Annotated in this window: 58 protein-coding genes and 2 pseudogenes (1 of these 60 running past the window's edge); 41 read left to right on the top strand and 19 right to left on the bottom strand. The window is 68.7% G+C overall.

What is annotated here, in order from left to right; genetic code table 11:
- Positions 1–1123, bottom strand: partial view of a hypothetical protein gene (locus FEF34_RS40710; RefSeq protein WP_199800792.1) — the 5' portion only. The gene continues 161 nt to the left of window position 1, outside the view; only the first 1123 of its 1284 coding nucleotides appear in the window; the start codon lies at positions 1121–1123; the stop codon falls past the left edge of the window.
- A gap of 264 nt (positions 1124–1387) precedes the next feature.
- Between FEF34_RS40710 and FEF34_RS40705 the strand changes: the two genes are divergently transcribed.
- Positions 1388–1666 carry a hypothetical protein gene (locus FEF34_RS40705; RefSeq protein WP_138058504.1) on the top strand — a complete coding sequence of 93 codons (279 nt, stop codon included), beginning with the start codon at positions 1388–1390 and terminating at the stop codon, positions 1664–1666.
- Between the two features lie 122 nt (positions 1667–1788).
- On the opposite strand, the gene FEF34_RS40700 is transcribed toward FEF34_RS40705, so the two are convergent.
- Both FEF34_RS40700 and FEF34_RS40695 read right to left on the bottom strand, forming a co-directional pair.
- The gene (locus FEF34_RS40700) at positions 1789–3045 is read right to left on the bottom strand and encodes a helix-turn-helix domain-containing protein (protein WP_138058503.1); all 1257 of its coding nucleotides are present in this window, start codon (positions 3043–3045) and stop codon (positions 1789–1791) included.
- Positions 3045–3371, bottom strand: a complete 327-nt coding sequence (locus FEF34_RS40695) for a putative quinol monooxygenase (RefSeq protein WP_138058502.1) — start codon at positions 3369–3371, stop codon at positions 3045–3047. Before FEF34_RS40695 ends, FEF34_RS40700 begins: the two co-directional genes overlap by 1 nt.
- Positions 3372–4157: 786 nt before the next feature.
- Between FEF34_RS40695 and FEF34_RS40690 the strand changes: the two genes are divergently transcribed.
- The 4 genes and pseudogenes from FEF34_RS40690 to FEF34_RS40675 all read left to right on the top strand — a co-directional run bounded on the left by FEF34_RS40690 (position 4158) and on the right by FEF34_RS40675 (position 6031).
- Complete coding sequence (locus FEF34_RS40690) at positions 4158–4490, top strand: hypothetical protein (RefSeq protein WP_234043377.1); 333 nt, start codon at positions 4158–4160, stop codon at positions 4488–4490.
- On the top strand, positions 4487–4969 hold the full coding sequence (locus tag FEF34_RS40685) for an ATP-binding protein (protein WP_234043376.1): 483 nt from the start codon (positions 4487–4489) through the stop codon (positions 4967–4969). Before FEF34_RS40690 ends, FEF34_RS40685 begins: the two co-directional genes overlap by 4 nt.
- A gap of 126 nt (positions 4970–5095) precedes the next feature.
- Positions 5096–5206: pseudogene (locus FEF34_RS40680) on the top strand (WhiB family transcriptional regulator); the annotation flags it as partial.
- A gap of 183 nt (positions 5207–5389) precedes the next feature.
- Positions 5390–6031 (top strand): class I SAM-dependent methyltransferase, encoded by a 642-nt coding sequence (locus FEF34_RS40675; RefSeq protein WP_138051739.1) that lies wholly within the window; start codon positions 5390–5392, stop codon positions 6029–6031.
- A gap of 50 nt (positions 6032–6081) precedes the next feature.
- On the opposite strand, the gene FEF34_RS40670 is transcribed toward FEF34_RS40675, so the two are convergent.
- The 3 genes from FEF34_RS40670 to FEF34_RS40660 are packed head-to-tail and all read right to left on the bottom strand — an operon-like array spanning position 6082 to position 10225.
- The gene (locus FEF34_RS40670) at positions 6082–6606 is read right to left on the bottom strand and encodes a DUF6262 family protein (RefSeq protein ID WP_234042249.1); all 525 of its coding nucleotides are present in this window, start codon (positions 6604–6606) and stop codon (positions 6082–6084) included.
- Positions 6603–9095, bottom strand: coding sequence for a site-specific integrase (locus FEF34_RS43550; protein WP_234042248.1), 2493 nt, complete (start codon positions 9093–9095; stop codon positions 6603–6605). Before FEF34_RS43550 ends, FEF34_RS40670 begins: the two co-directional genes overlap by 4 nt.
- A complete protein-coding gene (locus tag FEF34_RS40660) occupies positions 9092–10225 on the bottom strand; it encodes a tyrosine-type recombinase/integrase (protein WP_234042247.1) in 1134 nt (377 codons plus the stop codon). The genes FEF34_RS43550 and FEF34_RS40660 overlap by 4 nt, the downstream gene beginning before the upstream one ends.
- 164 nt (positions 10226–10389) lie before the next feature.
- On the opposite strand from FEF34_RS40660, the pseudogene FEF34_RS40655 reads away from it, so the two are divergent.
- From FEF34_RS40655 to FEF34_RS40610, 10 genes and pseudogenes are all read left to right on the top strand, one after another.
- Positions 10390–10533, top strand: a pseudogene (locus FEF34_RS40655) (WhiB family transcriptional regulator); the annotation flags it as partial.
- On the top strand, positions 10533–10895 hold the full coding sequence (locus tag FEF34_RS40650) for a hypothetical protein (RefSeq protein WP_138058501.1): 363 nt from the start codon (positions 10533–10535) through the stop codon (positions 10893–10895). The pseudogene FEF34_RS40655 and the gene FEF34_RS40650, both read left to right, overlap by 1 nt.
- A 111-nt stretch (positions 10896–11006) precedes the next feature.
- A complete protein-coding gene (locus FEF34_RS40645; protein WP_138058500.1) occupies positions 11007–11378 on the top strand; it encodes a hypothetical protein in 372 nt (123 codons plus the stop codon).
- A gap of 142 nt (positions 11379–11520) precedes the next feature.
- On the top strand, positions 11521–13590 hold the full coding sequence (locus tag FEF34_RS40640) for a DUF2637 domain-containing protein (protein WP_138058499.1): 2070 nt from the start codon (positions 11521–11523) through the stop codon (positions 13588–13590).
- Between the two features lie 250 nt (positions 13591–13840).
- The gene (locus tag FEF34_RS40635; protein WP_138058498.1) at positions 13841–14317 is read left to right on the top strand and encodes a hypothetical protein; all 477 of its coding nucleotides are present in this window, start codon (positions 13841–13843) and stop codon (positions 14315–14317) included.
- Positions 14314–14622 (top strand): hypothetical protein, encoded by a 309-nt coding sequence (locus FEF34_RS40630; protein WP_138058497.1) that lies wholly within the window; start codon positions 14314–14316, stop codon positions 14620–14622. The genes FEF34_RS40635 and FEF34_RS40630 overlap by 4 nt, the downstream gene beginning before the upstream one ends.
- A 561-nt stretch (positions 14623–15183) precedes the next feature.
- Positions 15184–16983: an ATP/GTP-binding protein gene (locus FEF34_RS40625; protein WP_138058521.1), complete on the top strand. Its 1800-nt coding sequence runs from the start codon at positions 15184–15186 to the stop codon at positions 16981–16983.
- A gap of 21 nt (positions 16984–17004) precedes the next feature.
- A complete protein-coding gene (locus FEF34_RS40620) occupies positions 17005–17424 on the top strand; it encodes a conjugal transfer protein TraB (RefSeq protein ID WP_138058496.1) in 420 nt (139 codons plus the stop codon).
- Positions 17425–17507: 83 nt separating this feature from the next.
- Positions 17508–19643, top strand: coding sequence for a chromosome segregation protein ParM (locus tag FEF34_RS40615; RefSeq protein WP_138058495.1), 2136 nt, complete (start codon positions 17508–17510; stop codon positions 19641–19643).
- An 86-nt stretch (positions 19644–19729) separates the two neighbouring features.
- Complete coding sequence (locus tag FEF34_RS40610; protein WP_138058494.1) at positions 19730–19918, top strand: hypothetical protein; 189 nt, start codon at positions 19730–19732, stop codon at positions 19916–19918.
- On the opposite strand, the gene FEF34_RS41865 is transcribed toward FEF34_RS40610, so the two are convergent.
- Positions 19919–20083, bottom strand: coding sequence for a hypothetical protein (locus FEF34_RS41865; protein WP_234043373.1), 165 nt, complete (start codon positions 20081–20083; stop codon positions 19919–19921).
- A gap of 221 nt (positions 20084–20304) precedes the next feature.
- Between FEF34_RS41865 and FEF34_RS40605 the strand changes: the two genes are divergently transcribed.
- The 9 genes from FEF34_RS40605 (at position 20305) to FEF34_RS40565 (ending at position 25487) form a co-directional block, all read left to right on the top strand.
- Positions 20305–20796, top strand: a complete 492-nt coding sequence (locus tag FEF34_RS40605; protein ID WP_138058520.1) for a hypothetical protein — start codon at positions 20305–20307, stop codon at positions 20794–20796.
- A 59-nt stretch (positions 20797–20855) separates the two neighbouring features.
- The gene (locus tag FEF34_RS40600; RefSeq protein WP_138058493.1) at positions 20856–21641 is read left to right on the top strand and encodes a hypothetical protein; all 786 of its coding nucleotides are present in this window, start codon (positions 20856–20858) and stop codon (positions 21639–21641) included.
- 111 nt (positions 21642–21752) lie between these two features.
- The gene (locus FEF34_RS40595) at positions 21753–22601 is read left to right on the top strand and encodes an AAA family ATPase (protein ID WP_138058492.1); all 849 of its coding nucleotides are present in this window, start codon (positions 21753–21755) and stop codon (positions 22599–22601) included.
- Between the two features lie 44 nt (positions 22602–22645).
- A complete protein-coding gene (locus FEF34_RS40590; protein WP_138058491.1) occupies positions 22646–22828 on the top strand; it encodes a hypothetical protein in 183 nt (60 codons plus the stop codon).
- A gap of 114 nt (positions 22829–22942) precedes the next feature.
- Positions 22943–23632, top strand: a complete 690-nt coding sequence (locus tag FEF34_RS40585) for a GGDEF domain-containing protein (RefSeq protein ID WP_199800791.1) — start codon at positions 22943–22945, stop codon at positions 23630–23632.
- A gap of 6 nt (positions 23633–23638) precedes the next feature.
- Positions 23639–23851, top strand: a complete 213-nt coding sequence (locus FEF34_RS40580) for a hypothetical protein (protein ID WP_199800790.1) — start codon at positions 23639–23641, stop codon at positions 23849–23851.
- 77 nt (positions 23852–23928) lie between these two features.
- Entirely contained in the window at positions 23929–24282 is a 354-nt protein-coding gene (locus tag FEF34_RS40575) for a hypothetical protein (protein ID WP_138058490.1), read from the top strand.
- Positions 24279–24644 (top strand): hypothetical protein, encoded by a 366-nt coding sequence (locus FEF34_RS40570; protein ID WP_138058489.1) that lies wholly within the window; start codon positions 24279–24281, stop codon positions 24642–24644. Before FEF34_RS40575 ends, FEF34_RS40570 begins: the two co-directional genes overlap by 4 nt.
- A gap of 69 nt (positions 24645–24713) precedes the next feature.
- Positions 24714–25487 carry a class I SAM-dependent methyltransferase gene (locus tag FEF34_RS40565; RefSeq protein ID WP_171053418.1) on the top strand — a complete coding sequence of 258 codons (774 nt, stop codon included), beginning with the start codon at positions 24714–24716 and terminating at the stop codon, positions 25485–25487.
- Between the two features lie 51 nt (positions 25488–25538).
- On the opposite strand, the gene FEF34_RS40560 is transcribed toward FEF34_RS40565, so the two are convergent.
- Together FEF34_RS40560 and FEF34_RS40555 are read right to left on the bottom strand one after the other, a co-directional pair.
- Complete coding sequence (locus FEF34_RS40560; RefSeq protein ID WP_138058488.1) at positions 25539–27773, bottom strand: tyrosine-type recombinase/integrase; 2235 nt, start codon at positions 27771–27773, stop codon at positions 25539–25541.
- Between the two features lie 197 nt (positions 27774–27970).
- Positions 27971–29161, bottom strand: coding sequence for a tyrosine-type recombinase/integrase (locus tag FEF34_RS40555; protein WP_234043372.1), 1191 nt, complete (start codon positions 29159–29161; stop codon positions 27971–27973).
- A gap of 169 nt (positions 29162–29330) precedes the next feature.
- On the opposite strand from FEF34_RS40555, the gene FEF34_RS40550 reads away from it, so the two are divergent.
- From FEF34_RS40550 to FEF34_RS40525, 6 genes are all read left to right on the top strand, one after another.
- Entirely contained in the window at positions 29331–29687 is a 357-nt protein-coding gene (locus tag FEF34_RS40550) for a Pycsar system effector family protein (RefSeq protein WP_325063685.1), read from the top strand.
- Between the two features lie 8 nt (positions 29688–29695).
- Positions 29696–30226: a hypothetical protein gene (locus FEF34_RS40545; RefSeq protein WP_138058487.1), complete on the top strand. Its 531-nt coding sequence runs from the start codon at positions 29696–29698 to the stop codon at positions 30224–30226.
- Positions 30223–30417 (top strand): hypothetical protein, encoded by a 195-nt coding sequence (locus FEF34_RS40540; RefSeq protein ID WP_138058486.1) that lies wholly within the window; start codon positions 30223–30225, stop codon positions 30415–30417. The genes FEF34_RS40545 and FEF34_RS40540 overlap by 4 nt, the downstream gene beginning before the upstream one ends.
- Positions 30414–30650, top strand: coding sequence for a M1 family metallopeptidase (locus tag FEF34_RS40535; RefSeq protein ID WP_138058485.1), 237 nt, complete (start codon positions 30414–30416; stop codon positions 30648–30650). The genes FEF34_RS40540 and FEF34_RS40535 overlap by 4 nt, the downstream gene beginning before the upstream one ends.
- Positions 30651–30732: 82 nt before the next feature.
- Positions 30733–31137, top strand: a complete 405-nt coding sequence (locus tag FEF34_RS40530; RefSeq protein ID WP_234043371.1) for a RapZ C-terminal domain-containing protein — start codon at positions 30733–30735, stop codon at positions 31135–31137.
- A complete protein-coding gene (locus tag FEF34_RS40525) occupies positions 31134–31547 on the top strand; it encodes a hypothetical protein (RefSeq protein WP_138058484.1) in 414 nt (137 codons plus the stop codon). The genes FEF34_RS40530 and FEF34_RS40525 overlap by 4 nt, the downstream gene beginning before the upstream one ends.
- A 146-nt stretch (positions 31548–31693) precedes the next feature.
- Here the strand turns inward: FEF34_RS40525 and FEF34_RS40520 are convergent, their stop codons facing one another.
- On the bottom strand, positions 31694–32512 hold the full coding sequence (locus FEF34_RS40520) for a DUF6292 family protein (protein ID WP_138058483.1): 819 nt from the start codon (positions 32510–32512) through the stop codon (positions 31694–31696).
- Positions 32513–32819: 307 nt separating this feature from the next.
- Between FEF34_RS40520 and FEF34_RS40515 the strand changes: the two genes are divergently transcribed.
- A complete protein-coding gene (locus FEF34_RS40515; RefSeq protein ID WP_138058481.1) occupies positions 32820–34025 on the top strand; it encodes a ParA family protein in 1206 nt (401 codons plus the stop codon).
- Entirely contained in the window at positions 34022–34957 is a 936-nt protein-coding gene (locus FEF34_RS40510; protein ID WP_138058479.1) for a ParB/RepB/Spo0J family partition protein, read from the top strand. The genes FEF34_RS40515 and FEF34_RS40510 overlap by 4 nt, the downstream gene beginning before the upstream one ends.
- A gap of 888 nt (positions 34958–35845) precedes the next feature.
- On the opposite strand, the gene FEF34_RS40505 is transcribed toward FEF34_RS40510, so the two are convergent.
- Positions 35846–36271 carry a hypothetical protein gene (locus tag FEF34_RS40505; RefSeq protein ID WP_138058477.1) on the bottom strand — a complete coding sequence of 142 codons (426 nt, stop codon included), beginning with the start codon at positions 36269–36271 and terminating at the stop codon, positions 35846–35848.
- Positions 36272–36573: 302 nt separating this feature from the next.
- Between FEF34_RS40505 and FEF34_RS40500 the strand changes: the two genes are divergently transcribed.
- Together FEF34_RS40500 and FEF34_RS41860 are read left to right on the top strand one after the other, a co-directional pair.
- Positions 36574–38052: a replication-relaxation family protein gene (locus FEF34_RS40500; protein WP_267905313.1), complete on the top strand. Its 1479-nt coding sequence runs from the start codon at positions 36574–36576 to the stop codon at positions 38050–38052.
- A gap of 287 nt (positions 38053–38339) precedes the next feature.
- Positions 38340–38657 (top strand): hypothetical protein, encoded by a 318-nt coding sequence (locus tag FEF34_RS41860; RefSeq protein WP_171053416.1) that lies wholly within the window; start codon positions 38340–38342, stop codon positions 38655–38657.
- 78 nt (positions 38658–38735) lie between these two features.
- On the opposite strand, the gene FEF34_RS40490 is transcribed toward FEF34_RS41860, so the two are convergent.
- From FEF34_RS40490 to FEF34_RS40475, 4 genes are all read right to left on the bottom strand, one after another.
- Entirely contained in the window at positions 38736–39503 is a 768-nt protein-coding gene (locus FEF34_RS40490) for a hypothetical protein (RefSeq protein ID WP_138058475.1), read from the bottom strand.
- Positions 39504–39633: 130 nt separating this feature from the next.
- Complete coding sequence (locus tag FEF34_RS40485; RefSeq protein WP_138058473.1) at positions 39634–39843, bottom strand: DUF6207 family protein; 210 nt, start codon at positions 39841–39843, stop codon at positions 39634–39636.
- 392 nt (positions 39844–40235) lie between these two features.
- Positions 40236–40574 (bottom strand): hypothetical protein, encoded by a 339-nt coding sequence (locus tag FEF34_RS40480; RefSeq protein ID WP_138058471.1) that lies wholly within the window; start codon positions 40572–40574, stop codon positions 40236–40238.
- Positions 40575–40911: 337 nt separating this feature from the next.
- The gene (locus FEF34_RS40475; protein ID WP_234043370.1) at positions 40912–41478 is read right to left on the bottom strand and encodes a DUF6233 domain-containing protein; all 567 of its coding nucleotides are present in this window, start codon (positions 41476–41478) and stop codon (positions 40912–40914) included.
- A gap of 202 nt (positions 41479–41680) precedes the next feature.
- On the opposite strand from FEF34_RS40475, the gene FEF34_RS40470 reads away from it, so the two are divergent.
- From FEF34_RS40470 to FEF34_RS40460, 3 genes are read left to right on the top strand one after another with little or no spacing between them, the layout of a single operon-like run.
- Positions 41681–41908: a hypothetical protein gene (locus tag FEF34_RS40470; RefSeq protein WP_138058469.1), complete on the top strand. Its 228-nt coding sequence runs from the start codon at positions 41681–41683 to the stop codon at positions 41906–41908.
- The gene (locus FEF34_RS40465) at positions 41901–42527 is read left to right on the top strand and encodes an RNA polymerase sigma factor (protein ID WP_234043369.1); all 627 of its coding nucleotides are present in this window, start codon (positions 41901–41903) and stop codon (positions 42525–42527) included. Before FEF34_RS40470 ends, FEF34_RS40465 begins: the two co-directional genes overlap by 8 nt.
- Positions 42524–43210, top strand: coding sequence for a hypothetical protein (locus FEF34_RS40460; protein ID WP_138058467.1), 687 nt, complete (start codon positions 42524–42526; stop codon positions 43208–43210). Before FEF34_RS40465 ends, FEF34_RS40460 begins: the two co-directional genes overlap by 4 nt.
- 155 nt (positions 43211–43365) lie before the next feature.
- Here the strand turns inward: FEF34_RS40460 and FEF34_RS40455 are convergent, their stop codons facing one another.
- Entirely contained in the window at positions 43366–44643 is a 1278-nt protein-coding gene (locus tag FEF34_RS40455) for a hypothetical protein (protein WP_138058465.1), read from the bottom strand.
- Between the two features lie 9 nt (positions 44644–44652).
- Complete coding sequence (locus FEF34_RS40450; RefSeq protein WP_138058463.1) at positions 44653–46692, bottom strand: DEAD/DEAH box helicase family protein; 2040 nt, start codon at positions 46690–46692, stop codon at positions 44653–44655.
- A 284-nt stretch (positions 46693–46976) separates the two neighbouring features.
- Between FEF34_RS40450 and FEF34_RS40445 the strand changes: the two genes are divergently transcribed.
- Positions 46977–48311, top strand: a complete 1335-nt coding sequence (locus FEF34_RS40445) for a competence protein CoiA family protein (RefSeq protein ID WP_171053415.1) — start codon at positions 46977–46979, stop codon at positions 48309–48311.
- Positions 48312–48356: 45 nt separating this feature from the next.
- Here FEF34_RS40445 and FEF34_RS40440 read toward each other — a convergent pair whose 3' ends face one another.
- Positions 48357–49778 carry a competence protein CoiA family protein gene (locus FEF34_RS40440; RefSeq protein ID WP_138058461.1) on the bottom strand — a complete coding sequence of 474 codons (1422 nt, stop codon included), beginning with the start codon at positions 49776–49778 and terminating at the stop codon, positions 48357–48359.
- 281 nt (positions 49779–50059) lie between these two features.
- On the opposite strand from FEF34_RS40440, the gene FEF34_RS40435 reads away from it, so the two are divergent.
- The 3 genes from FEF34_RS40435 to FEF34_RS40425 all read left to right on the top strand — a co-directional run bounded on the left by FEF34_RS40435 (position 50060) and on the right by FEF34_RS40425 (position 53327).
- Positions 50060–50587 (top strand): hypothetical protein, encoded by a 528-nt coding sequence (locus FEF34_RS40435; RefSeq protein ID WP_138058459.1) that lies wholly within the window; start codon positions 50060–50062, stop codon positions 50585–50587.
- 131 nt (positions 50588–50718) lie between these two features.
- Positions 50719–52410, top strand: coding sequence for a pentapeptide repeat-containing protein (locus FEF34_RS40430; RefSeq protein WP_138058457.1), 1692 nt, complete (start codon positions 50719–50721; stop codon positions 52408–52410).
- Positions 52411–52493: 83 nt separating this feature from the next.
- A complete protein-coding gene (locus FEF34_RS40425; RefSeq protein WP_138058455.1) occupies positions 52494–53327 on the top strand; it encodes a hypothetical protein in 834 nt (277 codons plus the stop codon).
- An 80-nt stretch (positions 53328–53407) separates the two neighbouring features.
- On the opposite strand, the gene FEF34_RS40420 is transcribed toward FEF34_RS40425, so the two are convergent.
- Positions 53408–55849, bottom strand: a complete 2442-nt coding sequence (locus FEF34_RS40420; RefSeq protein ID WP_138058513.1) for a DEAD/DEAH box helicase — start codon at positions 55847–55849, stop codon at positions 53408–53410.
- Positions 55850–56351 lie beyond the last annotated feature (502 nt).

The following is a 56351-nucleotide window of genomic DNA, read 5'->3' as shown; positions in this document are numbered from 1 at the left end:
TGGGCGCGACTGCTTCCGCGGCGCCCTCCAGCTCACCCGCACGGATCCGGGTGATGGCTAGGGCGCTGCGCGAGCCGGCCTGGTCCCCGAACGCCCACTCAGGCGAGCTGGTGTCCTCGTACGCCGTGACGGCCCGGTTCGCGTAGTCCGCCGCGGCCGTGGTCTCGGATGGCAGCCAGGAGAGGGCTTCGGCCGCGTAGTAGATCTGGCGGGTCCGGCCGAACGTGCACAGGCCCCCCAGTTCGTCGACCTCGTCTTCCTGCACGGAATCCCATGCCGCCTCCGCACGCTCGATGGCGGCCCGGGTCGCGTTGGCGTTGCCGAGAGCAGCCCAGGCGCGGGCTTCGCTCACGGGCAGCCACACACTGGCGGTGCTGTTCGGCGCGAACTCCGCACCGGACTGGGCGTACTTGACCGACTCGCGAGTGCGGCCAGCCCAGTAGGAGACCAGCGACTGGATGCCACGGATCCACGCGCGGAGCCCGTTGTGGTCCGCGTTGTCCGCGCAGACGAACGCCGTCCGGGCCTGGGTGAGCGCCGCGTACGGGTCTGCGAGGTCGTGCGAGGCCTTCGCGAGCAACCCACCGGTCACACCGGCCAGGAAATACAGCTGACGCGCCTGGCTCGGTCGTCGTTGCTGCTCGAGCAGCGTGAAGAGAGTGTCCTGCGTGGTGAACAGATCGGGAAGCAGCTCGGTGAGCGGCCTCTGCGGATAGTCGGTCGCGAGCCGCTGCACATCTTCGTGCACCTGCTCCAGCACATCGGTGGTGAGGTCGGTCTGGCCTGCTGTGAGGGCAAAGCTCTTTGCGCGCCGCGCTGCCATCTCAATGAGCTCCTTGTCCGCGTTGGGCCGGCCGGTGGCAACGACCAACCCACTGGATCCGGCAGCCACCGAAGGAAGGACCCCGTCCCACGGAGCGAGAAGTTCCTCCAGCGGCCTGCCGAACATGGCCTGCAGGACGCGACGCATGACCGGGGTGGTGTTGGTGCGCTGGCCGCTCGCGAGCCGCCGAAGATGCCGAACGCTGAGGGTGACGTCCTCCCCTAACTCCTCAGCAAGACGAGCGAAGTCGCGAACGACTTCGTCGTACGTCTTCGGCTGCTCCCGCAGCAAGAACTCCAACGTGGTGCGCGGATCTCCCTGATGGGCGCTTCCGGCCACCGCTCCTCCCGAGTCACGAAATCGTGCTCTGCGGACCTCAGTGTCATGCGGCGACGACTGCAAATCAGCAGGGCATACGGCCTGGTCCCCCTCTGGTCCGGTTCATGTCCGGTCTAGGTCCCGGACCGGGCCGCTGAGGGACCTCGTCTGGTCATGCTCCCCCAACGGACCGTGGTGATCGACAAGTTCACGTCACTTCGATCCCGCGAGGAAGGGGGGAGCGCCATGTTCGATGCACACGGACGGCAGATCAATCTCACCGCCACCAACGCTGAGCTGGCCCATACCCACCCATGCACCTGCGCGAGAACCCAAGAAGGCCCACGGCTGCGCGGATCCCGTGGCGCGGTGGTCGTACGCATCACCGTCGTCCTTACCGTCGGCCTGGTCGTTTCGGTGCTGCTCGTGGTGATACGGGACGTCATCACCACCCTGGCGAGCGGCAGCGCGGTCGGCCTGATTGTGAAGGCCCTGCTGGCCCCTTCTAGCAGGCGGGGCCGGTGAGCGCCGTGTCCGTCGGTCTTCGGGGCCACATGCTCTGGGAGCTGCAGGCTGCTCTGCCCACACGTGGGGGCAGTCTGCAGCTCCCGAGGCGGAAGACGAGTACGTCAGCAAGGGTCTTTGTCCTAGTCGAGGGCGTCGGCTCGTTCTGCCAGTTCAAGCAGCTCTCGCGGGGCATTTGGGCCAGCGATGAGGACCAGTTCACGAATGGTTGCGCGGGCAGCTTGGTGGGTCTGGATCGTCTCCGGGGCGACTACTTCTGCGCGCAGCAGGCAGTCGAGGGCTTCGCCGCCGTGTCGCCTCTGCGCGTGTGCTCGCCCCAGGTCCATCAGCAACCGACCTTGGCGTTCGGGCGACAGGTCGTCGGCGTTGATGCTGAGGCCGATGTCCAGGGCTTCGCCGGCGTCGCCGAGATCGACGGCAGTGCTCACCGCTTGGATCTCGACGTTGACCGGGCCGAACTCCAGATTGAAGTCGTTTCGGTTCTCGCCCAGTTGAGCAGCGATGTCGCGGGCCTTGGCGATCTCGGTCTTGGCCTCGGACCGGGCGCCGGCGCGTGCGTGCACCAGCGCCAGGACCAGGTGAAGGGAACCCAAGACGGACAGGGCTTGCGGCGAATCGCTGCCGTGTTCCTCCAGCGCGTCGATGGCCGTGCGCGCCGCGTGCTCGGCCTGACCGAGGCTTCGAAGCCGAACGAATGCCTGGACCATTCGGAAGACGCCAGCACAGACGTGCAGCGGGTCGCCGGACCGTTCTGCGGCGAAGACAGCACGATCGGCCGCGACCCAGGCGGCGTCGGCTTCGTCTTGCCGGACGAACGCCGCCGACAGCGCCTGGTAGGCCCGGGAGAGCAGCAGGTACAGCTCGGTCTGCTGCTGCTCCGTAGCCGTACGCGCGGAGTGTTCGAGGGCAGGGAGCAGGTCCACCGCCAGGAGGCTGACCTGAGCCAGGCGCCCCGCGTGAGTCAGTTCCCACAGATCGTCGACGTCACGGCGCAGCGCCTCCACGGGTCTGCCTTCGTCCCCGGCCGGCCCGGACAGCAGTGTGCGAAGAGCCGGGTGACCGGAGATCAGTCGACGGGTCTCATCCAGGTCGTTGGACAGCGCGAGCGGGGCGGGAGCCGATGACTCCCCGCCACGGTCAGCCGGAGCGCCGGGACGTAGCTGCTGAACGGACACACCCAGCTCGTCTGCAAGCTGTTGGAGCAGGTCGACACGTTGTACCGGCTGAACGCCCCGTTCGACCTGCGACATCCAGCTACTCGTCTTGCCGAGAGCTGCCGCGAGTTCGGCCTGGGTACGGCCACGCTCCTTGCGGAACTTCTGGACGCGCTGCCCGAACGCTCGATCGTTCGGATCGACGTCCCTCCCCGTCGGCTTCATCACCCCTCCAACCCGGGGCGCTTGCTGAGACCTTCCAGCTCGTTGAGGAACATCACCTCGGTGTTGGCCAGGTACTGCTCGCGCGCGGCGAGGAAGTGCTTGGTGTGCGCCTGATCCTCGTGTGCCTGGAAGGCGGCACGGTCGGCGTAGAGCTCGTAGAAGACCCGCACCAGCGGTTCGTCGACCGGCTCGTGCACGGCGTAGACGAGCGTGCCCGGCTCCTCGCGGATGCCGGTGGCGGTACGTGCCACCAGCTCATCGAACTGCTGGGCAGCTTCGGCGTCTCGCAGGGTGAACCGCACTGTCAGTGCAAATCCGCTGGGCACGGGGCTGCCTCCCTCTCTCAGTCGCTGTGTCACGGACACATTCTCACACTAAGCCTTCTAGTGCTAGATAGCACTCGGACTGTTGACTAGCACTTACAGTGCGACTAACTTCGAAAGTGCGCCCGGACGTTGCTCTCCCACGGGAGGGGGCCAAGGAAGCGCTCGTTGCTTGAGAACTGGAGATGCGGACCGCTGGGTGACGACCCCCGCGAAGCCCTCGATCGCTGAAGCCCCTTGACGGCGGCTTGAGCGCAGGGGTGGGGAGGTAACCGGCGCGCGGGCCCTTGCGGGGCTCGTTGGGATGCATCAGAAGGGCAGGCCGGAGCCAGAAATCCCGGTCACCGTGAACGGCGGTGCGAGGCGGGGGAGTGAGAGCGACTCTGCTTCGTGCCATGGAGCGGCAGCAAGTCAGACCCCGGTCTGGTTCGGCTGCCGCGTGGGCCGAGCGATCACCCGCCCCCGCACCTTGCACCATGCGGCGGTTGCGCGACGAAAGCCCCCAGCCGGTAAGCGGAGTTATCGCACGATCCGGCAGGTGAGCCAGTGATCGCGGGCACGCCACCTCCCGGACGAAAGGTGGTCAGGCGCGGCGGAAGGGTCCGCGCTACCGCAGCAGTTCCTGCGCTGCCTGTCGCTGCTGTCCGCCACGACCGGGGCGGCAACGGCAGGGGGCCAGCAGGACCGGCCTCAACAAACGGTGACGGCCCCGGGATCGCACCCCGGGGCCGTTGTCGGTCGCTTCACCCACTCACCAGAGCAGTCAGAAGGAGTACGACCTTGGCTTCCATGATGGCATCTCCGCCGTCGTCCGGCGTCAGCGACCCCGAGATCCTCGAGGGCCTGCGCCGCGTCGTCGACGCCCAGATCGGCCCCCGCCTCGAGGGCGCGATCTACACCAACCAGGACGGGGCCTTCGAGGTCCTGGCCGTGATCCGCGACCCGAAGCGGGCGCGCGAGCTGCTCAACCGGCGCTGCGCCCAGTGGGCCCTGATCGTTCAGGACCGACTGCGGCCCGGAGCCGAGCCCTTCGCGGTCGGCTCGGTGTGGACCACGTCGGACCACCTGGTCCGAGAGGCCGACGGGACGCCGGCGAACACGAACGGCGGCGGGACGCGGTGAGCGCCCCGACCACCTTCGGCACCGGCGTGATGTTCACGGAGCGGCCGGTGCTGCCGGCCTCCGTCCCGGGCCTGTACCTGCGCCACCGCGACCGGGGCTTCACCGCCCACGTCACCGCCTCCGAGCACGCCCTCAGCACCGTCCGCCGCCTGGCCGCGTCGGTGCTGATGTCGTACGGGGCCGACCGCGAGGCCGCCGCCACCGCGCAACTGGTCCTCTCCGAGCTGGTCGGCAACGCGGTGCGGGCCTGTGGCCCGGCAGTGCCGCTGGTGATCGAGGTGTACGTCACCGCGCTCGGTATCGCGGTGAACGTGCACGACCCGGCTCCGGAGCTGCTGCCGCACCGCAGCGAGACGCCGATGGACAGCGACCAGGCGACTTCCGGACGGGGCCTGGCCCTGCTGGATCTGCTCGCCCCCGGCTGGACCATCGAGCACTCGCTGATCGGCAAGCAGATCCGCTGCCACCTCGCTGAGTAGCGCGCACGCCGCCGCGGGCGGGTGCGGAGAAGGTCTTCCGCAGCCAGCGGCCGCGATCACTTCGGCCCGCCCCGGCTTGGCACCCCAACTTCCCTGACGCACGCACGACAACGACGGAGGAAAACCATGGACTGGCGACACAACGCCGTCTGCCGCGAGGAAGACCCGGAGCTCTTCTTCCCGATCGGCAACACCGGCCCGGCCCTGCTGCAGATCGAGGAAGCCAAATCGGTCTGCGCACTTCTCTGGGGGTAACCGTGTGGCGCGAGGCGAGTGGGGACCACTTTGTGCAGCTCAGCGCCGGTGCGAGCGACACTATCGTGTGCAACACATGTGGCGCCACTGTCGCTTCGAGCAGTCGCCAGTGGGCCTGTCCGATAGCCAGCCGTCAGCGTCAGGAAGGCTCTAGGGTCCTCGCTTGTGACTGAACTTTCCTCGTATCACGGTGCGACAGCTGATGCCTACGATGCCGTCGCCGTTCTCTATGCCGAATTGCCACGCGACGACCTCAACACTCTTCCGCTGGATCGCGCGGTGCTCGCCGCGTTCGCCGAAGCTGTGCGGGCCGCCGGCTCCGGGCCCGTCGCCGAGCTGGGATGCGGCCCTGGACCTGTCACCGCACACCTGCGGGATCTGGGGCTGGACGTCTTCGGCGTCGACTTGTCGCCGGTGATGATCGATCTCGCGCGGGAGACATACCCGGACCTGCGGTTCGAGGTCGGTTCCATGGATGCCCTCGACCTGGCCGATGGCCAGTTGCAAGGCATCGTGTCCTGGTACTCGATCATTCACGCCCCACCGAAGGACGTGCAGGCGTACTTCGCCGAGTTCCATCGGGTACTCGTGCCCGACGGAACTCTTCTGCTCGCCTTCTTCGAGTCGGAAGGTGAGCCGACCACGGCGTTCGACCACAAGGTGACGACAGCCTACCGATGGCCGATCGACGACCTTGCAGGGCTGGCCGGTGCGGCCGGCTTCACCGAGGTCGGCCGGATGCTGCGTGAGCCATGCGAGGGAGAACGGTTTCGCCGGGGGCATCTGCTGATGCGTGCAGGGAAGTGATTCAGGTTGTCGCGTGCCGCCTTCGACGGCACGCGACAACCTGGACCGCCTCAGCCGCGTTGGTTCAGCGCTCTCGTCAGGTCCCGGTTGGCCGCCCGCGCGGCATCGAGATCGGATCGGGCCTCCTCCAACGCGGAGGCCAGTTCGACGTTGCGCTGCTCCAGTCTCGTGATCTTCCGCTGGAGCTCGTCGATGTCCGCTGGAGCCCCGAGCCCTGACTCCTGCCATGCCTGAGTCCCCAGCACCTGCGACAACCGCTTCTCCAACTGCTGGACGCGGGCGGCAAGTCGGGTGTTGCGAGCCTGAGCGTTCGCGAGATCGGCTTGGAGCGAGGCCCGGCTCACTGGTGAAGTGCCTGCCGGGTCTTGAGCCGCAGGTTCGAGCTCGGCCGCGTGCACGACCTCCAGCAAGTCGCGGTGACGATAGAGGAAGCTGCGATCGACTCCGGCTTGCCGGGCGATGGCCGAGACGCTGATGGGCGTGCCGTTCCTCGCGGCGTTCTTCACCGCGGTGGCAACCCGCTGGCGGCGCCGCTCGGTGTCGGCCTGCCGGCCGTCGCGCATAGCAGGGATCACGGAAGCCTCCAGGGCCTGACGTCGGGAAGTGGCTGGCCGACGCGGGGCATGCCCAGCATCACTGAGCGGCCGCGGCGGACCACGGCGACGGCTTCTTCGATCTGGGCACGTTCTTCGTCCGAGAGGTCGTCCAAGTCCGCCTTGACCCGGTTGATCAGACGGCGGACCCGGCTGATCTCCTCCTCGGAGGGCATCGCTTCGCTGCGGGCCCAGTCGTCGGCTTCGAAGGCCGACATCAGCCGCTCCCGGCTGCGGAGGAGATCAGAGAGGTATCGCTCCAGGTCAGGCAGGTAGGAGACGTCAGTGCGGAAGTGGTCGCAGCCGATGCAGCGGAAGCGGAGCGGGCAGCTCTGGCCGCCGGCCGCGACGTTGTGGGGTTCCAGGCAGATGCCGTAGGCCGTGGCGACTTCGCCGATGGCCCGCCGTACGTGCTCGGAGTCCAGAAGTCCTTGGGCTTTGCGCCAGACGCGGGTGCCGCGGCGGTCGAACTGCAACGCGGTGACCCGGTCGACCGCCTCACGGCGTCGCTCCTGGCTGACCCGATAATAGCCCTGAGTTGTGGAGAGTTCACGATGGTCCATCAAATCCATGAGCACGTCGGGGTCGACGTTGGCGTCCGCGTGGCGCTGAGCGAAGGAGTGCCGGTAGGCGTAGGGAAAGATCTTGGACTTGTCGAACGGCAGCAGCTTCGTCACCAGCTGCCCGTCGACCTCGACGACGACCGGAATCATGATGTCGGGAAGCGCGTTGACCCAGGCCCGGTGGGCGTCACCGATCGAACCGATCGGCTTCGTTCCCGCGGGGTTGGCCACCGGGCTCGGCAGCAGCTTGAGCTTGTCGGCCGGGGTGCCAGGGAAGCGCTCACGGACCCGCTCCTGCTGCGCAGTGATCACGGCGGCGGTCGCCTTCGCGATCGGCAGACGACGGCCCAGCCGGTAGTTCTTGGAGTTGTCATAGATCAGGACCAAGGTCCCGTCCGGGTCCTTGCCCAGGCACTCCAGCGCCAGCGTGCTGATCTCGTCCGGCCGCCGGCCGGTGTCGACAAGGAGCTCGGCCGCGACGCGGTACTCGCGGTTGCTCATCTTCTCCAGCAGATCGAAGTTGTCACAGAGCTCCCGCATCACCTCGTCCGGCAGGTCCCGTCCGGCCTCGGTGTCCTCGGGCTCGTCGGGGATGTCCTCCATGGACAGGGAGAAGTCCGCCGGCAGGCCCTCCAGCATCTGGCCGGGGCCGGTGAGACCCAGGACACGGATCCGGTTCACGATTCTGCGGACGTATCGGATCACATTGACCCGGTGGTGAGCCCCGAAGACGCCGGTCTCGGTGAGGAACGCGACGCGGTTGCAGAAGCTGACCATGTCCGTGCGGCCCAGAAGCCGAAGTGCATGCCCCGCGTCGTCCCGCTGCAGCCGCAGGCTGTCCGAGAGCTGCTCCATGCCGCGGATCATGTTCTGCATGGAACTGGCGACATGCCGCCCGCGACGCCGAGGGAGTTCGTCATAGGCCCAGACCTTGACCGCCTCCCGCAGGGGACGCTGGTGGATCCGGCTGAACGTGAGCGTGCCGTGGTGCCCGAAGACGAACAGGTCCCAGACGTCCTTGAGCCGCTCGGTCTCCGCAGTCGCCCCCAGCCTGCGCAGCGCGGTCTGTGCACCACGGATGATCATCCGAAGGTCATCGACCATCCCCGCGCGGATCAGGTCGTCCTCTCCCAGCGTCTCCAGGCTCGGGACCTGGAACAGACGCAGTTGATCGCTGATGTGCCGCATCCGGTGATCCTTGGTCTTCGCCTCCCGGGCGGTGCGGACCTGAAGGCAGTAGAGGAGCTCGGCGACCAGCCGGTCAGGCAGCCCGCGCAGGCTGACTTCGCGGTTGACCGGCACCGACGACGACGTCAGGCGCCACCGTTCCTCGTCGCCGTCGAAGGTCCCCGACCGCCGTTCGCGGTTGAGGCGGCCTCGGTGGACCTCGCAGTAGCGGGTCCGCTCTGAGCCGCGCAGCCGGTAGCAGGCGGCGACCTGGCAGGGCCCGAACCCGGGCAGCCCCTGCTGCGGGGAGTTGCGCAGGAAGTCTTCTACGGTCAGCTCGGACGAGCTGTGCCAGCGCGCCTGGTGAGCGGTGCAAAGACCATGCGTGACCAGCCGGGGCGGCCGCTGACAGCCCGGGACACGACAGAGGATCTGCCCGTCGGAACGGTGATAGGCACTCTCCCTCGGGACCGCGGCGAAGTCCTCGAAGGACAGGCCGGAGCGCCGCCAGCGGCCGATGCAGCCGACACAGACCGGTTCGCCAAGCGGGGTGCCCTTCGTGCAGCCGGGGATTTCGCAGTCCGGCATGCCCAGCACCGGATGGACCTTGGGGTAGCGCACGACACGCGACTCCCAGTCCCAGCTCACCAGGCTCAGGAACTCGGCGTCCAAGGCGTCGATGATGACCTGGGTCCGCAGGTCCTGCAGCTCATGGGCCAGCGGCAGAGGTGTCCCGATCACTTCTCCCCCGTCCCGTGCAGGGACCGCGGGGAGGGAACGCGCTCGATCGCCTCGCGCAATCGGGCCCGGTCGGGGATCAGGTAGGGCCTGGGCGACTCCGGGTGGGTCTGGCCGAGCAGGGCCTGCACTTCGTCCACCGACCCGCCGGCGTCCGCAACGTTGCTGCCAAAGGCCCGGCGGGCCATGTGGGGACCGACCTTCCGCGACAGCCCGGCCCGCTGGCTCAGCCGCTCGAACAACTCGCCCAGCGCGTCCGGCGGCATCGGCGCCCCCAGCGGCTCACGGAACAGGTTCACCAGGAGGAAGTCGCTGCCGCCCGCCCCGAGTATTTCGTGTCGCTCGTCGATGTACTGGTCGAAAGCCTGGACCACCAGGAAGTCCAACGGCTGTGTCCAGGCCTGCTTCGACTTCGACCACGCCCGGTTGCTGTTCTCCCGTCGCCGGACGTGGAGGTGAGCGCCGCTGTAGTCGCAGCCCAGCGCCCGCGAATCGGGAAGCAGGTGACAGTCACTGCGGTGCAGACCGGCCGCCTGGCCGCGGCGCAGCCCGACCCGGCCGAGCAGCAGCACGATCAGCCGGTCACGGGCATTGCGGCACTCCAGGAACATCGCCACCAGCTCTTCGTCGGTGGCCCGGTCCACCTCGGCTTCCGGCTCCTGGCTCCGGTGGACAGCTCGCAGCCGGTAGGTCAGGCCGGAATCCTCGCCCTGGGCCTCCACCGGCAGGTCCCGGCTGTCCGCCAGCTCGTAGATCTGCCCGAGCACCGACCTCGGTGCCTCACCGACCGACACCGCGTAGGACAGCAGCCCCCGCACCGCCGCCAGGACGCCGTTGACCCTCCGCTCTTTGCGAGCCGGGTCGGCGCCCGGCCCCAGCACCACCGGCGCCGGATCGTCATCCAGCGAGGACGGCGTGTACTTCAGCCAGACCATGAACAGGCCCAGGTCCCGCGCAGCGACGGACCATTCGCGCCCGGTTGACCGGCACCACCGCAGGTACAGCGCTATGCCGCCGGCGTACGCCTTCGTCGTCAACTCGGAACGGCTTCGGCCGAACCGCAAGAACCTCAGCCACTGATCAGCGATGAACACGACCTCGTAGCCGTCATCGACGACCGTCCAATACCGCACGCCAGAGGGCAATCTGACAGGAAAGGCACGCAATGCAACTCCATGATCCGACGGTTGATGCAACAACCCGCCACAGAGCCGCACCCCCAGAGAACGATCTTCAGAAGATCAACATAGCTCTCCGGTGCAACGTCTCACCACACAGGATCAGCCCCCAGAGAAGCCGCCGCTGCCCGGTGATCGAGCAGTGCCTGCAGTGGGCGCTGGAAAGCGGCCAGGAGTCGGGCGTCTGGGGCGGCCTGAGCGAGGACGAACGCCGCTCCATGCGGCGCCGCGCCGCCCGCAACCGGGCCCGGAAGGAGGCGTGATGATCGCCCTCCGACGCAACCGCATCGGCCGTGACTGGACGGCCGCCGACTTCGACTCCGTCGAGGTGCTCATCGCCGCTGGCGTCCGTCGGCCGGCGGCCCGCGTCACCCAGGCCCGCTCGCCGCGCCCGGTCCGCCGGGCCATGCGCGCCGTCCTGCGCAGCGTCCGCTTCCACACCGGCCTGCACCGCACCCAGCAGGAGCCCGGCAACTTCGCCGGGCCCGTCGACTGGGACGCCGCTCGCCGCGCCGCGGAGGCCGTGAACCGCGGTGACGTCGACGAAGCCGACCGCATCGTCGACGCCACCGCGGACCCGCGCCACACCGCGTTCGCGGCGTTCCGCTTCATCGACGTCGACTGACGCTCCGCCTGTCGGTTGCCTCCCCCGCCCGTCTCGTACGGGCGGGGCTGAGGGGAGCCGGACAGCCCGGACCCCCGGCCCCGGCCGGTGTACGCGATGTGAGGAGAGCACGTGACCCAGTCCCAGACGCAGGCGGTACAGCCCAAGGTCACCTACACCAAGGGCGACTTCGTCCTGTTCCGCGACGTCGAACGGTTCTGGCTCGGGCTTCCCGGCCACACCTTCGTCGGCCGGGTGGAGCGGTCCTGGCGGCACGCCGACACCGGCAAGGTCCTCTACGACCTGACTGAGCTGAGCGGCAACCGCGCCCGCGCCGGGATCGACCCCGCCTACATGCGGCTGCTCCCGGCCACCGACGCGATGCACGACATCGACACCGCGCCGCTGAGTGAGCCGGACACCGGGGCGATGACCCCGGCCGCGGTCGCCTGGCTGCGCCAGCACCTTCGGCAGGACAGCAGCGCGCTGCCCGCCCGTCCCTGACCACCTGCCTCGCGCAGACGGCCCTCCGAGTCCCCGGCATTTGAGCTGCCGGGGCCTCGGAGGGCCTGGTCACGACCCTACCGACCGACGCCGACCCGCGGTGACCTCTTGCACGAGGCGCCGGAAAGAGAGGACACCCCCCGTGGCCAACACCACCACCCGGCGCAGGCGGAATGCCGCCCCGGCCGCGAAGCCCCGAGGCGCCGGGCGCGCCAAGGCGACCAAGCCGTCGGCCGCCATCCCCGCCCAGGCCGCCGCCCCCGAAGAGACCACCGTGCCGCTGGTGCACCCGGAGGCCGACCCGGTCCTGGCCGATGCCGCCGACCGCGCCGCCGACCTCCGGGACCTGGCCGCCGACGACGCAGCGCGCATCCTCGCCGACAGCGAGGCCCGCGCCGCCGAACTCCTGGACGGCGCCCGCTCGGAGGCTGCCTCGATCACCGAGGCGGCCACCACCGAGCAGGCCCGTGTCCTGGCCGACGCGCAGGCCGACGCCGACCGGGTCCGCACGGAGGCCGCGAGCACCGCGGCCGCCGACGCCGACCAGGTCCTGGCCGACGCCGACGCGAAGGCCAAGCAGCTGCTCGCCGACGCCCGCCGCCAGGCGGAGGAGGTCACCACCGCGGCGGCCGCGCGGTCCGACGAGGTCCAGGCGGAGGCCGCGCAGGCCGCCGCCAAGGTTCTCGCCGACGCGGAGGCCGCGCGCACCGAGCTGCTCGCGGCGGCGGAGCGCACCGCGGCGGAGACCCGCACCCGGGCCACCACCGACGCCGAAGCTCTCCTGGAGCGGGCGCGGGGCGAGGCCGACCGGCTGCGCGAGAGCGCGGACGACCAGGCCGCGCAGGTGCGTGCCGGGGCGGAGAAGATGGCCGCCGGCCTTCGCGCCGACGCCGACCGCGCCCTGGACGACGCCCGCAGTTCCGCTGAGGAGCTGCGGGCCGCCACGGACAAGGACGTCGCCCGGCTGCGGGAGCAGGCGGAGAAGGACGCGACGTCGGCCCGGGAGGCGGCGGCCAAGGCCACGGCCGACCAGGCCGCCGCCGCGCAGGCCCGAGCCGAGGCGGACCGGGTCCTTCAGGCGGCGACGGAGCGCACCGTGCAGCGGGCGAGGCGCCGGGAGATCCGGACCGAGTCCCGAGCCGCGCGGCGCAAGGCCCGCAACGACGCCCGGCCCGCTGGCGGTGTCCCGCCGCTGTCCGGGCAGGAGCTGGTCCTGGTCGCCGGGATCGTCCTGGCGGCCGCGGTCGTCTCCACTCTCGGTCTGCTGTCCTCCTACACCGCGCTGGAGACCAAGGCGTCGGGGTGGGGCTGGGAGTGGCCGTGGCTGCTGCCGGTCGGCATCGATGTCGCCATCCCGGCGTTCACCGGCGCCAACCTGGTGCTGATCCGCATGGGCATGGAGCTCCGGTGGATCCGCTGGGTGCCGCGGGCGCTGACGGCGGTGACCGTGTACCTGAACTGGAACGCCTCGGACTCCGCGTCGGGCCGTCTCGGGCACGCGGCCCTCACGCTGCTGTGGGTGGTCTTCTCGGAGATCGCCTCCCACGTGTACGCGACGCGGATCGGCGCGGTCACCGGCAAGAAGCGGATGGAGACGGTGCGGCGCTCGCGCTGGATCCTCGCCCCGATCCCCACCGCTCGGCTTCGCCGCCGGATGATCCTGTGGGAGATCACCTCCTACGAGGAGGCGCTCACCCGGCTCCAGGAGCAGACCTACCTGCGAGCGCAGCTCAAGGAGGAGTACGGGTGGCGGTGGCGGAGCAAGGCTCCGCTGGAGCAGCGGATGGCGCTCAAGCTCGGCTCCGCGCCCGCCGCGCTCGCCGACACGCTCACTCCCGAGGACGCGCTCACCGTCGAACGGGCGGAGGAGACCGAGCATGCTCACCCCGACATGAGCGCGCTCACCTCGGGCGAGGTTCGCGGCGAGCGTGAGCGCCCGGCGCTCACCTCCGGCGCTCACGAGGGTGAGCGCGACACGGAGGAGACGGACGCTCAGCGAGCGGAGGGCGCGCTTACGCGCAGCGAGACGGAGGCGCTGACCGAGCGCCGCCACGCTCGTATCCGTCTGCTCTACACCGAGCTCGGGCGCCGACCCGAGTGGACGGAGATCCGCGACGCGCTCACCGACGCGGGCCTGTCCGACAAGCCGGTCTCCCGCCCGACCGCGCAGCGCCTGCGCGCTCAGGTCGAAGAGGCCGCCCCGGGCGCGTAGGTGAGCGCCCGGTGAGCGCCGACGCGCTCACCCCCGGCAGTCCCCTGCCGCTCATGGTCGCACCCGGTCCGCGCCCACGCTCCCGAGCGTGAGCGCGGACCGGTGACGGCCACGGCCGGCAGGCCGCTCGCCCGCGCCCGCCCCGAGCGGGGCGCGGGCGAGATCGTTCCGAGCACCACCCACCCCCGCGCACAGCCTCGGGGACACGGACTCTCCCCTCCCCAACCCCGAGACCTGGAGGTCTTCTCGCATGAACAGCAACGACCCGAACTACTCCCCTCTGCGCGACGTCGCGCAGAGCCCGGAGGCAACCGCCCGGTACCTGGCCGACGTTCGGCGCGTGCTGCTGGACATCGGCAAGAACCTGGAGACCCTCGCGATGGAGACTCGCGTGCACCTGCGCGACACGCACGTGGAGGGTGACCGCTGGTACCACGCCCGGCTGCGGGCGATGCCCGTCGAAAAGGCCCTCGGGAGTGTTCTCAAGGACCTGAACGACCTGACCGCGGGCCTGGAAAAGAGCGCCTATAAGCGCCGCGCCCACGACGAGGCCGTTGTGAATACGGCCAAGGAAAGGAAGGAAAAGGAGCTGGAAAGGCAGCGGAAGAAGAACCCGCAGCAGCTCCAGGCTGCACCCAACTCGACGCAGCAGGGTGCGCAGAGCCCGAGTTCCGGCTATAGTGTTCCTACGTCGATTTACGACCTGGGTAACAGGGAGTCGGCGTGACGCGCCCCCTCAGCAGCATCGAACGCTCCATTCAAGGGCGGAACGGCTGGCTGCAGGACGAAGAGCGCAAGGCGATCGAACGTCGCGGTGAAATGGGCCGGATGGAATTCTGGCTCCGCGTTACTCGGTCCGAAATCACGAGGGAAGTCAAAGCCGGTCGCGGTGATGTCCTCACCGCATTCACGCTGGTCTGCCGCCTCTTCAAGCTGGTGCTGGAGAAGCGGCAGGCGGGCGACCCGCGGCTGTTCGACCACCTCATGCAGTACGCGGACACCGTCCTGAAGCAGCACGGCCCGCGTAACTGAGCGTCACCCACGAAGGCCCCGCCGGGCTCCGGCGGGGCCTCGCGCGCGTAAAGCGTGCACACGTGCACGTGCACACGCGTGCACACGAGACCCCACTGTCTGTCAAGTCCCCCTGGAGGGAGGTGCACCGTGTCCGACGAGTCCGACGACGCGAGCGGTGGAACCCTGGTCCACGGCCCGTGGAGCGGTGATTCCACCTACACGCTGCCGCCGATCCCGGATTTCATCGACACCATTCCGCCGCCGGAAGACATTCCGGAGGCTCCCCCGGAGCGCCCGGAGGAGACCACGATGGAACTGCCGCCGATTCCGGCTGTTCCGGACCCGGCGGCAGCGCTGCGTTCCGACGGAATTACGGCGCCGGAAACCGGAGAAGATGAGGGTGAATACGAGGAAGGCGAATACGTCCAGCCTCGTTCGCTCGCTGACCGTCTCGGTGACTGGCTTGAATTCCGGCTGGAAAGGGCGCGGGCCAATCATGAAAGCGAAGCGCCTTTCCGTGAGGCTGAAATAGCGCGCAAGGCCGCGCTGCTGGAGGGCCGCACCGCGCAGGAAGTCGCGATGATGGAGCAGAACGGAAAGCTCCACGCCGCGATGATGAAAGCGAAGGGCGACAAAGCGGCGGCACGGTCAAAGGCCGACGCCGACCGCACGAAGTCGCCGGGCTCCGGCCTGGGGACGGACAAGGGCCGCTCGAAGGCCGGCGGTGGCGGCGGGTCCTCGCGCGGCGGGGGCGGCAGCGGCGGCGGTCCGTCCCGCAACAACTCGGGTCCCGGCTCCAAGGGGCCCGGGTCGCGTGGCACCAACTCCGGCGGCGGCGCCGGGCGTTCGGGGTCCGGATCATCCGGGGGCAGCGGAAGCGGCAAGGGCGGAACGAAGGGCTCCCAGACGGGCTCTGGCGGCCGTACAGGCGGTTCCGGGCGCAACGGGTCGTCCGGGGGCTCGAAAGGCTCTCAGACGGGGTCTGGCGGCTCGAAGAACGACGGCCCGGCCTCCAACGCCCGCGCGGAGCGGGCCCGCGGCCGCCAGGAGCGCGCCGGAGCCCGCCAGGCCGCCCGGCAGGAAAGGCGCAGTGCCGGGCACGCCGCCGGCATCGCCGACCGGTCCAAGGACCGCGACCAGGCCCGCGCCAACCGGCAGCAGAACCGGGATGACCGCCGCGCGAAGCGGCAGGAGCGGGACGCGGCACGGAAGGCGAAGCGGGAAGCCGCGGCGTCGGCCGACTCGGGCCGCACCACCTTGGGCCAGGCCGTCGCGGAGGAAGCCCAGCGCCGCTTCGACAAGCGCCGCGCCGACGCGAAGGACGCCAAGGATGCCAAGGCCGGCGCGGAGAAGGTGAGCCTGACCAAGGACAAGGACTCCAAGGCCAAGGGCACCGACGGCAAGGGCGAGAAGGACGCCAAGGAGGGCCCTGACGGGGCCTCCAGCGGCACAAAGGACGCCCCGGCGTCCGATGAGCCGGGCAAGGACTCCAAGGCCGGTGACGGGCCGTCTGACGACTCGAAGAAACGGCGCCGGTTCCGGCGTCGGCGCACCGGCAGCGGAACCGGCAGGGCCGGTCGGCGGGGCCGCACTGGTCGTGCGGGGCGTGCCGGGCGGCGACGCGGCTGGGCATGGGACGGGGCGGAGGATCCCGACCCGACGGTGGAGTGGGCCGACGGCCGCCCGAGCCGTCCCAGCCCGAAGCCGGACACCAGCGAGGACATCCCGGACGCGGTGATCGTCGACGACGAAGCCGACCCGTTCGGCTGGTATGCCGCCCGCCGTCCCGGCCTGCCCCGCGCGCCCAGGCAACCGCGCGTCAGGCGGGGGGTCATCAAGCGCCCCGGCACCAGTCGGCCGGACGCGACCGACGCACCCGGCGAGCGCGATCAGGCCGTCGTCGGCCGACCGGCCACCAGCAGCCGACCCACCAGCACCGAAGGGAGCAGCGTGAGCAGCGCGGAGGTCAGCAGGCCGTCCGGGCAGGGCGGTCTGGCCGCCCAGCACCGCACGGACATCACGTTCGACGAGTTCTTGATGGAGATGGCGAACATCGCCATCCAGGCCGCCTCCGACCAGGAGAAGGCCGAAGCCCTCGCGGACGCGCTCGACAAGGTCGCCGACGCCCTGCGGGACATGTCCGCCGACCTGATCGGCGACCACAACATCGCCACCGAGGTCACCGAACTGATCTCGGACCTGGCCGACGCCGCGGGCCGGATGAGGCAGCAGGCCGAACGGTGCGCGTCCGAGTGCGGCCTCGCCCTGGAGGCCGCCAAGCTCGCGGCCGCGATGGTCGCCCGCATCTACGGCCAGGACATGGCCGCCAAGGAAGACGCGGGCCTGACGTACGCGTCGGCCGCCGCCCACCACGACTAAGAATCAGGGAGGAACCCGCTGATGAGCAGCGATCTCGCACCCAGCGGCGCCGGCCCGGTGCCCGTCCCGGCCGACGACGACAACCGGTACAAGGCCGTCCAGGCCAAGCTCAAGACGCTCGCCGGCGCGCTGGACGACGCCGGCCTCGAGCTGGAGGCGCTGGTGCGCAGCGTCAAGGCCAACGCCCAGCGCGCCCAGGACGTGGCCCGCGACATCGGCACCGCCGGACTCGACGCGAAGTTCGTGGAGCTGACCAGCAACGTCTCGGTGGCCCTCGGGGGCGCGGCCGTGCAGGTCAAGAAGCTGAGCGACACCGCCCAGGAGACCGCCGACCTCACCCACCAGACCCGGCGTACCCACTCCAAGCTCTACGGAGCGCTGGACGAAATCCGCTCCAACCGGCGCGAGAAGACCCCCAAGCCGGGCTTCTTCAACCGCTGACCCCGCTCCCCCAACCCACCCCGCCACGGGCGGCTCCGCGACACACCGCGGGGCCGCCCGTCCCGTTTCCCGAAGGAGATTCGGTGACCACGCCGCGCAGTGTCACGCTCGAACGCCTCGCCTACACCCTCGCCGCGCCTGTGCTGGCCGTGGCCCCGAACGTCTACCCCGACAGCCCCGTCAACCAGGTCGTGCAGCTGGCCGGCGCCGCCGGGATCGGCGCATGGTTCCTGGCCGCCAAGAGCGATGAGCCCGGCGCCGGACGCAAGATCCTGCGCTGGTCCCCGCTGGTCTTGGCCGCCGCCGTCGACGTCGCCGCCGGGCACACCACCGGCTTCGGCCCGTACTGGCTGGACGGACTGCTCGCCGCCGGATGGGCGGCGGCCGGCTCTTTCGTGCTGCCGTTCTCCCGGCACACCCGCCGCCGCAACCGCCCTGCCGTCGCGGCCCCGGCCCCGCAACTGCAGGTCGCCGAAGTCCCGGAGCCGTCCCCGGCCGTGCCGGACGACGGCGCCGACCTGCTCACCCGCGAGGTGCGGATGATGTGGGAGAACGCCGGGATGCCCGCCCGGACGCACGTCGTCAAGGCCACCCGGCATCCCGGCATGCGGCACGACATGACGATCCTGCTGCGCGCCTCGGAGACCGGACGGCCCATCACCGGCCTCACCGAAGCCGCCGTCGCCGCCCCGTTCGCTGTGCCTTCCAGCGACGTCGTCCTGTCGGAGGTCGCCATCCAGCCCGGCCGCCAGGGCGGACCCGGCTGGATGGAGGCCCACATCACCCCCGACGCCAACCAGCGCCGCCGCAAGGCCCCCACCGACCAGGAGCGCTGGGCGGACAAGGTCGGCTCGCCCAAGGGCGGCGCCCCCGGCTCCGAGCTGGTCCACAAGACCCGCGACGACGAACGCGGGGTCACGTTCTACCGGGCCAAGATGTCCGACTCCACCGAGACCCCGCGCATCGACCTCGCCAAGGTCTGCCGCGGACTGAAGCTGCCCGAGGACGACTCCTGCGTGTTCGTCCTCATCGACGGCTCGGAGTTCCTGATCAGCGCGTTCGATGAGCCGCCGCTGTCGCAGATCTTCCCCGCCACCCGCGAGCTGCTCACCCCGGACGCCAAGGGCATGTACGTGTGCGGGTTCACCATCACCGGCCAGCCGGTCAAGACGATGGTGTACCAGCACGACAAGAACGCCCCGGCCCACGGCCTCACCCTCGGGGTCAGCCGGTCGGGTAAGACGCAGTTCTTCGCGATCCACATGGCCGCCCAGTCCCTGGACGGACAGGTGGTGTGGCTGGGCACCGTCCGCAAGGACGAGAAGACCACCGTGCTCGGCAGGTACATCGACCGGCAGGGCTCGAACGCGCTGTGGATGGCCCGCTCGCTGCGGGCGGCGAAGGCGCTGTGTGAGATCCGCGCCGACATGCCCTGGCCGCACGACGGCCAGCCGCACGACTACAAGCCGGGCGACCCCCGCTGCCCCTACCGGCAGCTGAACGTCTACGGCGATGAGTTCATGACCGCGGCGCAGGACGCGGACTTCGGCGAGTTCATCCAGAAGGACGGCGAGGACCTCACCGTTACCGGGCTCAAGTACGGCATCGGCTTCAACCCGGCCGGGCAGTCGCCGTTCGCGCACAACGGCTTCTCCACGGAGATGAAGGACAACCTGCGGCAGAACAGCCGTCCGGTCATCTTCAACATGGGTTCGCCCGGCGCCACCCGCAAGGCGGCGGAGGGCACCATGGAGAACGCCTACGACGTGCCGACCATCCCGGCGCGCTACTCCCGTACCGAGGGTTCCGCGATCGAGCGGGCCATGCGCGGTGAGGCCGACCCGGAGAACGGCGTCAGCACGGGCGGCGTCGCGGTCATCGTCCTCGACAACGGCCGCGCCGTCCTGATGCGGTCGCTGTACGCGGACTTCGACACCGACCTCTCCGAGCTGTTCCCCGACGAGGTCAACCGGCTCACCGACTACGAGATCAGCGAGCTGGAGAAGCGCGGCCTGTGGTTCGACTGGAACGAGCCCGTGCGGCCCGGCGAGTTCTGGCCCGAGCCCGACGAGGACGACGGCGACGGCCGCTCCCGCCGCCGCAGCGGTGGCGGAGGCGGCAAGGGCGGCGGTGGCAAGCGCAGTTCCGGCAGCCGCTCCGAGCAGGTCACCTCACCCCGCCAGGCGCTGGAGGCCATCAAGAGCCTCAACAACGCCTGACCGTTCCTCATCCCGTCCATCCCCGGGGCCGGCCTGCCCGAGCACGGCCGGCCCCACCCGATCCTCGCGAAGGAGGACCACCCGCCGTGGCCCTTTCCGTCTCCGCCGCCGCGCTGCTGGGCATCATCGTGTTCGTCCTGCTCAAGGGCGGCTACGTCCGCGTCGGCTCCATGCTGGCCTGCACGCTGTTCGGCTTCACCCTCGCCGCGACCGGCCTGGCCCCGTTCATCAACAGCGGCCTCGCATCGCTCGCCGGACTGATCTCCAGTTTCTGACTACGCCTCGGTCCACGGCGGGTCGGGCGTGTAGTTGAGCCCGTCGCAGAAGCGGCAGTCCCACTCCGAGGGGATCTCCCACTTGTCGACCCAGAAGCCGACCTGCTTGCCCACGAAGTAGTTGTCGCCCCCGCACCATCCGCACTCGAAGACGAACTCCACCACATCCCCTTCCCCGCGCCTGTTGGTTTGAGGATGCCTGGGGCGCAGGTGCGGTGACTACCCACCCGCCAGCCCCAACTCACCTGCTGCACAACGCCGAAGGGCGCCGCCGGACACGACTCCGGCGACGCCCTTCGCCGTTGCGCGCGGCCACTCCCTCAAGCACCCTCCCAGCCGTCACGGCCAGGAGGGCGCTCCACTTCCCGCGTGATCGGAGAACCCCGATGGACCCCCTGAACACCCAGCACGGCATGCCCGAGTCCGAGGCCGCGGCCGAAGCCCGCCGCCTGATCGATGAATGGGCCAGCAAGCCCGTCCAGCACCACCCCACCTCGTTCCGCGACGACACCGAGCCGCCGGCCTTCGGCACCGCCCCGCCCGTGAAGCAGGACGACAAGCGGATCGTCCCGGCCTGGGCGGCCGGGATCGCCGTCGCCTCGATCGGCGTGGGCGCTGGAGTCACCGGCATCGGCTGCGGCGCCTGGCTCGTGCTCCAGGGCCTGGCCTCCGTCACGTTGAACAGCGTCCTGATGGTCACCCTGCCGTTCGCGGGCCTGGCCATGGCAGCCACCGCCATCGGCGGCGCGATCAGCAAGGCCCGCGCGGCTGTCACCAAGAACGTCTACGAGGGCCCGGTCACCCACCACACCGAGATCCACAACAACAGCACCACGCGCGGAGCGTTCTTCGCCCGCACCCGCAACGAGATCCGCTGACCGACCCGGCCAGCCCACCACCGCTCACCACCGACCTCCGCCGAAGGAGCAGCTACGCCATGCCCAGCAACGACAAGCCGGTCAACGGCCAGGAAAACCGGTCCTTCCTCGACGTGCTCAACCAGACGCCCCCGCCGCCCGACGCGAAGGACTGGCCCCGCCCGAAGCGCTTCGCCGGGCTGCGCGCCGCGTGGAAGGCGTCCTGGGAGGAGGGCGGCTTCCTCTACCAGCGGTGGGAAGAGGTCTTCCAGGCCCGGCACGGCAGCTGGCACGAGGTCGCCAACTGGATCAAGGCCGCCGCACTGTTCGGCGGGCTCAGCCTCATCGTGCTGATGCTGGACGCCGTCGGCGACATCGCCTCCGCCACGCTCAAGGGCCTGTCCGACGTCCCGGCCACCAACGGCGGCGACGGCAGCGGCCTGTGGGGCACGGTCGACCACCCCATCCGGGTCTTCCTCGCCGACCAGGCCGCGCACCTGGCCGTCGCCCCGGCCGCCCTGTACGCGTTCTGGCAACTGACCGGGTTGCTCGGTCTGGTCGGCGGGTTCTTCGGCAACGCCGGCGCCCGCATCGCCTGGCTGCTGTTCGGGATCGGCAGCCTCGCCATGATCTGGTCCGCCGCCCCGGCCGGAGGCCGCGCCGCCGCCACCGGGCTCGCCGCCCTCATGTGGGCGCTGGCCAGCGTCTTCGCCTTGCGCGGGCTGACCCTGCGGCCCATCGTCCACAACCACCCGCCGCAGTTCCAGCCCCAGTTCAACCCCGCGCTCCACATCCATGCCACCCTCCCCGCCCCCACCCCGGCGGGCGACGACTACGGCGACAACATCCACCCGCTCCAGCGCTGACCCTCCGGTCGCTCCGCCTGGTCCTCGCCCACCCCGCAACACCGGGGCCGGGCGAGGGCCGGACAGGCCGACCGGCCGCCCATCGACCTTCAGCCCCGTGTGAGGAGCCACATGATCGAATCCGCCCTGGCCGCGCTTGGCCTGCCCACGCCCGGCCTCTACCTGACGATCGGAGCGGCCGGGAGCGGCAAGACCCGGATCGCCACGGCGTTCCCCCGCATCTGGCGCCTGTCGCTCGATGACTGCCGCGAGCGGGTGGCTGACGACCCCGGTCTACAGGACAGCACCCCGGCCGCGGTCGCCGTCTTCGACACGGTGCTGACCTGCCGCCTGGCGCGCCGATTGCCGACTCTGGTGGACGCCACGAACACCGAGTTCGCCATTCGCGCCCGGCTGGTGGAGCGAGCGCACCAGCACCGGCTGCCCGCCGTGGCGATCGTCGCGCGCACGGCCCTCGAGGACTGTCAGACCCGGCAGGATGCGAGGCCCGCCAACCGGCAGGTCCCGGCGCAGACCGTCGCCCGGCAGCACGCTGGCGTCCCGACCGGCGAGCAGCTGCTCGCCGAAGGCTTCGACCAGGTCCACGCGGCCGCTGACCTCGACCTGCTCCACCTGCTGCTGGCCCGCTCCGTGGCCGCCGGTTTCGACCCGCTCGCCGAGGTCCGGGCCACCTTCGGCCCGGACCTCGCCCGGGTCTTCGCCTTCGACCCGGACAGCCCCGACTCCGTCGGTGCGTTCGCCGTCGCCGGACGGCAGCTGACCGTGCGCTGGTCGGACCATGGCGAGGTCTTCGACCACCACTGGCAGGCCCGCCTCGAGGGCGAGACCTGCGAGGCCTGCGGCAGCGCGGTGTGGGTGAAAGTCACCGACGCCGCCGACCTGCTGGCCGTCTACAACGGCCAGCCGCCCGAAGAACTGTTCTGCGACCGGTGCGACGTCCCCGACTGGTACGCCGCCTGACCCACTTCGACCAAGGCCATACGGCCCCAGACCCAGAGGACCTGATGAACGTCGGACAGCGCATCGAACTCACCACGCAGATCGAATCTCGCGGCAACACCGCCCGCCCTGGCGACCAGGGCACCGTGGAGGGAGTCCACACCGACGGCTACCTCACCGTCCGGATGGACAACGGCCGCACCCAGTTCCCCCGCACGGACGAAGTCACCGTCCTGCCGTCTTCCTGAACCCCTGCGGCCTGCTGGCCGCCCACACGACGAAGAGGCGCACCCCATGCCTGGACAGCCGGGTGCGCCTCTTCTTGATGCCCGCCCGCAAGGGGCGAGATCGGAGTCTCAATCATGCCTGCCCTGACCGTGTTACGGCAGCATCCCCGCACTCTTCTGCTCACCGCGGCCGCTGTGCCGCTCGCCCTGGCCGCCGTCGTCGACGACGTCCGCGTACGCCGCCAGCTGGAGGCCGCGCGCCGCGACCAGCTCACTGGCCTGCCCTGCCGCGACGGGCTCACCGCCCACGGCGAACGGCAGCTCACCGCCCGGCGCCGCGCCGACGACCTCCTGGTCCTGGTCCTCGACGGCAACGGCTTCAAGGCGATCAACGACGGCTACGGCCATGCCGCCGGCGACAAGGTCGTCATCACCCTCGCCCAGCGGCTGCGCCAGTGGAGCACCGCCCGCCAGGGCCTGGCCGCGCGCCTGGGCGGAGACGAGTTCGGCGCCGCCGTCCGGCTGCCGCGCGAGCACTTCGCCCAGGAGCTCGCCGGGCTGCGCGCGCACATGGACCGTTCCGTCCCGTACGAGGGTCTGCTGCTGCCGTTCACCGTGTCGATCGGCACCTCCTACGCCGCCGACCTGCCCGGCCGACCCTTCGGCGACGTCCTGCGCGCCGCCGACGTGTCCATGTACAAGGTCAAGACCGGCGAAGAGCCCTTCCCCTACCTGGGCACCGCGGCCGACGCCGACACCCCCTCGGTCAACGGCCGCCGACCCGGACGCCCGGGCACGCACCTGCCCGCGGCCGCCGCCGCGTGATCCGTCGTGACCCTGCTCGTCTGGCGCGACGGCGCACACTTCGACCGCTTCAGCGACCGGCCGTGCGTGCTGTGCGGCGGGCCGACCCCGCTGCGCTCCCACAAGCGCGAACCGGTCCACAAGGTCTGCGCGGAGAACTGGAACGAGGCCAACCCGGGCGAGACCCGGTTCGTCTCCGACGCCCAGCCGCGCCGCTCCGACGGCGACGACCACGCCTGACCGTCACCCCCATCAACTTCGCGGGCACCGGCCAACCGCCGGTGCCCGCTCCCGTGTTCCTGGAAGGACCCTCCACCATGGAGACCCCCGCCATCACCGGCCAGCCGCCGGCCCTCACCGTCGGCCAGGCCGTCGCCCTGACCCTGCTGCGCGACGGCTACACCCAGCGCACCATCCAGGCCCGCACCGACGTCACCCCCGACGACCTGTACCGCCTGGCCGCACTGCACGACATCACCGCCCCGCACGGCACCACCGAGGGCCACGACTGCCACGAAGCCCGCGGCGAAGACCCATGCGGACCCTGCGAGATAGCCCGTGCCCGCGCCGACTCCCGCGCCCGGGCCAGGCAACGCAAGACGATCCCGGCCGCCATGCTGCGCGGTCGGCTCGCCGCCGGCACCACCCGCCGCAGGGCGGTGAGCCGGTGAATGCCCACGAAACCGACCTCGAGGCCCGCCCCACTGAAAGGGAAGCGCTGGCCGTGATCCATCACCCGGCCGCCGCCGCAGGGCCGGACCGTACCGATCACAACCTCAACGACGCGGTGGCCACGGTCGCGACCGAGATCGGCCGCACCGACAACAAGGCCTCGCTGTTCTCCGAACTACTTGGCAGTAGAGGCGGTCGCTGGCGGTCCTTCATCCGGACGCGGCGTTTCGGCAATCAGTTTGGATGGCTGTGCGTAAGAGCGCTCCGCAGTGACCGCGCGCTTGCCGGCCGCGGTTTCCCACGAAATCCGGTGGAGTCTCAGCGGCCGGAAGTGGTTGGGTCCTGCTCAATGCTTCGCTGACACGGCCCGGCACAGTGCGAGGCGCAAGGTCCGAATCGCAGGGCGGTCTAGCCCGCGTGTCGTCGAGTGATGGAGGTTATCGCGGTGGCTGGTTATGGGGCGCTTTCCGACGTATACGAGTGGCTGATCGGGGACGACAGGTTGACCCCCGCCAAGGCAGCCGCGGTTTACTACAGCGATGTCGTGGGCTCTTTGCCGCCCAACGCACGCGTCCTCGACTGCGCGTGTGGAACCGGCCAGCTCGCCGTCGGTCTCGCGAGTCTTGGCCTTGACGTGGTCGCCGCAGACGCCAGTGATGGGATGGTTCGCCGGACCGAGAAGGTCGCCGACGAGCAGGGTGTCTCGCTTCGAGCCCTCCGCGCGAGTTGGGACGAGCTGCCCGACCACCTGGAGGACTCCACGTTCGATCTGGTGTTCTGCGTCGGCAATTCGCTCGGGCACGCTGAGGGCGCAGCCGGGCGCCTGACCGCACTGGAAGCGATGTCGCGGCTGCTGAATCCGGGCGGACGCCTTGTGCTCCACTCACGCAACTGGGAGCTCGTGCGCTCCGCCGGCTCACGGGTAGACGTCCGCGATCGACTCATCCGCCGCAACGACCGCGATGCGGTGGTCAGCTACTACTGGCAGATCGAGCAGCGCTGGGAGCAGGAACACTTCCTTGAGATCGTGGTCGCCCAGATCGAGCCGGATGGGGCAGTGCGAGCCTGCTCGGAGCGGTTGTCCATCTGGCCCTACCGGTACGAGGAACTCGTGGCGCAGTTGCGGAGTGTCGGGCTCACGGTGCAGTCCACCACCTTCGACCCAGAGAGCGATGGATACCTGGTGGTCGCCAGCCGCGACTAGGCGCGAGGCACGTCTGAGCCGGAGCTCTCTGGTCATGCGAAACCCATAGCTTCAGCACGCGCGTCCAACTACCTGATCGAACGAGGGGACTCCAAGGAATATTGGAGATTTCTTCCGTTCTTGCCTGGTGTCCAGTTGGGTGATCTTTTCGTCGGCGGCGGTGAGGCTGACCCGTAGTCCTTCTGCTTCTCCCAGCCATCCTTCACGCTCTGCTTCGGAGATGCGGTCTCGCAAGTTGTCCCGGATTTCAATCAGTCGCGGACGTTCGGTAGGGCTGGTGATGAGCACAGGGCAGCGGACGCACGCATGCTCGTGACTGCACTCGGTTCCGTAGGCTCGCCCGCACTCCCCGAGGGCGAGTTTCCTTCTTTCGAAATGGCCGAGGAATTCATCCCATTCCTCTGACGTGACTGTGCGGTACTCTTCGGCAGGCCGTACCTGGCGACGGCGAGCGATGAAAGCGCGGTGCGCCTCGATGGCTTCGGCAGGGTAAATGGCGGCGTAGCCCATCGTGCTCGTGAGGCTGTCATGTCCTGCGATAACTTGGGCGATATGGGGCGGCAGGCCGTTCATGATGGCGTCGGTGATGAAGATCCTTCGGAAGTCGTGCGGCCGAAAAATCAGCGGCATTCCGGTTTTGTCTGTGAGTCCGGATGCTTCGAGGGTTTCGTCCAAGGCCCTGCGGATGGTGCCATATGAAATGGCTCTGTGTTCGCCACTGACAGCCCACTGGAAGAGGATGGGCATCGGAGCGTTCCAGACCCTTTCATGTGCGTCGTATGTTTGGATTGATGGAATAATCCCGTCGGGTTGACGGGCGCGACTGATGACTGCGCTCAGAACGTCGGCAAGTTCTGGGTTGATGAGCAGCAGTCGCTCCTTGTCGGTCTTTGACGGCGCGATCTGGAGGAGGGGGACCGTCTCGCCGGTGGTGGGGAGCTTGTAGCGGATGATGCTGTGATGGCTGAGTTCTTGGAGCTCCTCAATCCGGATTCCTGTATGGCGCAGGATTTCGATCGTTGCCCACGCGAAGAACGCACGCTTCTCTTCACCGCGGATGTCCCGGCTGGTTCCGTTGATGTCCCGAACACGTCCTGGTTTTCCGTCGGTGCGGCTGGAGGACGCGGGGAGGAAGAAGGTTTCCCCGCGAAAGTCGACGGCGGAGCCCAAGGGAGCCGATTCAATAGTTCGGAGACGCGCAGTGGCTTCTTTGAGGAGTCGTTCAGCTGTTTGGACAATAACGGGTAATACAGGCAGACGTTCACGGGTGCGCTGGTCCGACCTGGACTTCTTCCGTTGCTCATGCTTCTTTTTTGCCAACTCTGCTTCGCTGACCGGGCATGGTGCAGCCCAGTGCCCCCATCGTTCGGGCTCGTCGAGGGCCCACTCCGCGATGTCCAGATAGAAGGCGCGCACCGAAATCTTGACGGCCGGTGCGCTCTCGCGGGGTTCGATCGTTGTTCGGATGGTGCCGTCAGGGCGACGCCGGCGTGTGGTCTTCACTGCGATGCGTACTTTCCAGGCGTCGCTCACATCCTTCGGTAGTCGAAGGGTGTCGATGCCGGGGTGGTGGTGTTCGAGATCAGCCCAGAAGAGACCGCCCAGTTCGCGAGCGAGGGTCCTGAGACTGGTGTAATCGAGGCTGGGCTGGCGTTCGGTGAGGTAATCGACCAAGAGATCACGAACGGGTCGGCAGCGCAGCTTGTATCGATCTATGAGCTCGGCTGGTCGCAGCTGTCCCGTGCGGACAGCCACGTGGTTGAGGGTGACGGGGGCATCAGGAGGGAATTGGCCCCGGTTCCGGAGCCAGGTGTAGGCGAGACGTACTGCCTTGCCGCTTGACCCCGCAAGCAGCTTCGGATGAGTCAGCAGGTCGCCTACGACAATGTCGTCGACGCCGCCGCCGTAAGCGGCGACGATTTGGGCGATGAACTTATACGCTTCTGAGCTGTTGCGGTTGGCCCGGTCGTGTCCAGAGGCGTCACTTGCCAAGCGGGCAAATCCAGTGGGGTCGCGGGAAGCAGCAATAGCGGGCCGCAGGTATCTCGATGAATTCCCGGCCAACCATTCCATGCTGGGGCGGATGACATCCGCACAAATCAAAGCCAGCAGGCCAGACCTGAGCGCAGTACGGCTGGGGCTCCTGCCGAGGGTAGACGCCCAGGCCAGGATGCCTTGCTGCCAGTTGTCGTAGGAAGCCGAGGCAGGAGCGGCGTTCCACCGTTCCTGCCAGGTCTCGCCGGAGAATGTCTCCAGCCAGCTCAGCAGCAGACGGGCTCCGACCATTTGAGAGCTCCGAACTCCTGCGTTCTCCCTTCGCAGGGGCGGCTTGTCCAGGCGGTCAAGGACGGCCTCGCGTGATTCTGTAGTCAGTGGCCACGAAGTTTCCCGGGAACGAGGCGGGAACGCTCGAAGTAGAGCGGCAGCCTCTCCTCCCCGATGAGTAGCCGACGCTGGGCGAGAAAGCACGGCAAGACGACTGGTCACGAAAAGGGCCTTCCGAAAAGGACGTTGAGAGAGTCGGGGTTGTAGGCCGGTGCTGGCGGTGCCGGCGGCGGATTCTCCCGACGCTGCTGCTGCCGGGCATGATGGGCCAGCCCGGCCGTGATGATGTCGTCTCTGGTGGGACGGTTGTAGATGTCCAAGGTCGACAGGTACTTGTGGCCCAGGATGTGCTGGACATAGACGGGCGGCATGTCCGGGTCGTCCAGCATCAGGAACGTTGCAGTGTGCCGAAGATCGTGAAGGGTCCAGTTCGCGCCCAGAAGTTCGTTGGCCCGGTTGAACATCATGCGGGCCGCGTCGTACTGCAAAGGCCGCCAGGGACGACGCAGCGTCCACCACAGCGGCCGCTTACGTCCGCGAGGGACGCCCTTCTTCCAAGCTTCCTCCTGGTAGAGGCGCAGCCAGACGAACGCGTCGCGAGTGGCAGGGAGTTCCTGGAAAGCGCGGCTGCCCTTACGAATCACACCGATGGTCTGCTCGCCGACGTAGGCGTCGCTCTGAGTGGAGGTAAGCAGTTCCTCCGCGCGGGCCCCCGTCGCGACCCAGAACGCCAGGAGAGCGCGGTCACGATGCGAGCGGAGGCCCGCGAAGACCTCGGTGTACTTCTCCTCGGGGATCTGCCGCGGGATCCGCTTGGGCACCTTGGGTCGGTAGAGGCCGGTGCGCTGGTTGCTGTAGGACTTTTCAGGGCTGTGGTGCGCATTCGCGCGGGCCGAGCGTCTGCTACGGACGAGAGGGAACGGGTTGACTAGCAGCGATCCGGTGTTGCGCTCCAAATGGAAGTCGTAGAACGACCGCAGCACCGTCTCGCAGTGCGCTCGTGTGCTTGGCGCGTACTTCTTGCCGACGGAGGGCTTTCCGGTCACCGGATTCGGCGTACCGGGTTCCGGCCTGACGGTCCGGGAAGAGGCTGGGATCTCTGCCGGGTCCTTGCCTCGATGACGCCAATGAATTCGCACCGGCTTGTCTGCAAGCCGCATCCACAGCATGAAGTCCCGGGCGTCTTCCCGAACCGCGCGGTCCCACTCGATCCCGAACGCCCAAAGGTACCGCCACCAACGCAGCAGATCCATGCCGTATGAGCGCGGAGTCAGGGGTGAGCCGTCTGCTGCAACCAAATCCTTGAGGTACACCGCAACGGCCTCGATCGGTATGCCGTGCGGGTCCACTACCTGGTACGGCTCCCAACAGTCTCCCGTCTCCAATAATTGGCCCACTTGAGGCAGGACGAAGTTCTTTAGGTCCCTTCCGGGACGTCGTTCGCCAGACACGGCGCGAAAGCTAGCAGAAAGGCGCTCTGACCTGCGAATACGCATGATTTAGTTCGGTCAACACGTCCTGCTGGCCTTCAACGGCGCGGTCATCGCGGGCCTGTTCGGGGCCGCCGACAAGCAGCTGCCGCTGCCGTGCCGCGCCGCCGGCGGAATCGCCATCGTGGCGCTGGCCGCATCCGCGGTCTTACTCCTGCTGGTCGTCCGCCCCCGCCTCGCAGGCGCAGACCGCGCCAGCTTCCCCTACTGGGCACGCCACGACGCGCAGCGGATCCGCGCGGAGATGTGCGAAGACCGCCGACCGGACCGCATCCGCGTCCTGTCCCAGATCGCCCTGCGCAAGTTCGTGGGGCTGCGGCGGGCCATCGACCTCTCGCTGGCCGCCATCGCCTTCGTCGTCTTCGCCGCCCTGGCCGCGCTGTAGGAGCCCCCATGGACGCCATAGCCCTGAACGGGTACCTGGACGAGGAAACGATGCCCGGCGACCTGCACGGCACCACCGCAAGTTTCCGGATCTCCCTGTCTCCCACCGAGGAACGCGTCGACGAAACCGTCCTGCCCTGCCGCGTAGCCGACCCGGTCCTGGCCCACGCCGTGCTGTACGAACTCAAGCGCGGCGACCAGCTCCGCGTCACCGGCTACGTCCATCTCCCCCAGACGCCGGACGACGCGATGTGGCTGGAGGTCCTCGCCATCGACGTCCTCGCCACCTCGCTGCTCCTGGACCCCGCCGACGAAGACGAGATGGCCGCGCTGACCGACGCGGGACTCGAAGACGACCAGGCGGTGCCGTTCATCGAGCGGTACGCCTCATACCTGGTCATCTACGACCCCGACGGACCCGCCCACATCTGGCACGCCACCGGCACCCTGGTCGGCGAGACAGACGACCCCGCCACCATCGGTGACCTGATCAATGCCTACGAACACCGCACGGCCGGCGGGCCCGGGGGCACCGCGTGAAGGACATCGCGTACGCCTGCGCCCTCTACCCGCTGGCCGGCTACCAGCTCACCGCGGCCACCCTGCGGGCCGCCCTCACCGCCGCGGCCGCCGACAGTCGACACCGACGTGTCACGGCGGCCGCCCTGCCCACCGCAGGCCCCGAGGCACCCGCCGCCTTTCACAGCCAAGCGACGGGAGGCAGCCAGTGACCGCCAAGCACCCGACTGGCATGACGGGCCGCACCTACCTGGAACGCGGCCACCCCGTCACGGTGACCATCGCCTACAGCGCGCGCCCCGCCCCGGAGATCACCGCACCGTGGCTCGACTTCCGCTGGCCGGGTCGGCGTCCGGCAGCCGGACCGCGCAACGTCGCCGTCCGCCGCGCCGACGGCTCCATCGTCGTCCGGCCTTTCCGCGGCCTGACCCGACCCAAGGCCTGACTGCTCACCCCCGTACGCCCGGGGCGGCCGTCGACTCCGACTCCGGCCGCCCCGGCGTCCCACCGATCACGAAGGAAAACCTGTGCCCCTGAACCCGATCATGCTGACGTCGTTCGGCTACCTCCACCTGCCGACCGATGCCGACGGACACCCCGTGCCGCCCACCGCCGACCGAATCGAGGATGTACGCGAGCGCCTGCGCGACCCGGCCGCCGCCCGCGACATCCTGGACCTGGACGGCCGCGACCCCCGCGTCCAGGCCGTCGTCCTCGCCACTCCCGGCGCCACCGAGCTGCTCGACAACCTCACCGCCTATGCCCTGCTCCCCGCCGGCCCCCGCCACATCGCGATCGGGTGCGCAGGCGGGAAGCACCGAGCATGCGCACTTGTCGAACTGCTCGCCCAGCGCCTGCTGCAGCGCGACGTCCCGGTCGCCGTCGAACACCGCCACGCCCACCTCCCGCGCGTCCTCAAGGCCAGCCGGTGAACCGGACACCGTGGAAGCGGTGCGGGCACGGGCCCGGCGCGATGCACCCCGGCGACCAGGCCGTGGTCGACGCGTTCCGTACGCTGCTCGCCGCCCGCAAGCAGCCCGGCCCATGGCAGCCCGGCGACGACGTCGCAATCGAGATCGGCGGCCACGTCGCCCGGGCCCGCACCGCCCCCAGCCATCAACCCGACACCGTCGGCCTGGTCGTCGTCGACCCGGCCGACGGCACCCCGCTCATCGGCGGCATCACCGCCGACCGCACCCGCATCCTCGGCACCTGGTCCGCGGCGTACGCGCCGCTCTCCCACACGGCCGCGGGGAAGCCAGTGCCCCACCCCACCATGGACCCCGCCGTCTTCCAGACCCTCGCCAGACCGGCCGCCAGCCCCGCCCGCCGGGAGACCTGACCGGGCAGGACCTGCTAGCCGTCTCCCACTCCACCGGCGCAATCGGCAAAATTTTGCCGGTGTCCACGACCAAGGCCCCGTCCCACCCGGCTCACGGTCGGGTGGGACGGGGCCTTTTTGCGTTCTCAGGGGAGTGCCCTGCGGTGCTACTCCCCTTCCAGATCCTTCTTGCGGCGGTGCTCCTCGATCCGCCGCTGTACCTCCTGAGCATGCTCAAGGGCCCGCTGGTTCTCCAGCACGCTGCCGTAGCCGTTCCCTATCCGATGCGTCAGGTCGGCAACGACCGGCACCACGAAGTCCTCCGGGCCCCGCATCGCGGAGTCGGCTGCTTCGGCGTAGTCGATCAAGTGGAGCACGGCCTGCAGCTCGCTGCGCCGGATCGGCAGGTCGACGATCGCATCCTCCCCGGACAGCAAGGCATCGATCACACGCCGCCGGTATGCCTGGCCCTGCAGCGACCTGAAGCGGTACTCGTAGTTGTGGCTGCTGAACTCGCCTTCCGGCGCGAATTCCTCCAGCCGCTTGAGCAGCTCGTGGAGGTCCTCCCTGGGAGTGCGGTAGAAGGGCCGCTCCGCACTGCCGGCACTGCGGGCGTCCAGTTGAGCGGAGGACACGAACGCAGCCACCCGCTCAGGCGAGGGCAGCAGGCCGGCACCCAGCCAACGCGCTCCGTCATACAGCCCACCACCGCCGCTGTTCGGGATGAGGAACAGACACCAGCCCGACGTGGCCGACCAGTGGAGCCCTACCTCCCCGTCCGGGAAAACGCGTCGCTGAAAGGCGGAGCCGAAGTCGATCCCACCTTCGACGTCATCGGTATCCGGCTGGGTGATGTCGTCGTAGTGGCCGTACGCGTGGAGGGACTTCACCGGAAGCCCCTCGTCTAAGAGCTTCGCGGCAACAGACGTCATGTAGTGGCCGATAGCGGAGTCAAGGTCGTCCTTGAGGTTCGAGTCGCGTGTCATCCGATCCCCTCTGCTGGGACACTGCGGTGATCACACTGTGCCGCCATCGCTCCCCGCAGGCAGGCGGATAGCCGGACTTTCCGGCGGACGTTTAGGCGAGACCAGGAACCGCTGCGGCTACAGCGCCCCGTGAGACGCCGCCGCGCTCCTGTCAGCCGCCATCCAAGAGTTGACCGCTGCGTGACCACCGCGGCGCTGGGGTGCTTACGGCGTAAGCACCCCGACATGCAGGAACTAACGCCAGAACGAGTGAAAGACGTGACCTGCCTGACATGTTTCAGCCGCTGGCGGCAGTATGCTGCCGCGCATGGCATCTCCGACATCGGGAGGTGAGCGGGAGAAGCTCGTATCAAAGCTGCCCGCATCCCTCCGGCAAGCCCTCAAAGTCCGGGCAGCACAGCTCAGTACCGACCTCCAGGACGCCGTCACCGACGGCATCCAAGCATGGCGCGCCCATCCGGAGCCGCTCCCCGCGGTCGACACGGCGGGAGCCGAGTCGTTCGGAACCTGGCTACCGGAAGGTCTCTACGACGCCTTCAAGCAGGACTGCGTCACCCGGGGTGTCTCCTACATCCAAGGACTTGCCCAGGCTGTGGCTCTGTGGCTTGAGCAGAACCCTGCAGACGACGAGACCGCGCCGACGCGGCGCATCATTGTCTGCAACCAGAAAGGCGGGGTTGGGAAGACCGCCGTCACCGCCGGCCTCGCCCAGGCGCTCGCGGAAGACCCCCATGAGCTGCCGGGCAAGACGAGCGATGCCGTTGCGCTCGCCCAAGCCGCAGCAAGGTTCGGGCTTCGTGTCCTCATGGTCGACTACGACCCCCAAGGGCACCTCTCCCACCAGTTGGGCCTCAAGGCCATTCCCGCCGGGGCGGAAAGCCTCATCACCCACATGCTCAACAGGGAACAGGCGCGTACGCCTCTTATCGACCTCACCGTCGCCATAGACGAAGCGCGCTTCGGTGACCGGCTGCGCATCCTGCCTGCAGCATTCGACGCCTTCCTGCTCGACTCAGGCCTCACCATGTTCCGTGGCCCCAGGCACGCGGCGCTCGAACGGGCCTTGGCCCCACTGGAAGAGCATTTCGACGCCATCGTCATCGACTCGCCGCCCAGCCTCGGACTGGCCATGGACGCCGCCATCTATTACGGCCGGCGCCGCGACGGCGAAAAGCCCGGCTCTTCCGGCCTGGTCATCCCCGTCGAAGCAGAGGACACATCCGCCCAGGCCTACGGCATGCTCATCAATCAAGTCGTATCCCTCACCGGCGACTACGACATCGAGGTCGATCAACTCGGTCTCGTGGTCAACAAGTACGACTCGCGTCGCGGCTACATCGCCACATCCTCCCTGGAGAAGTGGAAGAGCCTCGGCACACCCCCCGTCCTCGCAGTCATCGGCGACCTGAAGGAACAACGCGAAGCCGTACGGCTCCAAAGAGCGCTCCTTGCCTACGCCCCCGACTCCGACCAGGCCCACCACATGCGCGAGATCGCCCGGAGACTGACATGAGCAAAGCCGACTCTCTCGGCGGATCCGCCACCTTCGACGCAGTAGCCCAGCCCATGAGCAGCCGCGCCGCCAGCTTCGCTGCCTTCGCCGGACAGGCCAGCACACCGCCCGCAAGCCCCACCGCAGGCCACAACGAGACCCCCCGCGTTCCCGTCGACCAACTGGCGCCCAACCCTTACAACCCGCGAGCGGCCCTCGCGGCCATAGAGGAGATGGCGGACAGCCTTACCGGCAAGGGCATCATCCAGCCCCTCACCGTCGTCACCAGGGACGCATTTCTGGCGGCCCATCCCGAGCACGCCTCAGACCTCATGACGGCGGACTACGTCGTCGTCGACGGCAACCGCCGCCTCGCTGGCGCCAGGCTTGCAGGCCTTGATGACGTCCCTGTCCACGTCGACGACTCCCTCGCCGAAGATGCAGACACTCTTCTCGAGACTGCGCTCACCGCAGCCGTCCAACACGAGGACCTCGAACCCCTCGACGAAGCTCGAGCCCTGCAACGCCTGGTTGAAGTGCACGGCTCTCAGCGGGCGGTCGCCCGAGCGCTCGGCAAGTCCAGCGGCTGGGTCACCCAGAGGCTTGCTTTGCTCAACCTCACCCCCGAGCTCAAGAAGGCCGTATCCGAGAAGACGATCCCCCTGGACGTCGCCCGCACAGTCGGCCAGTTGCCAGAACAGCAGCAGCACAGCGCCGCCGAACAGGCACTGACGCAGCGCGCCGCCAAGAAGCGCGAACGAGCGAAGAAGACAGAGCAACCCGCGTCGTCCCGTACCGACGGAACTGCTCATGAGACACCTAAGGCAGCAGCGAAGCAGCCTGCGGGCGCAACGCCCGATTCAGACGACGAACTCCAGGCCTTGGCACACGAGCTGCGCAACCGTCTGACAGCGGGACAGGTAGAGAAACTGATCGAGCTGCTCAAGGCGTGAGCTCCCTTGGTGCTTACGCCGTAAGCACATACCGCCACGGGGCCCTCCCAGCCAGAGGCGTAAGGATGAGCCAAGAAGGGGGTGCTTACGACGTAAGCACCCCCTTCCGCAGGCAACCGCGTTCAGCGATGAGGGAACCGGCGCTGGCCCCTCAGCCAACTCCGTACCCTGGCGGCCGCCGAACCGCCGTGGCAGCCCGCGCGCCAATGAGCGCGCCGGGGATGAACCGAACGACGCGGCGCGCACCGCACCCGACGATGAACCGAATCGTGCGCACCGAGACGCGCCGCGATGCGCTGAACCCTGCGCACCGGTGCGCGCACCGACGATGCGGTGAATCCCTCGCCTGCGCACTGGTGCGGGCCATGGTGCTCTTGGCGCTGCGCACAGCACCGGCGATGCGCACACTCAGGGTGACGGTGCGGTGGGGCGATGCGGTGAGTGCACACCCCTTGTCGAAGTGCGCAGCGGCGGATGCGCACCCCTTGTCGAGTTGAGCATCACCCCTTGTGGAGATCGGACCTGCGTGCGTTTTCCCTGGACCACGTTCGCTACCGTCCGCTCTGTCCCTTTTCGTGTGCACGATGCGGCGTATCGAGAGGAGAACTCTCCCTCCCGCACCCGCGACCGCGCGCTGTCACCCTGCGCAACCGGCGCGGTGCGCATCGACGCGTCCGGCCCTGCGCACCGGCCGGGTCGGGAGCGCGGAGCATCGTGCGCGCCGTGCGCACCGGGGAGGGAGTGAACTGCAACGGGTGCCGCACCGCCGGCGGGGGAGTGCGCAGCATCCGCGCGATGCGCACCGCATCAGTACGCACCGCGATGCGCAGCCACGCGTGCGGGCCGGTGACATCGAGGATGACGTCACCGGCCACCGCGCCGGCACCATCAGACCGCGGACAGCCCGGCCCCGAAGGCCACGTTGCCGCGGACGTCGGCCAGGAACTGGGAGACCTGGTCGACCTCCTGCATGCACTCGATTAGGAAGCCCGCCGCGCCCCAGGCCGTCTGCGCGCCGCCACCGTCCAGGCACCAGCGCTTCAGGTACCGGCTGACCACGGCCACCAGGTCCTCGAGGACGTCCCCGGCCTCACAGTCGGCGTGCTCATCCGGCACGGCGCTGATGTAGTCGGCCAGCAGCAGCGCGCCGAACTCACCGATCAGCCGCACCAGCTCGGAGCCGTCGGCGTGGAATGCCGCCAGCGAGGCCCGCTGCTGCTCGCTGTCCTGGTACCGCCATACCAGCTCCACGTAGTCGGCGGCCCGCTGGATCTGCTCGGGGGTGAGCTCGGGCAGCTTCGATTTGGTCTCCATGGCATTACCTCACTGTTCACGGGCCCGGCGCCTGCTGCACCCGACCGGTCGCCCCACGGTGCAAGCCCCGGCCTGTGGAAAGAGATCAGCGCGGCGACGGGGCACCGCCTCATGACGTCCATCACGGACAAGCCGTCCGGACAAGGGGTGGTCAAGGGGCATAACGGACACGATCGGCGACGGTGAACAGACCGCGGACAAGGGGGTCCTCCGCACGGTGGCCACCGGCCCGAGGCGCAGCACAGCGCACGGGCCGGACCTGCCACCGATCTGGCCCCGTGGCCGGAGAAACGAGGACCGCCGTGCCCGCCGACCGCATACCCGACCCCGCCCACGAGCCGCGCGCCACCGCCGGACAGACGCCCGGCGACGACCTGGACCAGGTCCCGCCAGCCCCCTCCACGGGCCCCTCCATCGCCCCCTCCACGGCCACTTCGGCCGCCGGAGGCGTCCGTGCAGGTCAGCCCAGGCGGCGAACCTCCCGGGACATGTTCGACAACCCTTCTGTCTCGACACCCCAGGCGTGGAAGCCGACCGGACGCCGAAGGAAGGAAGTGCTGACCGCGCTCGGTATCTTCCAGCGAGCGACCGCCGATCAACTGTGGCGGATGCTGCGCCCCGGAGACCGGCACGACCGGATCACGAGGGACACCCTCAACGCCCTCAAAGGCTCGGGCCTGGTCCGGGTGGAGACGCGACTGGAGTCAGGCCACCAGTTGTGGGTGCTCACCGAGCGAGGACACAAGGAGGCCCGACTGCTGCTGCCGAAGCACATGCGGATCTCCGCGCTGCGCAAGCTCGAGTACGACGACGACGGCCGGCCGAAGGAAGCCGACGGCTACGACGAACACGCCGCCGCCGTCACCTCAACCGCCGCGGTGCTCACAGGGGCCGGGTTCGGCACCCCGCTGTCCTGGCAGACCGAGATCGCCCACAAGCTCCCCTACGGCTACACCCAGTACGCCGACCTGACGATGCGCGCCCCCGACGCGGGCGTGCCCGTGATGCTCCTCGAGGTCGACCGCGTCACCGAGCCCGTCGACGACCTGGTGGCCAAGCTCCGCCGCTACACCGAGTGGTTCGAGCTCCTGGCGCCGAAGGCCGACCCCGTCAAGGAGAAGGCGGCCCGCCGCCAGGGCGCGGCCGTGCACGACTTCCGGCTGTGGTCACGGATCTACCCGCCGACCGGCCGCGAGGGCTACCCGCCGATCGCCTTCGTGTTCACCGGGAAGACCGCCGCGCAGCGCGAGAGCCGGATGCTGCGCCTGGAAGAGGCCGGCCGCCCGTTCCTCGCAGGCGAGCCCTACCCAGGCGCCGGGATCACCGCACGCGACTTCAACCGGTCGGTGCCCGTGGTCGTCACCGAGCTGGAACGAATCACCGCCGACCCTCTGGGCGCGGGCGGCGCGGTGTGGCGCCGCCTGGGACGCCCCGACTGGCAGACCCTCACCGACGCACTCGACAACCCCGACGGCGACCGCCTGCACGAGATGGAGCGACAGGAGGCCTGGCGCCGCCAAGCAGAGCAGGAGGCAGCCGAGCGGGAAGCACGACGGCCGGTGTGCCCACGATGCGGCCAGAAGTTCACCGACGACCGCTGGAACTTCGTCCGGCAGCACCCGACACAGGACAACCGCGAGCTATGCGGGCCGTGCCTCAACGACCACATCGAACGCGCACAGGCCGAACGCCTCGCGCGCCGCCAGGCGGAAGAGGAAGCCGCCGCCCGCGCGGTCGCGGCCGCGAACCGGCCCCGCGGCGTCTTCCGCCGGCGCCGCTGAACCGACCCGTGCCAGCAACCGCCCGCCGTGGTCGGGTCCGTGGTCGCACCCCGACCACGAGCCCGACCACAGCAGGTCAGCGCGCTGCTTGCCCGCCGCCATCACCGGCTACGGACTGCTGGACGCCGTACGGCGAAAGCCTGGCCGGACGGTGATCGACCGTGGCAGGCTCTTGCTCTCCAAGCGAGGGGAGCAGCTTGATGAAGGGCTTTGCGGAGACGGAAGGCGAAGTGTGTCCCGACTGCGAGGCAGGACCCAGTCCCGAGAACGCCTGCGTTGGGGTCGGGATGCCGATCCAGATGTGGCACACGCCCGACTGCCCGCAGTACGTCATCATGCGGATCAACTGGGAGGCTGGATCCCGGCGCATCAAAGAACAGGACACGTGGGCCAAGGAAGTCTTCCAGTCCGCGCATGAACGCCTGAAGCAGGCCGCCGCCGCGATCCCGCCCGGTACAGCCGCTCAGCCATTCGTCGACGCTCTGGCCGAGTTGGTCCAGGCGCAGGCCGACACCACCGGCTTCGTCGTCCTGCACAAGTGGGTGGAGATCCTGGAGCGGCATTTCCCGCCCCAGCTCCCCGACCCCGACCACACCACCGAGTAGACCGACCACGGCGCCGACCACGCTGCCGCCAACCCCGACCATGACTCCGACCACGGCTGGTCAGCGGGTGCTACGCGGCTATGCGACGTCCGGAGCCGGGAGCTGGATCCCCCTGGTGCGCGAGACCCAGTGGATGCGCTGCCGCGACGGCAGCAGGTTGTAGTCCAGGGTGCGCAGCCCTGATCCCTCGGTCAGGTGCCACGGCGCGATCCTCCACAGGCCATCCCGGTCGGGGACCGGCTCGACTGGGCAGCCGGTCAGCACCAGGTCCCAGCGATCCGTGCTTCCGTTGTCACGGTCGTCCTCCGCCGTCACCGTGCCGAACACCTTGTGCGGGAGCTCCTGCCTGGCCTGTTTCGCCGCGAAGTTCTCTGAGAGTTCCTTGATGGTGAATTCGCGCTGCAGGTAGACGTCCCGGCTTGTCTCGCCGGGTTCCAGGAGGATGACGCCGGCGGCAGTGGGGCGCCTGTCCTCATCGGCGACGACCAGGTCGCCGTCGAACCGTGCCTGCATGCGCCGGTCGCTGAGATTCTCCAGGACCAGGACCTGCTGCAGCACGAGACGGTTGGCGCCCTCTTGCTCCGCTGGGAAGTGCCAGGTGTGCCCCTGCGGCCAGGGGTTGCACGGCATCCCCATGTTGGTCGCTGCCAGCGGGTCCCACGGCGGGGGACTGAGTCTGAGGGTGACTCCCGGCGCTTGGGAGTCGAGTCGGCTGCGGATGGCGTCGGCGGTCATGAGCTGGCTGACCTTCAGTGCTCCGCGCGTGAGGTATCCCTGCCACACGACGCCACCGAAGGCCAGGGTGGTGCCGATTGAGCCGAGGGCGACCCAGAAGGTTTCTGACATGGCGGAGATTCTGGCCCCACCCCGTACGGCCGCGCACCAGCGGCTCCCGCCGGAGATCGCCGACACCGACCACACGCTGCCGCCGACTTCGACCATGGCTGGTCGGCGGGCGTGGCCGCTGTGCGCAGCGCTACCAGTCGGGATCCTGGCGCAGGTCCAGGAAGCAGCGCAGCCGTACACCGGGCTCGCCGGGCTCCCGGGTCGTACGGTCCACAGGTGCGATCGCGCACCGCGCGGCGAGCAGCTCCTGGACCGCGAGCGCGGTCTCGTCGTCGGCGGCCGCGACCTCCACCACAGCCAGGCCCGGCTCTGCCACGTGCGCGTCAGTGATCTGCCTCATGCCTGGCACCACGCGCCGGCACCCCGCAGAAGTTCTCCGATCCCGGCGTCTTCACCCGACCGAGTAGAGCCCCGGCGCTTGACCTCATACGAGCCCGCGTTGCGCTAGGCGTTGCGCTGGATGTTGCGCGAAAGGGTTGCGCTAGGTGTTGCGGTAGGTGTTGCGCAGGCCGTCACAGAGTCCCGGAATCTGCCCAGGTCACCACCGGCGTACGGCATGGTCCGGCCGCTGACATCCCCGTTGCGGCCCCCTTCGCCCATGCCCTGGCTGGAGTTGAGGATGAGGAAGGGCGGGATGGGCGGCGCGGACGCTGCCGGGGATCGGGGCGCGCTCGCGGTGCCGCGCGTCGGCGCCGCCGCCGCGCCGGGCCGCCGACAGAGCGGCGGCCGCCGTCAGGAGTCGGGCTGCTCGTGGTGGTGCTTGAGCGCGTCACGGGCCGCAGGGACGTCGGCCGGGGCGAGTCCGCTCCAGAACGCATGGCTGACGATGAGCTTCGCGAGTTCGAGTTCCCTCGCCCGCAGCCGGGCGATCTCCGCCGCGTCCTCGGGATCCCAGCCGGGGGAGGCAGGCCGGGACGACTTCCGCCAGGCGTTCTCGTGCGTCTCCCACGCGTCCAGCGGTTCGGCCGACCACGGCACCTTCTGGTACAGCGCCTGGAGCTCAGCGCGGACCTGAGCCAGTTCGTCCTGGGCGTCGATCAAGGCCTGGGGGAAGTCGTACGAGGCTGCCACGGCCCCAAGGTACTGCTGTTCGAACCGCGCTCCGGATCGTCTGGCGGCAACATCTCTTGCGCCAACTCTTGCGCCTTCTCCTGCGACATCTCTTGCGACTTCTCTTGCGCGAGCCTTGCCGACGTCGCCGCATCGGTGCAGGTCACCCCCACCGTAGGCGCGTGGTCGGGGATCTGACATCCCCGTTGCGGCCGCTTTTGCCCACGCCTTAACTGGAGTTGAGAGAGGGAGGGCGGGATGGGCGGCGCGGACGCTGCCGGGGACCGGGGCGCGCTCGCTGGTGTTGCGCGCCGGGCGGGGCCGCCGCGCCTGGCTGCCGACGGTGCGGCGGCCGGGGTCAGGAGTCGTCGGGGGCGGAGTCGGTGATGTGGTCGAAGCCGCGGAGCAGGGGCGTGAGCTCCTGGGCGCAACCGCACAGGATGCACAGGCGTGTCGCCGGATTCTCCGCGACGTCCAGGGCGCGCCTCCAGTCGAGCAGCGGCGCGTCGTTCGGTGCCTCCTCACAGTCCAGCGCGTGCAGAATGCCCTGGGCGGTCCCGCGCCCGCCGCTCACCTTCTGCAGCACCCACCCCGAAGGCCGGCGCTCCCCGAGGACCTCGCGGACCGTCGACGGCGGTGACGACTCCAGCCGTTCGGTGACGACTCGGTCGTAGTCAACGCCTTCGACCGGCCGTACGTGCTCCGGGGCGCGCACCCACACCCGGTACTCCGCCGCTTCCACACTGCCGTCCTCGCGATCTCTGTACGACGGCATGCCCACCAGGTAGACCCAGCCCGTTTCCGTCTGCCGCCGCTTCCACAACCGCGCGACAACCTCCTGCGGCTCGGACCCGAGCAGAGGATCGACGGGCAGCACGACCCGGACCGGCACAGGCTCGGGGTCGGCATCGGAATGCGGTGTCACCGCACCACCGTAGACAGTGAGCCGGTGCCACCCGCGCGTCCCGCGGGCAGCGTCTTCCCCACAAAACTCGCAGACACAACGGCCCCACCGACGACACGAGACGCACGTCACAAAAGCCCGATGTCACGGTTTCCGCCCCTGCCCGCACTCCCTTGATGTGACGGGCGCACCGGGCGCCACAAGAGGCATCGAGGGGGACAGGTTGCCAGAGACAGCGATCGGGTTAGCGGCACTGGGCGCGATATTGAGCGCACGGCTGCTCTACCAGTGGATCCGCAGCCGGACGCAGGTCCAGCTGGCCCGCCTCACCCAGCAGGGCGCCAGCGACCGCGTCCGTGCCTTGCCGCCGGGCAGCAAGGTCACCGAGCGAAGGGCCGGCGAGGAACTGCGCATCGAGGTCGGCGCGGCCAGCGGAGACGCCCGTGACTGACTTCGAGATCCATCTGGAGACCGCACAGCTCGAACTGGAGCCCTTCGGGCGGCACACGATCAGCCACGCACCTGCTGAGTCTGCGCCAGAGCCGAGCATTCCGCTGGCCCTGCCACAGCAGCGTGGCAGCCTCGCCCGGGTGGAATTCGCCCAGTTCTACGAGCAGCACATGGCCAAGCTGGTCAGGCACCTGATGCGGCAGGGAGCCAGCAGCCACGAAGCAGCAGAAGCCGCCCAGGCCGCCTTCGCTGAGGCATTCGTGAAGTGGGAGACCATCGACTACCCCGCCGCCTGGCTTCGGAAAGTCGCTATCCGCCTCTACCTGCGCCAGCCGGTCCGCCGCGAGGACCTCACCGACGACGTCCCGGAACTGCCGGGCGGCGTCTGCCCTCTGCGCTCAGTGGAACTCAAAGAAGAAGAGACCCGCGTCTACGCCGCCCTCGCTGTCCTGCCACCCCTGCAACGCGCAGTCCTCGCCTGGCACTTGGACGGCTTCGCGACCAGTGAGATCGGCGACGCTCTCGACATGACCCACGAAGCCGTACGGCAGAACTTGAGCCGCGGCCGCGCCCGGCTCAAGACCACCCTGCTCAGCGCGAACGACGGAGGCGAGCGATGACCCACTTCGACAGCGACGCCGAACTCGATGCCCTGCTGCGGTCCGCAGATGATGCAGTGCTGACCGCCGTGGAGGACAGCCTGGACCTCGACGCAGGCCGCGCGGTCCTCTTTGCCCAGGTGACGGTCCCCGAGCGCGGAGACCGCCAGCCCCCTAGCTGGAAGATCGGCCCGGACGGCAGCGTCACGGACTTCGCCGGCATCCCCGTAGAAGCGGACCTCCAACGAGACCTCTACGCAAACGGGTCAGTACAGCACCGCACCAGCGTGAATGATGTCAACGGCCGCGTCACCAAGATCCTGGACCTGCTGGACCGGATCTCCATCGACCTCGATGTGCTGCGGCGGTGGCTGGACTGCATGTCGGAGGAGCACCGTCTGGTGCCGGGATATGTGGAGAACACCGCCACGCTGCTCGCTGCTCTGGTCGTGGGAGTCCGGGAACGCAACATGAGTGAGCAGACAGCGCTTGGCCTCGTTGGACAGGCCAAGACGGTACTGCGGACGCTCTGGGCAGATCTCCGTCGCCGCATCGAGGGCAAGTGGGACGAGGAAGACCAGCAGTCAGCCTCGAAACGGATCCTCAACCTGGACCTCGCCCTGGGGGTCGCCAAGTCCCTTGTAGTCGAGCTGTTCGCCGACGACGGAGACCAGTCGTCCCTCCGCCCTGTCCCTACACGGTGACGGTGGCCGCCGGACACCCACGGACCCCAGCGAGCCATGACATCCCGCGGGGCCCGGCTCGGGGTCGCGCTGCCCGGCTCCGCTGTACTGCGACAGGGCGGCGACGCAGAGCCGGGTTGCCTCATCAGTGCGACAACCCGACATCTGCCGCGTGGTCAACCGCGGCTGGTGATGCTTGCCACGAGTGCGTTGACGAGTTCTTGCAAGGAAGTGATCTCCTGCCGTAGGTCGTCATCGACGACGGCTGGCAAGTCTGTGGGGTCGATGGATGAAATGTTCTTGCGGGTTGCCTTGAGTGCCTTTTGGAACCGCACCCGTTGCTCGCTCGCACGCAGCTGCGGATCCGCTTCGACGACCTTGGCGACCAGCTCCTGCACTGCTTCGTAGGTGCTGGTCACTGTTTCGGTGTCAGCTGTGTCGTCGGTGACTTCCGCCAGGTGGGCTGTGACTTCGTTCCTTATCTGTTCCGGCAGCTCGATCACCTGCCCGGAAGGGGCCTGTGCCTTTCCCTCTTCAGCTGCTTGCCGGACATAGGAGAGGTGCTCTTCGCGGCGTTCCTCGGCGGTGAGGGCCTTGAGCGCGTTGCGAGCGGCCTCTGCGGTCTTGGGGTCGGCCATGATCGCCGCGCGCAGCGCCGTGGGATTCTCGGCGACTTCCAGTGCCTTGGTCGGCCGGATCCCCTCTGCTTCAGCGGCTGCACTGATGAGGGCACCCCGGTCGGAAGAGGCGCTGCGGCGGCTCGTGTAGTAGAGCGTCCAGTCGTCGGCCGGGGGAAGCTCGACGGGCTCATGTCCGGGGTACAGGTCGGTCGCACTGACCGCCACGGCGCCGGCCGTATGTGCCGCTTCCCACGCCTTGTAGTAGCGCAGGATGCGTTCAGGGGACGTGCCTGCGCGCCGGGCGAACTCGGCAGCGGAGATCTTCGGCACGTCTCCGTGCTTCGGCGCTTCCGACGTTCCCGCATTCGCTGGACGTACCTGGCAGGCCACGAAGAAGGCCAGCCACCAGCTGCCAGCCTTGTCGAGAGCTGTCCAGGCCTGGATGTCGCGGTCCCGCTGTTGCTCGGAGTAGCCGGTGATGCCGTCTTCTGCCAGGAGCCGGCGCACCTCGGCGCGCATGGCGTCCATCCTTGCTCGGATCTCAGCGACCGTTTCGTGCGGATGGCGCATCTGCAGCAGAACGTGCACGTCCTGTACCCGCTGCCCCAGACCGAACGGCGGCTTGGCCTCGATGAACTCTGCGAAGGAGGAGAACGGGGCGGAGGAGTTGATCCCTGAGGGGATCTGGCGCCACGTACCGTCGGCCACGACGGCGGCAAGCAGCTCAAGAAAGCCGCCGGGCGTTCCGCCGTCGCGCTCCGCAGCATTGCGGAGCCGGTAGACACGCTCCTGTTCCGGGGTTAGCTGCGAGTTCGACTCTATGCGTACGCTCATACGGCCCTCCTATTTCAGGGCTAGTGCGGCCTTCAGCCGCTTCTCGGCGCGATCAACGGTGTTGGCCGTCTTCGCGGTGTAGCCAGCGGCTTCGTTCACTCTGAACGTGGCCTTTTGGACGGCGTCCTGGTAGCCGGGGGACCCGGGCGCCACGCCGCAGGCGTGAAGATATCGGGTGATGGCGGTCGTGGTCCTGCTCCTGAGGTCCTCCATGATCTCCTTGTCGGTACGCGGAGGCTGGGGCACCTCGACGAAGACCTCGTTGTCTGAGTCACCTCGCGGGCCCGGCACGTCCTGCGCCCTTTTTGCCCGAATTCCGTACAGGTCCAGGAACCTCGCGAGCTTGGTCGCGTCCTCAGCCGAGTCCACCTCCACCTTGATCGACTCGATGAGCATCAGCTCGTCGGATTCGACGTCGGTGTCATTGCTCGCGGCGCGAGTGGTCGTGGCCACGGCCGATTCCACGAAGGACAGGGCGAGCTGGCGTTCCTCGGCGGTGCCAGTCGACTCCTCCGCGGCCTCGCGTTCCTTGACGCGGCGCAGACCTTCCTCCCGCTGACCGCGAAGGTGCTCGAGGAAGTCCTTCATCTTCGGATCGTCCGGGGCGATGATCAGGCACGACTGTTCCCGGGCCGGCATCCCGCTCCAGACTCGCAGCCCTCGCCCGACCAGCTGCATGAGATGCCCGGTGTCCCGGTAATGAGTGAGGATTCCGACAACGCTGATCTGCGGGCAGTCGTAGCCGATGAACGCCATCCGCACGGTCACGAGGATGTCCATCGGCAGGGAACGGAACTCCGCCAAGGCCCGGGGTGCGTCCGTGTCCGAGGAGACTGCGATCCCGACCCGCAGACCCGGGTGGCGGCTTTGAAGGTACTTCTGCACCTTCTTGGCTTCGCTCTGCCCCATGCACGAGATCAGCCCACGGTACTCGGGATTGAACTTCTGCTTGTCGCGCACCTTGGCGACGACCTGCTCTACCAACGGCTCCCAGGTCTTGGGATCACGCAAAACCTCGGCCAGGCCATCCCCGTCGTCCGACAGGTTGTACGTGAGGAGCGTGTCCCCGCTGTTTCGGTCACTGGGATCGCCCAGGGTGCGACGCGACACACGCGCCTCAGTCAGGTGCATCTCGAAGGTGCGCAGGTAGTTTTCCGCGATGCCGTCGGCGTACGTGGCCTCGGCGTGCTTAACCAGAGGCCTGAGGCCCTTCGGGTCATCAGGCCGCGGGTCCGCGTAGTCGGCCAGCACCAGCGGCGCATTGTCCGCCCGGTAGGGCGTGCCGGTCAGAAGCAGAGTGTGCAACGCGAACCCGTGGAGCCTCTGGATGAGTGTCCCGGCGCGTGTGCCGCCGCCGTCGTTGTCCCTGGAGTCTCCGCAGAACTGGGCCTCGTCAGCGATCAGCAAGAAGCGGCCCTCGTGCTTGGCAGCCCACTCCAGGAAGATCGACTCGCTGGTTGCCAGAGCACTGTAGGTAGCAACGAACCCGGTCCCCTTCCCCCCTGTAAGCGGCACCTCGTTCGTGCGGTGCCAGATCTTGCCGAACCGTGGCTGCTCGAACAGCTTGCACAGTCCTTCTGACCGCTTGTCAGGGGTCAGATGCTGCCACCCGATCTCACACTGCTGTGCCAGCGTGACGCGAGGCACGAACACCGCGATGTGGTCGATGCGGCCCTCACGAAACAGGCGAGTAGCCAGTGACAAGTACGCCAGTGTCTTCCCTGAACCTGGTGATGCAAGGACAACCGTCCGGTCACGGCCCGACTCGATACCGTCGATGACCTGGGTGACCACATCCGCCTGAAACGGCCGCGGCTTGAACGTGTCCTGAAACTGCATCTCCCGCCCCTTCTTGCTGTTACACCCTGCGCACAGGGCCTGCCCGTTCTCGACGGTTGTCGGACCACCAGCGATCCAAGGGATGCGGTGATCGGCGTTCCAGCCGACAACCAGCTCATCGCCACACAGCTCGCATCGCCCCTCGGCGAGCGAGTACAAAACCTGGCGCTGCTGACTACTGAAAAAGCGCTGCGGATCAAGCTCTACCAAGGCCCTCCCCCTCGCAGACTCGGTGGCCGCAGCGTAGACCGCGCCTCTGACAACCGTTGCCGAATCAGCTACAGCCACCACAAAGGCGGACGGCCCCCGAAAGCGCCTCAAGCCGCTCAACAGGGGCCCGAGACCGGCAACAGGAGCACGGGTCGTTACGGCCGGAGAGGGACCGCCCTCCCTCGTCCGGCGTATCGGGCTGCTCTGACTGGGGGATGCCATGTCAGACCCGGTTCCTACCGTCCGCTGCGGACAAGCTCCGTCATCGAGCGAAGGAGAAAGCGATGGTGTTCGTCGGGGTCCACGAAGAGTGGGGACGCATCGACGTCACCCAAGCCGACCTCGGCTGCGGCCAGGACCGGGAGAGCATCTACAAGACCAAGCGGCCCGCACCGCTGACCTGCTACGAGTGCGACTGGCGCCTCCACCTGGTCCACAAGACCCACGGCGCGTACGACCTTTGGTTTCTGCGGCACGCCAACAAAGCACCCCACTGCGAAGCCAGGGCCGCCGGCGAGGGCATGGCCCACCACCTGCTCAAGCTCGACCTCGCCCACCACGCCCGCGCCGCGGGCTGGAGCACCGAGTACGAGGTCGCCGCCCCAGACGGCTCCTGGCGAGCGGACGTGATGGCCACCTCCCCCGACGGCAGCCGCCGCGTGGCCCTGGAGGCACAGATGGCCTCCATCTCGGTCACCGACATCGAGGCCCGTACCGACAGGTACCGCGAGGCCGGTGTCGAGGTGTGCTGGTTCACCGACCGCAAAACCATCCCATGGCTGGACAACGTGCCTTGCGTCCAGATCGCCCGGCCCGACGACGACGGCGGTCCGGTCCAGGTCACCGCAGGGGCCGCCTGCTTCGAGCCCAAGTGGTGCGAAGACCGGGCGGTCTGCGACTGGTGTGACTGCGAGGATTGCGGCGCGGGCGTCGACGGACCCCTGCCGTGCGACGGCCACGGCACGTGGCAGCCGGCCACACCCTTCCCGCTGGAACGCTTCGTCGCCGCCATCTGTACGAACGCCACCCGCCCGCACCGCCTGCGCATGGGCTGGGACACCAAGGGCACATGGCGGTGGATCACCCGGCAGTACTTCGACATGGAAGAGGAGCAGCTCCAGGCGCACATCCGCAAGTACCAGATCGTTGAACGCCTGCTGGCCGTCCAGCAGCGACAACAGCAGGCACGGCAGGCCGCCGAACAGGAGCACCTGGCGGCGATCGAGGCCCTGCTCCAGCGTCAGAAGGCGCTGACCAAGCCGGTGGTGGAGTTCGTGTACCACGAGGCCGGCACCTACCCCAGCGTCGCCCGCCACGGCAGCCCCGAGTTCGCCATGGGAGTGCCCGTGTACGTGCGCGGGAAGCCCTACGCGGTCATCTGCCCCGTGGCCAGCCGACTGCCCGCGCTGCGCAGCCGCCTGGCCTCCCTGGTCTTCTTCGCTGCCTCCGAGCGCGAGCGCACCCGCCTCGTGGCCCAGTCCGCCCCCGGCCAACGCGTCGAGGTCCTCACCGCAGAGCTCACTCCGACGTCCCCGCCGGCGTTTCCTCCGCAGCGGGAGAAAGGTGACCTCACCGTCCGGCAGGCCGTGAACCGGATGCTCGGCCTGGACAGGATGTGAGGGCACCTCGACTCCACTGGCCCGATCTGAACAGGCCCTTGTCTCTCAGTACATGGTCAGCTGCTCGTGCTCGGGCAGGTCAAGGTCCGTCACCCGGCCCTCGGGCATCACCGCGGCCAGCTCCCGGGCCTCCTGGGAACTTCGAGCCAAGGCGTGAAGGCGCGCCACTTGGGGTGAGGAGGCGACCAGGCTGGGGCAGGGCTGTACGACTCCGTACAGGATTCGTCGTCTCCCCTGCGAGTACACCGGCACCCCGTAGGCGTACTCCGGTGACATCACCGGCTTCTCCGGGATCTCCACCCGCAGGTTCGAGTCGCGCCACGCATGCTCGGCGACGGCGGCGAACAGTTCGCTCTTCTGCTGTGGTGACAGCCGGGCCCACCACGCCCTCGCCGTTTCCAGCGCCTGCCGCTCCCTCTCCTCCCGCTCGGCCTGCTCCTGGGCGATGCGGGCCTCTTCCTCCGCCTTCTCCTTCGCCCGGAGTGCCTCCCTCTCCGCCCACTGCTGACGGACCTTCTCCCAGTAGACGCGGGACTCTTCCTCCTGCCGCTTGCGCAGACGCTCGGCCTCCTCTGCCCTTCGGGCCTGCTCCTGCTCCTCCTGCGCCCGCCGACGACGTTCGGCTTCCTCCTCCCGCTCCTTCTGCCGGGCCTCCCGCTCGGCCTTCGCGGCCTCCTGCCGCTGCCGCATGGCCTCGTGCTTGTCCTGGTCACCGACCGACTGCAGCGACGTCCACCACTGGCTCCGCCGAAACCGCCACTCCTTGCCGTCGATGACCCGGTAGACCCGCCGGTATCGCGGCAGGCTCGGAGCGGGGACAAGCTGGCCGTGCAGCGCCCAGCGCACGAACTCCGACAGCGGCGCCTCGCGGAACACCCAGCGGCCGGCGCTGAAGTCGAATCCGGCGAGGCCGTCGTCCACGATCCAGGGTTGCTCCCGTTCTCCCGGAGGACGAACCCGGACTGCCGGCACCGTACTGATCCACTGTGGCGATCGTTCATGCGGGGACACCCAGCACACCCGGATGCCTTCGCCGACGTAGCGTTCAGTGCGGGCAGCGATGTCTTCCAAGGTGATCGGCGACAGCTGCGCCTCCCAGGCCATGCGATGGGTGCCGTCCACGGACGACGCCATGACATCCGCGCGCCAGGAGCCGTCCTCGGCCGGCACCTCCAACGTGGCGTACCATCCGGCCGCCCGGATCGCGGCCGCCATCTCCAGCTTGAGCATGTGGTGTTCCCACGACTCGTTCGACAACTCACATGACGGCGGCCGCCCTGGGTCGTGACAGAAGAACCGCACGCCGTACCGGGAGACCTTGGGGTGCAGACTCCAAGAGCATTCCGGGCAGGCCAGCGGGACCCGTGGACGGACCTTATGGACCCGGCTCCAGTCCAGGCCGCCTCCGAGGTCGGACAGCGTGGCGTCGAGACGGCCCAGCTGGGGGTGCAGCGCGGTGAAAGGCATGAATCGCATCTCCTTGCGATCCGGCGTAATTCGCGGCGTATCTGACAGGACAGCAGATAGCAGGCACCACTGACAGGGCACCTACGGTTGCCTGGTGCCGATCTGGTCGGCGGCGTCAATGTCGCCTGACGAACGTGGCCCAGGACGACGGGCGAGGCTGCGCAGCACCGGATCGGCGGCGGCAGACGGGGCCGATGGGTGGCCGATGAACGCCTTGTTCACCGCGAACCCCGGGCGAAAAGATCAGATGCCAGTGATCTACAACCAAGGGGGAGAACACGGTGAGCAACGCGCTGCTGTCACCGGCGGGATGGCTCGTGCTGGGGCTGCCCTGGCCGACCGAGACCCGCGACGGCTGGGGAGAGTGTGCGGTCGCCATCGCGCCGACGATGATCCCCCGCTCTCTCGTCAGCAAGGGCGCCGGCATCGCGCTCGACCTCGCCACCGGCCTGGCCCGCGACCCGAACGACGGTCCAGGCAAGGCCGTGTTCTTCTCCGACGTCACCCTGTGGCTCGACAAACAGGGCAAGACCTGGCCCGATCTCGGCATCGACTACGAGGCCGTCATCGACGAACTCCTGAACGCACAGGTCCCACAGCTCTACCTCACGCTCACCCAGAAGGCCCACGCCATCCTGTGTGACGCCAGCCGCGAAGGCCTGCGCCTGCACTACCCGAACGGCGACGTCGAACACGTCACCCCGCAGCTGCGCCAGGACGTCCACGACGGCATCGCCCAGAGCCTCACCCGCGACTGGCCGTCCTACATCCAGGGCCTCATCGACAGCGGCGCCCTGCAGACCCGGTGAACCTGATCCATGCGGGCCGCCCCATCCTGGCCTTCCAAAGTGATGATCCCCGGCTTCGGTGGCCTGCCTGCGGTTTCCCGGGCGAGCGCGGCGCCTGCTTCGGTGTGCCGTGGGAGTCGTACGACCGGTGCTTGGCCCACCTGGAGCTGGAGGAGCGGCGCCAGGCGCTTGGGGCGTTATCGCCCGGCGCCGCGGTGGACTGCCGCGGCGTGCCCTTCACCCCTGAACTTCTGGAAGAGCTCAAAGCGGCGGTCGGCAACACCTTCGGCGAGGCAGACTTCGGCCGCGCCCGCTTCCTGGAACGGGCCGACTTCACGGGCGTCACGTTCAACGGCGAGGCATTCTTCTGGTGTGTCCAGTTCTCGGACGACGCCCTGTTCTACGAGGTCACCTTCAACAGTGAGGCTGTCTTCGAGGAAGCCGTTTTCGAGCAGGACGGCGCGTTCGAGCACGCGGACTTCCTGAGCTCCGCCTGGTTTCAGGACACCCTCTTCGCCGGGGACGCTGACTTCGAGCACGCCAGGTTCGCCAGCGGGGCCCTGTTCTCCCGTGCCCAGATGTTCGGCGGAGCGCTCTTCAACGGAGTGACGTTCACTGACGGGATCGTCTTCGTCTCGGTACACGTCGAAGAGGCAGCATGGTTCACCGAGGCGACGTTCGGCCGTGACGCCGTCTTCGCCGGGGCCCGCTTCAAAGACAGCGCCCACCTTCCCGACACGACGTTCACCGGGCCTCTGGTGGGCCCCATCGTTTGCGGCGGCGTGCTGGACCTGAGCCGGGCCGTCCTGACCTGCCCGATCCGCATACGGATCGCCGCAGCGCAAGTTCTCCTGGAGGCGGCGCAGATCAACACGGCGCTCACCCTCGACGTCCGCTACGCCGACATCAATCTGCTGGACGCCGTGCTCTCCCAGCCCGTCGCCATCAACTTCCACCCACGGCCGTTCCCCTTCAACGACGCCCTGGTCCCCGAAGACCCGCTGACCGGACAAGACCCTCAGCCGTCGATCGCCATGCTGGCGGGCGTGGACGTCGCCTTCCTGGCGGTGTCCGGAGTGGACCTGTCCGCCTGCCTGTTCACCGGCGCCCATCACCTCGACCAGCTGCGCTTCGAAGGTCACGTTCCGTTCGACGAACCGCCGGCCCCCTGGACCCGTCGCCGGACCATTGCTGAGGAACACCACTGGCGCGCCCTGCCCCTCCCCGGCCGCCGCCCCGCACATACCCGGGGCTGGCAGCCCGGCCCCGACCACCCTGACCCGGCCACGACCCCGGGGCCCAAGGAATTGGCTGCCACCTACCGGCAGCTGCGCAAGGCCCTGGAGGACGGCAAGAACGAGCCCGGCGCCGCGGACTTCTACTACGGCGAGATGGAGATGCGCCGCCTGGACCACGACACTCCCTTCGGCGAACGCATCCTGCTGAACGCCTACTGGCTCGTCTCCGGCTACGGCCTGCGCGCCTCCCGAGCCCTGGCCGCGCTCGGGGTTGCGATGGCCCTGACCGTGCTGCTGATGATGCTGTGGGGCCTGCCCAACCCGAAGCCGCAACAGACCGCGAGCGGCACCATGCCCGTCCCCGGCAGCCGGATCCATCTGGTGATCGACAAGAGCGACCCCACCCTGTCTGGACCGCTCAGTCAGCGCTGGACCGCTGACCGCGCGAAGAAGGCGGGGCGCGTCGTGCTGAACTCCGTCGTCTTCCGCTCCAGCGACCAGGACCTCACCACCGCCGGCACCTGGATCGAGATGTTCAGCCGCTTCAGCGAACCAGTCCTTCTCGGACTTGCCGCGCTGGCGGCTCGCGGCCGGATCAAACGCTGACGACCTGGGACAGGAAAGCTGATCGCATTAGTGCCGATGTCGCCCGGAATCGATTGTCAGACCCTGATGGCAGAGTGGAAGGCGTGACAACCATCTCCATCCACTTGCTGGGTGACACCCGAGAGTTCCAGGCCGAAGAGCTGCCGCCGGTGACGTCTGCACATACTGGGCGCCAGCTGCGCCGCGTTGCCCTGGAGTTCCGCGTGCCCAGCAATCGGCAAGACGAACTGGACGCTGAACTGAAGGCGGCCACGGGGAAGGAAGGCCATCCCCTGCGTGGAACCGATGTGAACTGGTCGGTCTCCGACAGCCGCTACTCCTACACCGTCGGGGCGCAGCCGGAGGTGTCCACCTACAACCTCGAGCTCCAGGAGGCTGAGGACCTCCGTGCTTCCGCAGTGGAGTTCGAGGGACTTGCTCTTGTCCCAAGCGCCTACCGGGAGTGGATCGACGACGAAGGCGAACACCTGGTCCTGACCTTCGTCACGGAGACCGCTGGAGAGGAGGACCAGCGGCTGGAAGAACTGGTGGTGGAGCGCAGCGAAGCGTACTTCGATGTCATTCGCCGGGGAGTCAGCGATACCCCTGTCCGCATGCGTTTCGGCCGCTGCCTGTGGCAGGAGACCGAGTCCGGGGCCAAGCGCCACAACCTGTCGCTGGTCGCGGACGAAGGCCAAGAAGCGAGCAACTCCCACCCGTTCGCTCTCCTCAACGAGCCTCAGCTCACCCGCACGACCGAGGCGGCGGCGGCAAACACCCGGGCTCTGGCCGTGCTCCTGGACGAACTCCAGGCTCAGGGTGTGCTGTCCGAAGAAGCCGCTGACAAGGTCAGGGCCGCAGCCGTTCCACACCGGATCACCGCCAAGGAAAGCCGGGAGTTCAGCCGCACCTACGACCTCGATCAGTACTGGGGCTGAGGCGGACACCCGAAGCGGCCGGTCACAGAAGTACGGGGACCGGCCGCTTCATAGCGAGGGCCATCACAACGGCTGTGTCCTCATGCCCAGTCGAGTCCGAGCTCCGCCAGCTGTGCGAGCTTGTCCGCAGTGAGCTTCGTACGCCTCGACTTCGTGTTCGAAATCCACACACCCAGCTTCACCCGAACCGGCTCGTCACCGTCGCCGTCTTCCGCGCCGTCCGCCAGGACCTCGACATGGGCCCTGGGGACCGTCACGGAGCCCGTACGCGCCTTGTACTGCCGCAGGGCCGCCAGACCCCGCTCAAATGCCGCTGAAGCGCCTCCAGCGGCCTTCTGCTGCGTCTTCCCGCTCTCACCCTCCTTCGGTACGGGGAGGGGCTGGACACCGAGCTGAGCGAGGCGCTCGCGCTGTGCGGGCATCAGGCCCTGCCACACGATGGGCTGGCGCTGCCGCTCCAGCCACCGGCCGACGTCGTGCCCGTGCAGGGTGACGCCGGGCGTCAGGTCCGCCAGCTGCGCCCCGCCGGCCAGGCACTCGCGCACCCCGGCATAGTGGCGCTGCCAGTCGAGCGGCCAGGCCGGGTTCCAGTCCGGGTCGATCGCCGCCAGGGCTTCCACCCGCTCTGGGTGGCCGGCCAGCGCGCCGGGACGCCGCTGATTGGACAGCCACTGCCCCACCGGCCGGTCCAGCGCCGTAGCCGAGCGCGGCGCGGCGAGCGTGCCGTGGTCGGCGAAGTACGCCCGCGCGGCCGCCAGGTTCTCAGCGAAGGCGGCGTCGGCGACGTCCCAGACCATGCCCAGCGCCTCCAGCCGCGCCACGCGGGCACCGTCCAACGCCCCGGCTGCATAGGCCTTCCGCTGCTCGCTGATCCAGTGCCCCAGCGGGTACGCCTTGCCCGCCGGACCCTCCTTGTGATCGAACGGCACGAGCAGACCGCCCTCGCGCTGACGGAACTTCTTCGCCGCGACGTACCCCCGAGCCCAGTCCTGCCGCTCCGTGTCGATCACGTTGAAGGACACCCACTCCGCGACCATCACCGGATCACGCGGGGCCGCGAACCGCAGCAACAGCCGGTTTTCTTCCTCACCTTCAGCGGGCGCCGCACCGATATTCATGGACGGGTTGACGCTGCGCGTCTGGTTCGCCTGAGGAATGGCGAGCAATTCCACGGCCTCTTCATCGTGAGCCCGAAGAGCTTGAAGCACATTCACCAACGGCTTATACGACCCGGAGGTGAACATGTCTTCCGGCTCTTCACCGGCCGCTAGGAATACCGGCACTACCAGAGAGGCGACCTTGCCCTGGTTCGGCTTCTGCCGCAGTGCACGGCCGATGGCCTGGACGATGTCGTGCGGCGCGCCCTTGGGGTCCAGCAGGGCCACCGAGTCCACCGCTCTGATGTCTACGCCCTCGCCCAGGACCTTGCAGTTACTCAGGACCGCGCGCCCGGCCCGCGTGGCGAACTCGCCCAGCACTGTCCGCCGGCGGTCCGCGTTGTGCTCGCCCTGCAGCCAGCTGGCCCAGATCTTCGCCGGGTACTTCTCCGGGTCCGCTGCATGCAGCTGCTTCGCCACCCGCTCCAGGCCCTCCGCGTAAGCCTGCGCCTCTATGGTCCGGTGGTGGAAGGTGATCATCGTCTGAAGACCGTGGTCAGCCATCGTGCGCAGCATCGCCGCCTGAAGCGCCCCGAGCCGCTGCCCGCGCAGTTCCTCCTCGGTCCGCTCCTCACTGCGCAGCCGGTCCGGGGTGACGACCGGGTCCTGGAGCTCCACCACGATGATCTGATACCGCGCCAGCAGGCCCCGCTGGACGGCCTGTGCCAGCGTGAGCTTGTAGACGACCGGCCCGAAGATGGACTCATCGTCCATCGAAGCCGCCATCTCCTCCTTCAGCCGCTCCCGCACACCCTCGCGCTGCTCCCACGTCGGCGGCCGCTCTTCCCAGATCCGCGGCGTGGCCGTCAGGTACAACCGGCGCGTGGCAGGGATGACGCCCTGGTCGTGGATGTCCGCCCACGCCTTCCCCAGGGATCCACTTGTCCGGTGGGCCTCATCGATGCACGCGAGGTCTACCGGCGCCAAGCGCTGGCCGTACGTGCCCTCGAAGGCCTCCGCGAGCACCCCGAGACTGGCGTACGTCGCGTAGATGGTCACCGGCCCCTGACCGTGCCACAGCGCCAGCTGCGGCGGGCTGGTCGTGCACCGCACGTCCATCGAGAACAGCTCCGTGTCGTCCTGGAGCGAGCACACCGCCACCGACGGCCCGGTGTGGCCGGCCTCCTGCCACGCCCGCACCGTCTGGGTGAGCAGATCCAGCGTCGGGACCAGGACCAGGATCCTGCCGTTGGGCACAATCCGCCGTGCGGCAGAGGCCGCGATAATCGTCTTTCCCGTGCCACAAGCGGCGTGCACCTGAGCACGCAATCCGTTCCACGGAACCTTCTTCCCGGGCGGGATATCGAGCCCGCGAATGATGGCTTCAACCGCTTCGACCTGGTGGTCACGCAGTTTTACCGGCATTCCCCGTTCTCCTTTTCTCGGAATGTGAGGGGTTTTCATGGGGGTGGTTCTGCCCGGGGGTTGGTGGTCCGGGTGGTGGTGGGGTGTGGTTACTGACGATACACAGTGCATCATTGTGATGTATCCCTCTTGCGGGTAGTTCCTTCGTTGGGGTGGTGGGTGTGTTGGAGTCTCTTGTGTGGGTGGGTTGTTGGTGTATGCTGGTGGGTGTTCCGGAGGTCATCTGGGGTGTCGGTCGGTGGGTTGGGGGTTCGGGTGGAGCGCAGCGGAGCCCGGTTCTCTGCGGTGGGGCCGGCCTCGGTCGGGTGGGTGGTTGACGGGGGCTCAACTTCCGGGGGTGGTTTGGAATCCCTGTCCCTACACAGGCGCGCGGGTGATGCACCTCCCCCTCGCAGCCAGCCGATTGGATTCCCGCTTGCGGGAATCCTGAAAAACGCGCTTGCGCGTTTTCTCTTCGGTTTTGAATTCCGCTCACGGAATTCAAATTCCCGCGCTTGCGCGG

Origin of the sequence: Streptomyces marianii, assembly GCF_005795905.1 — a bacterium.
Taxonomy (GTDB): Bacteria; Actinomycetota; Actinomycetes; order Streptomycetales; family Streptomycetaceae; genus Streptomyces; species Streptomyces marianii.
The sequence above is the reverse complement of the archived record's forward strand: the minus strand, read 5'-3'. Positions and strand labels throughout refer to the sequence as shown.

What these genes read in the sequence shown, in the direction of transcription:
- FEF34_RS40505 (WP_138058477.1), bottom strand. Translation starts at nt 36,271, where the DNA reads ATGGAGACCAAATCGAAGCTGCCCGAGCTCACCCCCGAGCAGATCCAG.
- FEF34_RS40600 (WP_138058493.1), top strand. Translation starts at nt 20,856, where the DNA reads ATGCCCAGCAACGACAAGCCGGTCAACGGCCAGGAAAACCGGTCCTTC.
- FEF34_RS40635 (WP_138058498.1), top strand. Translation starts at nt 13,841, where the DNA reads ATGAACAGCAACGACCCGAACTACTCCCCTCTGCGCGACGTCGCGCAG.
- FEF34_RS40585 (WP_199800791.1), top strand. Translation starts at nt 22,943, where the DNA reads ATGCCTGCCCTGACCGTGTTACGGCAGCATCCCCGCACTCTTCTGCTC.
- FEF34_RS40560 (WP_138058488.1), bottom strand. Translation starts at nt 27,773, where the DNA reads ATGGTCGGAGCCCGTCTGCTGCTGAGCTGGCTGGAGACATTCTCCGGC.
- FEF34_RS40690 (WP_234043377.1), top strand. Translation starts at nt 4,158, where the DNA reads ATGATGGCATCTCCGCCGTCGTCCGGCGTCAGCGACCCCGAGATCCTC.
- FEF34_RS40565 (WP_171053418.1), top strand. Translation starts at nt 24,714, where the DNA reads ATGGAGGTTATCGCGGTGGCTGGTTATGGGGCGCTTTCCGACGTATAC.
- FEF34_RS40515 (WP_138058481.1), top strand. Translation starts at nt 32,820, where the DNA reads ATGGCATCTCCGACATCGGGAGGTGAGCGGGAGAAGCTCGTATCAAAG.
- FEF34_RS40485 (WP_138058473.1), bottom strand. Translation starts at nt 39,843, where the DNA reads ATGAGGCAGATCACTGACGCGCACGTGGCAGAGCCGGGCCTGGCTGTG.
- FEF34_RS40705 (WP_138058504.1), top strand. Translation starts at nt 1,388, where the DNA reads ATGTTCGATGCACACGGACGGCAGATCAATCTCACCGCCACCAACGCT.
- FEF34_RS41860 (WP_171053416.1), top strand. Translation starts at nt 38,340, where the DNA reads ATGCCGATCCAGATGTGGCACACGCCCGACTGCCCGCAGTACGTCATC.
- FEF34_RS40445 (WP_171053415.1), top strand. Translation starts at nt 46,977, where the DNA reads ATGGTGTTCGTCGGGGTCCACGAAGAGTGGGGACGCATCGACGTCACC.
- FEF34_RS40510 (WP_138058479.1), top strand. Translation starts at nt 34,022, where the DNA reads ATGAGCAAAGCCGACTCTCTCGGCGGATCCGCCACCTTCGACGCAGTA.
- FEF34_RS40595 (WP_138058492.1), top strand. Translation starts at nt 21,753, where the DNA reads ATGATCGAATCCGCCCTGGCCGCGCTTGGCCTGCCCACGCCCGGCCTC.
- FEF34_RS40625 (WP_138058521.1), top strand. Translation starts at nt 15,184, where the DNA reads ATGATGGAGCAGAACGGAAAGCTCCACGCCGCGATGATGAAAGCGAAG.
- FEF34_RS40490 (WP_138058475.1), bottom strand. Translation starts at nt 39,503, where the DNA reads ATGTCAGAAACCTTCTGGGTCGCCCTCGGCTCAATCGGCACCACCCTG.
- FEF34_RS40545 (WP_138058487.1), top strand. Translation starts at nt 29,696, where the DNA reads ATGGACGCCATAGCCCTGAACGGGTACCTGGACGAGGAAACGATGCCC.
- FEF34_RS40420 (WP_138058513.1), bottom strand. Translation starts at nt 55,849, where the DNA reads ATGCCGGTAAAACTGCGTGACCACCAGGTCGAAGCGGTTGAAGCCATC.
- FEF34_RS40590 (WP_138058491.1), top strand. Translation starts at nt 22,646, where the DNA reads ATGAACGTCGGACAGCGCATCGAACTCACCACGCAGATCGAATCTCGC.
- FEF34_RS40620 (WP_138058496.1), top strand. Translation starts at nt 17,005, where the DNA reads ATGAGCAGCGATCTCGCACCCAGCGGCGCCGGCCCGGTGCCCGTCCCG.
- FEF34_RS40460 (WP_138058467.1), top strand. Translation starts at nt 42,524, where the DNA reads ATGACCCACTTCGACAGCGACGCCGAACTCGATGCCCTGCTGCGGTCC.
- FEF34_RS40700 (WP_138058503.1), bottom strand. Translation starts at nt 3,045, where the DNA reads ATGAAGCCGACGGGGAGGGACGTCGATCCGAACGATCGAGCGTTCGGG.
- FEF34_RS40575 (WP_138058490.1), top strand. Translation starts at nt 23,929, where the DNA reads ATGGAGACCCCCGCCATCACCGGCCAGCCGCCGGCCCTCACCGTCGGC.
- FEF34_RS40650 (WP_138058501.1), top strand. Translation starts at nt 10,533, where the DNA reads ATGATCGCCCTCCGACGCAACCGCATCGGCCGTGACTGGACGGCCGCC.
- FEF34_RS40520 (WP_138058483.1), bottom strand. Translation starts at nt 32,512, where the DNA reads ATGACACGCGACTCGAACCTCAAGGACGACCTTGACTCCGCTATCGGC.
- FEF34_RS40455 (WP_138058465.1), bottom strand. Translation starts at nt 44,643, where the DNA reads ATGAGCGTACGCATAGAGTCGAACTCGCAGCTAACCCCGGAACAGGAG.
- FEF34_RS40440 (WP_138058461.1), bottom strand. Translation starts at nt 49,778, where the DNA reads ATGCCTTTCACCGCGCTGCACCCCCAGCTGGGCCGTCTCGACGCCACG.
- FEF34_RS40605 (WP_138058520.1), top strand. Translation starts at nt 20,305, where the DNA reads ATGGACCCCCTGAACACCCAGCACGGCATGCCCGAGTCCGAGGCCGCG.